The organism is Desulfurivibrio nitratireducens, from assembly GCF_044068515.1.
Lineage (GTDB): Bacteria > Desulfobacterota > Desulfobulbia > Desulfobulbales > Desulfurivibrionaceae > Desulfurivibrio.
This window is the reverse complement of sequence record NZ_JBIPKI010000002.1, coordinates 115,189-171,124: the sequence shown is the minus strand read 5'-3', so window position 1 is coordinate 171,124 and position 55,936 is coordinate 115,189. Positions and strand designations below refer to the sequence as shown.

Annotated in this window: 51 protein-coding genes (2 of these 51 running past the window's edge); 36 read left to right on the top strand and 15 right to left on the bottom strand. The window is 60.6% G+C overall.

The window, feature by feature from the left end; translation table 11 throughout:
* Positions 1 to 1,456, top strand: partial view of a class I SAM-dependent DNA methyltransferase gene (locus tag ACHHTY_RS02070; protein ID WP_395492390.1) — the 3' portion only. 59 nt of this gene lie to the left of the window's left edge; only the last 1,456 of its 1,515 coding nucleotides appear in the window; its start codon lies beyond the left edge, outside the window; the stop codon is at positions 1,454 to 1,456.
* 127 nt (positions 1,457 to 1,583) lie between these two features.
* On the opposite strand, the gene ACHHTY_RS02065 is transcribed toward ACHHTY_RS02070, so the two are convergent.
* Complete coding sequence (locus ACHHTY_RS02065; RefSeq protein ID WP_395492389.1) at positions 1,584 to 4,217, bottom strand: sigma 54-interacting transcriptional regulator; 2,634 nt, start codon at positions 4,215 to 4,217, stop codon at positions 1,584 to 1,586.
* A 457-nt stretch (positions 4,218 to 4,674) separates the two neighbouring features.
* Here ACHHTY_RS02065 and ACHHTY_RS02060 point away from each other — a divergent pair, with 457 nt between their 5' ends.
* On the top strand, positions 4,675 to 5,451 hold the full coding sequence (locus ACHHTY_RS02060; protein WP_395492388.1) for a DUF502 domain-containing protein: 777 nt from the start codon (positions 4,675 to 4,677) through the stop codon (positions 5,449 to 5,451).
* Positions 5,452 to 5,519: 68 nt separating this feature from the next.
* Positions 5,520 to 5,942, top strand: a complete 423-nt coding sequence (locus ACHHTY_RS02055; protein WP_395492387.1) for a cupin domain-containing protein — start codon at positions 5,520 to 5,522, stop codon at positions 5,940 to 5,942.
* 133 nt (positions 5,943 to 6,075) lie between these two features.
* Here ACHHTY_RS02055 and ACHHTY_RS02050 read toward each other — a convergent pair whose 3' ends face one another.
* A complete protein-coding gene (locus ACHHTY_RS02050) occupies positions 6,076 to 6,555 on the bottom strand; it encodes a cytochrome P460 family protein (RefSeq protein WP_395492386.1) in 480 nt (159 codons plus the stop codon).
* Between the two features lie 426 nt (positions 6,556 to 6,981).
* Here ACHHTY_RS02050 and ACHHTY_RS02045 point away from each other — a divergent pair, with 426 nt between their 5' ends.
* The 3 genes from ACHHTY_RS02045 to ACHHTY_RS02035 all read left to right on the top strand — a co-directional run bounded on the left by ACHHTY_RS02045 (position 6,982) and on the right by ACHHTY_RS02035 (position 9,192).
* Positions 6,982 to 7,776, top strand: a complete 795-nt coding sequence (locus tag ACHHTY_RS02045; RefSeq protein WP_395492385.1) for a C-GCAxxG-C-C family protein — start codon at positions 6,982 to 6,984, stop codon at positions 7,774 to 7,776.
* A gap of 280 nt (positions 7,777 to 8,056) precedes the next feature.
* On the top strand, positions 8,057 to 8,608 hold the full coding sequence (locus ACHHTY_RS02040) for an RNA polymerase sigma factor (protein ID WP_395492384.1): 552 nt from the start codon (positions 8,057 to 8,059) through the stop codon (positions 8,606 to 8,608).
* The gene (locus ACHHTY_RS02035) at positions 8,605 to 9,192 is read left to right on the top strand and encodes a hypothetical protein (protein WP_395492383.1); all 588 of its coding nucleotides are present in this window, start codon (positions 8,605 to 8,607) and stop codon (positions 9,190 to 9,192) included. Before ACHHTY_RS02040 ends, ACHHTY_RS02035 begins: the two co-directional genes overlap by 4 nt.
* A gap of 79 nt (positions 9,193 to 9,271) precedes the next feature.
* Here the strand turns inward: ACHHTY_RS02035 and ACHHTY_RS02030 are convergent, their stop codons facing one another.
* The gene (locus ACHHTY_RS02030; RefSeq protein WP_395492382.1) at positions 9,272 to 9,862 is read right to left on the bottom strand and encodes a DUF6448 family protein; all 591 of its coding nucleotides are present in this window, start codon (positions 9,860 to 9,862) and stop codon (positions 9,272 to 9,274) included.
* Between the two features lie 338 nt (positions 9,863 to 10,200).
* On the opposite strand from ACHHTY_RS02030, the gene ACHHTY_RS02025 reads away from it, so the two are divergent.
* Together ACHHTY_RS02025 and ACHHTY_RS02020 are read left to right on the top strand one after the other, a co-directional pair.
* Positions 10,201 to 10,665 carry a DUF2703 domain-containing protein gene (locus ACHHTY_RS02025; RefSeq protein ID WP_395492381.1) on the top strand — a complete coding sequence of 155 codons (465 nt, stop codon included), beginning with the start codon at positions 10,201 to 10,203 and terminating at the stop codon, positions 10,663 to 10,665.
* 172 nt (positions 10,666 to 10,837) lie between these two features.
* Positions 10,838 to 11,653, top strand: a complete 816-nt coding sequence (locus ACHHTY_RS02020) for an ATP-binding protein (RefSeq protein WP_395492380.1) — start codon at positions 10,838 to 10,840, stop codon at positions 11,651 to 11,653.
* Between the two features lie 85 nt (positions 11,654 to 11,738).
* Here the strand turns inward: ACHHTY_RS02020 and ACHHTY_RS02015 are convergent, their stop codons facing one another.
* Positions 11,739 to 14,753 carry a proline dehydrogenase family protein gene (locus tag ACHHTY_RS02015; RefSeq protein ID WP_395492379.1) on the bottom strand — a complete coding sequence of 1,005 codons (3,015 nt, stop codon included), beginning with the start codon at positions 14,751 to 14,753 and terminating at the stop codon, positions 11,739 to 11,741.
* A 416-nt stretch (positions 14,754 to 15,169) separates the two neighbouring features.
* Between ACHHTY_RS02015 and ACHHTY_RS02010 the strand changes: the two genes are divergently transcribed.
* The 4 genes from ACHHTY_RS02010 (at position 15,170) to ACHHTY_RS01995 (ending at position 19,938) form a co-directional block, all read left to right on the top strand.
* A complete protein-coding gene (locus ACHHTY_RS02010) occupies positions 15,170 to 16,087 on the top strand; it encodes a VOC family protein (RefSeq protein WP_395492378.1) in 918 nt (305 codons plus the stop codon).
* A 538-nt stretch (positions 16,088 to 16,625) separates the two neighbouring features.
* Positions 16,626 to 16,874 carry a hypothetical protein gene (locus tag ACHHTY_RS02005; RefSeq protein ID WP_395492377.1) on the top strand — a complete coding sequence of 83 codons (249 nt, stop codon included), beginning with the start codon at positions 16,626 to 16,628 and terminating at the stop codon, positions 16,872 to 16,874.
* A gap of 274 nt (positions 16,875 to 17,148) precedes the next feature.
* Positions 17,149 to 18,945: a Kelch repeat-containing protein gene (locus ACHHTY_RS02000; protein ID WP_395492376.1), complete on the top strand. Its 1,797-nt coding sequence runs from the start codon at positions 17,149 to 17,151 to the stop codon at positions 18,943 to 18,945.
* 81 nt (positions 18,946 to 19,026) lie between these two features.
* Positions 19,027 to 19,938, top strand: coding sequence for a pirin family protein (locus tag ACHHTY_RS01995; protein WP_395492375.1), 912 nt, complete (start codon positions 19,027 to 19,029; stop codon positions 19,936 to 19,938).
* A 201-nt stretch (positions 19,939 to 20,139) separates the two neighbouring features.
* Here the strand turns inward: ACHHTY_RS01995 and ACHHTY_RS01990 are convergent, their stop codons facing one another.
* Positions 20,140 to 20,607, bottom strand: coding sequence for a glycine zipper domain-containing protein (locus ACHHTY_RS01990; protein WP_395492374.1), 468 nt, complete (start codon positions 20,605 to 20,607; stop codon positions 20,140 to 20,142).
* A gap of 234 nt (positions 20,608 to 20,841) precedes the next feature.
* Between ACHHTY_RS01990 and ACHHTY_RS01985 the strand changes: the two genes are divergently transcribed.
* The 3 genes from ACHHTY_RS01985 to ACHHTY_RS01975 all read left to right on the top strand — a co-directional run bounded on the left by ACHHTY_RS01985 (position 20,842) and on the right by ACHHTY_RS01975 (position 22,885).
* A complete protein-coding gene (locus ACHHTY_RS01985; RefSeq protein WP_395492373.1) occupies positions 20,842 to 21,750 on the top strand; it encodes a nitroreductase family protein in 909 nt (302 codons plus the stop codon).
* Positions 21,751 to 21,882: 132 nt separating this feature from the next.
* Positions 21,883 to 22,092 carry a dodecin family protein gene (locus ACHHTY_RS01980; RefSeq protein WP_395492372.1) on the top strand — a complete coding sequence of 70 codons (210 nt, stop codon included), beginning with the start codon at positions 21,883 to 21,885 and terminating at the stop codon, positions 22,090 to 22,092.
* Positions 22,093 to 22,522: 430 nt separating this feature from the next.
* Positions 22,523 to 22,885 (top strand): DUF1622 domain-containing protein, encoded by a 363-nt coding sequence (locus ACHHTY_RS01975; RefSeq protein ID WP_395492371.1) that lies wholly within the window; start codon positions 22,523 to 22,525, stop codon positions 22,883 to 22,885.
* 90 nt (positions 22,886 to 22,975) lie between these two features.
* Here ACHHTY_RS01975 and ACHHTY_RS01970 read toward each other — a convergent pair whose 3' ends face one another.
* Complete coding sequence (locus ACHHTY_RS01970; RefSeq protein WP_395492370.1) at positions 22,976 to 23,125, bottom strand: hypothetical protein; 150 nt, start codon at positions 23,123 to 23,125, stop codon at positions 22,976 to 22,978.
* A 219-nt stretch (positions 23,126 to 23,344) separates the two neighbouring features.
* Between ACHHTY_RS01970 and ACHHTY_RS01965 the strand changes: the two genes are divergently transcribed.
* The 6 genes from ACHHTY_RS01965 (at position 23,345) to sbtM (ending at position 30,300) form a co-directional block, all read left to right on the top strand.
* Positions 23,345 to 23,800: a nucleoside deaminase gene (locus tag ACHHTY_RS01965; protein ID WP_395492369.1), complete on the top strand. Its 456-nt coding sequence runs from the start codon at positions 23,345 to 23,347 to the stop codon at positions 23,798 to 23,800.
* A gap of 102 nt (positions 23,801 to 23,902) precedes the next feature.
* Entirely contained in the window at positions 23,903 to 26,155 is a 2,253-nt protein-coding gene (locus ACHHTY_RS01960) for a glycoside hydrolase family 15 protein (protein WP_395492368.1), read from the top strand.
* Between the two features lie 8 nt (positions 26,156 to 26,163).
* Positions 26,164 to 27,459: a glycosyltransferase gene (locus ACHHTY_RS01955; protein WP_395492367.1), complete on the top strand. Its 1,296-nt coding sequence runs from the start codon at positions 26,164 to 26,166 to the stop codon at positions 27,457 to 27,459.
* Positions 27,460 to 27,548: 89 nt separating this feature from the next.
* Positions 27,549 to 28,196: a TVP38/TMEM64 family protein gene (locus ACHHTY_RS01950; protein WP_395492366.1), complete on the top strand. Its 648-nt coding sequence runs from the start codon at positions 27,549 to 27,551 to the stop codon at positions 28,194 to 28,196.
* A 137-nt stretch (positions 28,197 to 28,333) separates the two neighbouring features.
* Positions 28,334 to 28,546, top strand: a complete 213-nt coding sequence (gene sbtA, locus ACHHTY_RS01945; RefSeq protein WP_395492365.1) for an SbtA family thio(seleno)oxazole RiPP natural product precursor — start codon at positions 28,334 to 28,336, stop codon at positions 28,544 to 28,546.
* 146 nt (positions 28,547 to 28,692) lie between these two features.
* On the top strand, positions 28,693 to 30,300 hold the full coding sequence (gene sbtM, locus ACHHTY_RS01940) for a thio(seleno)oxazole modification radical SAM maturase SbtM (protein ID WP_395492364.1): 1,608 nt from the start codon (positions 28,693 to 28,695) through the stop codon (positions 30,298 to 30,300).
* On the opposite strand, the gene ACHHTY_RS01935 is transcribed toward sbtM, so the two are convergent.
* A complete protein-coding gene (locus tag ACHHTY_RS01935) occupies positions 30,276 to 31,670 on the bottom strand; it encodes a sodium:solute symporter family protein (RefSeq protein ID WP_395492363.1) in 1,395 nt (464 codons plus the stop codon). The genes sbtM and ACHHTY_RS01935 overlap by 25 nt on opposite strands.
* Before the next feature lie 195 nt (positions 31,671 to 31,865).
* The gene (locus tag ACHHTY_RS01930) at positions 31,866 to 33,236 is read right to left on the bottom strand and encodes an AmpG family muropeptide MFS transporter (protein WP_395492362.1); all 1,371 of its coding nucleotides are present in this window, start codon (positions 33,234 to 33,236) and stop codon (positions 31,866 to 31,868) included.
* 355 nt (positions 33,237 to 33,591) lie between these two features.
* On the opposite strand from ACHHTY_RS01930, the gene ACHHTY_RS01925 reads away from it, so the two are divergent.
* Positions 33,592 to 33,933, top strand: coding sequence for a YajD family HNH nuclease (locus ACHHTY_RS01925; protein WP_395492403.1), 342 nt, complete (start codon positions 33,592 to 33,594; stop codon positions 33,931 to 33,933).
* Positions 33,934 to 34,078: 145 nt separating this feature from the next.
* Complete coding sequence (gene rnk, locus ACHHTY_RS01920; RefSeq protein ID WP_395492361.1) at positions 34,079 to 34,492, top strand: nucleoside diphosphate kinase regulator; 414 nt, start codon at positions 34,079 to 34,081, stop codon at positions 34,490 to 34,492.
* 70 nt (positions 34,493 to 34,562) lie between these two features.
* On the opposite strand, the gene ACHHTY_RS01915 is transcribed toward rnk, so the two are convergent.
* Positions 34,563 to 35,975, bottom strand: coding sequence for a tetratricopeptide repeat protein (locus ACHHTY_RS01915; RefSeq protein WP_395492360.1), 1,413 nt, complete (start codon positions 35,973 to 35,975; stop codon positions 34,563 to 34,565).
* Between the two features lie 211 nt (positions 35,976 to 36,186).
* Here ACHHTY_RS01915 and ACHHTY_RS01910 point away from each other — a divergent pair, with 211 nt between their 5' ends.
* The 3 genes from ACHHTY_RS01910 (at position 36,187) to lon (ending at position 39,933) form a co-directional block, all read left to right on the top strand.
* Complete coding sequence (locus ACHHTY_RS01910; RefSeq protein ID WP_395492359.1) at positions 36,187 to 36,705, top strand: type 1 glutamine amidotransferase domain-containing protein; 519 nt, start codon at positions 36,187 to 36,189, stop codon at positions 36,703 to 36,705.
* Between the two features lie 143 nt (positions 36,706 to 36,848).
* Positions 36,849 to 37,268 carry an Hsp20/alpha crystallin family protein gene (locus ACHHTY_RS01905; RefSeq protein WP_395492358.1) on the top strand — a complete coding sequence of 140 codons (420 nt, stop codon included), beginning with the start codon at positions 36,849 to 36,851 and terminating at the stop codon, positions 37,266 to 37,268.
* A 154-nt stretch (positions 37,269 to 37,422) separates the two neighbouring features.
* Positions 37,423 to 39,933 (top strand): endopeptidase La, encoded by a 2,511-nt coding sequence (gene lon / locus ACHHTY_RS01900; protein ID WP_395492357.1) that lies wholly within the window; start codon positions 37,423 to 37,425, stop codon positions 39,931 to 39,933.
* Positions 39,934 to 40,007: 74 nt separating this feature from the next.
* Here lon and ACHHTY_RS01895 read toward each other — a convergent pair whose 3' ends face one another.
* Both ACHHTY_RS01895 and ACHHTY_RS01890 read right to left on the bottom strand, forming a co-directional pair.
* Positions 40,008 to 40,661, bottom strand: coding sequence for a site-2 protease family protein (locus ACHHTY_RS01895; RefSeq protein WP_395492356.1), 654 nt, complete (start codon positions 40,659 to 40,661; stop codon positions 40,008 to 40,010).
* Positions 40,662 to 40,779: 118 nt separating this feature from the next.
* A complete protein-coding gene (locus ACHHTY_RS01890; RefSeq protein WP_395492355.1) occupies positions 40,780 to 41,766 on the bottom strand; it encodes a ParB/RepB/Spo0J family partition protein in 987 nt (328 codons plus the stop codon).
* Between the two features lie 93 nt (positions 41,767 to 41,859).
* Between ACHHTY_RS01890 and ACHHTY_RS01885 the strand changes: the two genes are divergently transcribed.
* From ACHHTY_RS01885 to ung, 3 genes are read left to right on the top strand one after another with little or no spacing between them, the layout of a single operon-like run.
* The gene (locus ACHHTY_RS01885; RefSeq protein WP_395492354.1) at positions 41,860 to 42,516 is read left to right on the top strand and encodes a RibD family protein; all 657 of its coding nucleotides are present in this window, start codon (positions 41,860 to 41,862) and stop codon (positions 42,514 to 42,516) included.
* On the top strand, positions 42,516 to 43,259 hold the full coding sequence (locus tag ACHHTY_RS01880) for a hypothetical protein (protein ID WP_395492353.1): 744 nt from the start codon (positions 42,516 to 42,518) through the stop codon (positions 43,257 to 43,259). Before ACHHTY_RS01885 ends, ACHHTY_RS01880 begins: the two co-directional genes overlap by 1 nt.
* 42 nt (positions 43,260 to 43,301) lie before the next feature.
* Positions 43,302 to 44,015: a uracil-DNA glycosylase gene (ung, locus tag ACHHTY_RS01875; RefSeq protein ID WP_395492352.1), complete on the top strand. Its 714-nt coding sequence runs from the start codon at positions 43,302 to 43,304 to the stop codon at positions 44,013 to 44,015.
* Positions 44,016 to 44,420: 405 nt separating this feature from the next.
* Here ung and rlmN read toward each other — a convergent pair whose 3' ends face one another.
* Together rlmN and ACHHTY_RS01865 are read right to left on the bottom strand one after the other, a co-directional pair.
* Positions 44,421 to 45,458, bottom strand: a complete 1,038-nt coding sequence (rlmN, locus tag ACHHTY_RS01870) for a dual-specificity RNA methyltransferase RlmN (RefSeq protein ID WP_395492402.1) — start codon at positions 45,456 to 45,458, stop codon at positions 44,421 to 44,423.
* Between the two features lie 152 nt (positions 45,459 to 45,610).
* On the bottom strand, positions 45,611 to 46,387 hold the full coding sequence (locus tag ACHHTY_RS01865; protein WP_395492351.1) for an ADP-ribosylglycohydrolase family protein: 777 nt from the start codon (positions 46,385 to 46,387) through the stop codon (positions 45,611 to 45,613).
* A gap of 202 nt (positions 46,388 to 46,589) precedes the next feature.
* Between ACHHTY_RS01865 and msrB the strand changes: the two genes are divergently transcribed.
* Complete coding sequence (gene msrB, locus ACHHTY_RS01860; RefSeq protein ID WP_395492350.1) at positions 46,590 to 47,639, top strand: peptide-methionine (R)-S-oxide reductase MsrB; 1,050 nt, start codon at positions 46,590 to 46,592, stop codon at positions 47,637 to 47,639.
* Positions 47,640 to 47,688: 49 nt separating this feature from the next.
* Here the strand turns inward: msrB and ACHHTY_RS01855 are convergent, their stop codons facing one another.
* Positions 47,689 to 48,561 carry a radical SAM protein gene (locus tag ACHHTY_RS01855; protein ID WP_395492349.1) on the bottom strand — a complete coding sequence of 291 codons (873 nt, stop codon included), beginning with the start codon at positions 48,559 to 48,561 and terminating at the stop codon, positions 47,689 to 47,691.
* A gap of 138 nt (positions 48,562 to 48,699) precedes the next feature.
* Entirely contained in the window at positions 48,700 to 49,779 is a 1,080-nt protein-coding gene (serC, locus tag ACHHTY_RS01850; protein WP_395492348.1) for a 3-phosphoserine/phosphohydroxythreonine transaminase, read from the bottom strand.
* Positions 49,780 to 49,831: 52 nt separating this feature from the next.
* Between serC and miaA the strand changes: the two genes are divergently transcribed.
* From miaA to miaB, 6 genes are all read left to right on the top strand, one after another.
* Positions 49,832 to 50,779, top strand: coding sequence for a tRNA (adenosine(37)-N6)-dimethylallyltransferase MiaA (miaA, locus tag ACHHTY_RS01845; protein ID WP_395492347.1), 948 nt, complete (start codon positions 49,832 to 49,834; stop codon positions 50,777 to 50,779).
* Entirely contained in the window at positions 50,776 to 51,327 is a 552-nt protein-coding gene (pgsA, locus tag ACHHTY_RS01840; RefSeq protein ID WP_395492346.1) for a CDP-diacylglycerol--glycerol-3-phosphate 3-phosphatidyltransferase, read from the top strand. Before miaA ends, pgsA begins: the two co-directional genes overlap by 4 nt.
* 26 nt (positions 51,328 to 51,353) lie before the next feature.
* Positions 51,354 to 53,126 carry a single-stranded-DNA-specific exonuclease RecJ gene (gene recJ, locus ACHHTY_RS01835; protein ID WP_395492345.1) on the top strand — a complete coding sequence of 591 codons (1,773 nt, stop codon included), beginning with the start codon at positions 51,354 to 51,356 and terminating at the stop codon, positions 53,124 to 53,126.
* Between the two features lie 437 nt (positions 53,127 to 53,563).
* On the top strand, positions 53,564 to 55,009 hold the full coding sequence (gene purB, locus ACHHTY_RS01830) for an adenylosuccinate lyase (RefSeq protein ID WP_395492344.1): 1,446 nt from the start codon (positions 53,564 to 53,566) through the stop codon (positions 55,007 to 55,009).
* A 103-nt stretch (positions 55,010 to 55,112) separates the two neighbouring features.
* On the top strand, positions 55,113 to 55,319 hold the full coding sequence (locus ACHHTY_RS01825) for a DUF4911 domain-containing protein (RefSeq protein ID WP_395492343.1): 207 nt from the start codon (positions 55,113 to 55,115) through the stop codon (positions 55,317 to 55,319).
* A gap of 112 nt (positions 55,320 to 55,431) precedes the next feature.
* Positions 55,432 to 55,936, top strand: partial view of a tRNA (N6-isopentenyl adenosine(37)-C2)-methylthiotransferase MiaB gene (gene miaB / locus ACHHTY_RS01820; protein WP_395492342.1) — the 5' portion only. 839 nt of this gene lie beyond the right edge of the window; the window shows 505 of its 1,344 coding nt (coding positions 1-505); its start codon is at positions 55,432 to 55,434; its stop codon lies beyond the right edge, outside the window.

The following is a 55,936-nucleotide window of genomic DNA, read 5'->3' as shown; positions in this document are numbered from 1 at the left end:
CGACGGGGTGAGCTACGGCGACTACCTGGAACAGCTTACCTACCTGATCTTCCTGAAGATGGCCGATGAGTATGCCCAGCCGCCCTACAACCGCGATGTCGGGATTCCGCCCCAGTATCAGTGGCCGACCCTGAAGACCAAGCGGGGGGCCGAACTGGAAGTCCATTATGTGGAGCTGCTGCGGGAGCTGGGCACCCGCAAGGGGATGCTGGGCCAGATCTTCACCAAGGCCCAGAACAAGATCCAGGACCCGGCCAAGCTCTACCGGCTGATCGACATGGTGGACAGCACCCGCTGGGCCACCATGGGCGCCGACGTCAAGGGCGACATCTACGAAGGGCTGCTGGAGCGCAACGCCGAGGATACCAAGTCCGGGGCGGGCCAGTACTTCACCCCCCGGCCGCTGATCCGGGCCATGGTGGAGTGCGTGCGACCGGAGCCGCTGAAGACCATCGCCGACCCGGCCTGCGGCACCGGCGGCTTCTTCCTGGCCGCCTACGATTTCATCAGCAACCCGGCCAACTACAAGCTGGACAAAGCCCAGAAGCTGTTTTTGAAGCACGAAACCTTTTACGGCAACGAGATCGTGGCCAGCGCCCGCCGGCTTTGCCTGATGAATATGTTTTTGCATAACATCGGCGAGATCGACGGCGAGAGCGCCATCTCTCCCACCGACGCCCTGGTGGCGTCCAGCCCCCGTACCTTCGACTTTGTTTTGGCCAACCCCCCGTTCGGCAAGAAAAGCTCGATGAGCTTCACCAACGATGAGGGCGAACAGGAAACCGATGAGCTGACCTACAACCGCCAGGATTTCTGGGCCACCACCTCCAACAAGCAGCTTAACTTCGTCCAGCACATCCGCACCATGCTCAAGATCACCGGCCGGGCCGCGGTGGTGGTGCCGGACAACGTGCTGTTCGAGGGCGGGGCAGGGGAGACCATCCGTCGCAAGCTCCTGGAAAACACCGATCTGCACACCATCCTGCGCCTGCCCACCGGCATCTTCTACGCCCACGGAGTCAAGGCCAACGTTATCTTCTTCGACAACCGCGAGGCCAGCCCCAACCCCTGGACCAAAGAGGTCTGGTACTACGACTACCGCACCAACATTCACCACACCTTGAAGAAAAAGCCCCTGAGCTTTGCCGATCTGGCCGAATTCATCCAGTGCTATAACCCGCAAAACCGCCACCAGCGGCAAGCCACCTGGGATGCCGCCAAGAACCCCGAAGGCCGCTGGCGCAATTTCAGTTATGAAGAGCTGATCGCCCGCGACAAGACCAGCCTTGATCTCTTCTGGCTCAAAGACAAAAGCCTCACCGACCTCGACAACCTGCCCGAACCTGACGAACTGGCCGAGGAGATCATCGAAAACCTGGAGGCCGGCTTGAACAGCTTCCGGGCGGTACTGGCGGGTTTGAATGGCCATGCCGCCCCGGACGTTGCCAAGCGTTAGATGCCCCAAAAGGGCCAGAACTATTTTTGTGCGGGCCGGGGAGGCTTCGGAAGGAGGCCTCTAAAAAACGGTTTCGCCCCCTTGCTCCTTGCCCTTGGGCGAGCGGCTCGGTTCAGCTCGATCGGCTTCAGATGAGGGCCAGGAAAAGGATGGCCAGGGTCAGCAGGAAAATCAAGGGAACCATCATAGTTTTACCGGTGACGCCGTCTTCTTCCAGCGCCTTGGAGAGCAGTATCCTGTAGGTGGCGTAGATCGAGGCGAAAAGACCGCCCAGTACCGTCAGGATCTGCAAAACATGGGTTTTGTCCTGGCTCATCAGCCGGAATTCGCCGGGGCTGACCGGCAGGTTGAACATCTCCTTGATGTTGGGAACTACTAGATAGGCTTCGCTGACAAAAATGCCGAAATGAACGGCCATATAGCCCCCGAGGATCAACGGGATAAAGCCGTAGCCCAACATCGACAAGAGGAACTGCCGGTTGATGCCGGTGTACCAGGCCTGGGTCTGGACCATCAGATAGTAGGCCATCTGGAAGAGGGCGATGGTGGCAAAAAAGATCAGGCTGCTGATCAGCGCCTGGGGCAGGACTACGCCGCCAACCGCGAAAGTTTCGCCCAGCCGGCCGGATAATTCGGCCAGTTGGTTGTAAAGGAGAAAAGGAAAGAAAATCGCCCCCAGCGAGACAATCAGAAAACTGTCCGCCCGGCGAGGGGTCTCCAGGTTCCAGAGTTCCTGGGGAGCAAGCCGCAGGTTGAGATGTATGGAACGGTTGTTGCATTTCTTGATGCATTCTCCGCAGAGAATGCAGTCGCGGTTGTTATCGACCAGATAGGGATGGCGAAACATCGGACAACCGGGTTTTTCAGAGCCGCCTTTATAACAGAAATGATCTTGGCAGCGGTTCAGGCAGACATGGCGGTTGGAGCGCAGTTCGAGAATGGACGGCATCGCGAATATGGCATTGATTGCCCCCAACGGGCAGAGATAGCGGCACCAGGCCCGACGGGATAAAATTGCGCTGGTGACGGTCGAACCAATGGCAACGACTAGAATGATCCAACCGGTAAGGACCGGGTTCTGGTGGGCTTTCCAGACGATTTCCACCCACAGCACCAGGATGCAGAGTACTGCCATGATCCAGCCGGAATACTCCTTGATCAGTTGCGGCGTTCTCCGCTGGGGCTTAACGATGGCTCGCAGCGCGGTTCCCGGCATTGCCAGGGTGCAGACGCTGCACCAGATCCGCGCCATAAAGAAGAAGGAAAAAAAGAGCAGCGGCCAGCCGATCCCCCAGCTCAGCGTAATGCCGAGATTGTGGCCGGCATCTCTTGGCCCGAAAAACAGGGTGAGGACGGTGACCGTCAGGAAGAGACCGACCGCGATGCGGGGAATCGCCGGATAGGCCCGGCTCTGCAGTATTTTTCTCACCAGGGGCAAGCGCAGCAGGTTGAATTCCCATTTCCCTTCGGTTTTCGGCAATCCCAGCAAAATGTTGTCGGAAAGGATCTCATCCTGGCGGGCAAGCATAACCGCTCGGCGGATTACGCTGGACAGCTCGGTCAGGTTTCCCGGCCAGTCGTAGTTCATCAGCAGGCCCAGGGTTTCCGGGGGGACAGTGGTGATATTCTTGCGATATTCCCGGCTGTAGCAGCGGAGATAATGTTCGATCAGCCGGGGCAGGTCACGCTTATGTTCCCGCAAGGCCGGGACATGGAAATGTTGACGCTGAAGGATCTCCATCAGCTCCGGCAGGATCTTGCCGCTGCTCTCCAGGGTTTTAAGGCTGTGTTCGCTGACAAAGGCAATCCGCGCCTGCATGGCAATGAGTTCATCGCTATCGACATGGGAAAAGGCCTGGCGGTTGATGGCCCTGACAAGCTTCCCTTGCAGCTCCAGGCTCAGCAGGCTGAAATTCCAGAGGACCACGGTGCCGCCGGCGCAGCGCTCAAAGACTCCCGTCTGCCGGGCCTTGGCAAAGGGGGATGAGTCCTTTTTGCTGCCGAACAGCAATTTCCCCAGCAGGAAAGGATCCTGCTCCTGCAGGTCGATTTTTTCGTAGTGGCCTTCCGAACGATTTCCCTGATTATGAATCTGCCGGGCAATCAGGGTTTTACCGGTACCGGCTTCACCGGTGAGCAGGTACGGGTCGCTATTGGTCGCGAACCGATTAATGGCATCTTCGGTCATTTGGGCCGTTTTCGATTCAAAGACCGGTCCGGATTTTTTTTCCCGGCGACGGCGCTTGTAGCGCGACAGGTTCTGCTGTTTTAAGAGGATAATTTCATCGACGGAGGTATTGTGGTCGGCCCCCTGGATGGCGGCGCTTTCCGCCTGATCAACCCAGGCCAGCCGCAACCGCTCGGCCAAGGCGGAATCGAGCTGTTTATGGATGAGGCTGTTGCTCAGCAGCCGCAAATGAAAAGACCGCTTGTCGATACAGATAAGCAGCGTATCGCTCAGAACCTTGGCGCTGACCGAACGGGGTTTGCCGGTCAGCAGACCGGTTTCGCCGAAATGGCCGCCCTGGGTGATCCGGCCGACCACGATGCTGGAACCCCCCTCCAGCTCCATGATAAGTTCGACTTCCCCGAGCGCGACAAGATAAAATGTGGTGCTTTCATCTCCCTGACGATAGATATATTCGCCTTCCGAAATTATCTGAGTTCGGCAGACCTCGGCGAATTTATCCAGTTCGGCGGTCCCGACTTGCTGAAAAAGCATCATCTGCTGAAGGTTCTGGACTATCAGCTGTTTTTTCATGGCCGGCTTAACCCCATAATGCGGCCAGGCCCATTCCCGAAATCATTAATATCGATCACCTTTATGCAACCTGAAATCCACTTGCGACTGAAGATGATTATATCCGAGGCCAATATCCCGATCACGACGGCAACTGATTTTTTTGTGCTCAAATTGAGTACGTCAACGTAATAGATTCAGGCCAGGGCAGTGCTCTGGCGTCCTGGCTATGGAATGGAGCCGATTATCCTTTATAAAGGACAATTCAACATTTTAAGCCGCATGTGTCTAGGTGCTCAGGCCGCGCCAGCCGCCGCAATTTAATCTTCAGATTGCTTAATTAACTGTACTCGTTGTGGTATCCATAGCGCAATTTAAAAGGGAGCGGCATTAGGACGTCTTCCAGCGATGGAGGCCTGAGAGCCTTGCTTGACTCTGTTTTGGCGGCACGATATCGTTATGACTGGCAGGGCGATGGTTGGTTTTTGCGCCGCCGGTCCTCTGGGTTATGGTCAGTGGCGCGGAACAGGACCGGCGCTTGTTGCCATGGAGCATCGTCCTGGTTGAGCTCGACATCGCATTGAAGGAGTATAATCTTATGCCTCGGATCGACATGGCTCGGATCGGCAAGATCATGTTCCAAGGCCTGATGGCCGCGCTGCCTGTTTTTCTGACCCTCTATATTCTCTACTGGCTGATCTGGAGCGCCGAAAACATTCTCGGCGCCTTTTTCCGGATCCTTCTCCCCGAGGGGTGGTACATCCCGGGTATGGGCTTGCTGGTGGGACTGGCGGCGATCTTCCTGCTCGGCATGTTTCTCAATGCCTTTCTAGTGCGCCAGGCCCTGGAACTGAGCGAATCGGTGATGAACCGCATCCCGCTGGTAAAGATGCTCTACGGCTCGGTCAAAGACCTTATCGCTTTCTTTGCCCATAAACGCGAACAGCGGTTCGACCAGGTCGTTACCGTCGATCTGAATTTCGGCGGAGTTCCGATGCGGATGATCGGCTTTGTGACCCGCACCGATTTTAACGACCTGCCGCCCGGTATCGGCACTGAGGGAGAAGTCGCCGTCTATCTCCCCTTAAGCTACCAGATCGGGGGCTATACGGTGATCGTGCCGCGCTCGCTGGTGCGCCCGATCGAAATCTCCACCCACCGGGCCATGGGCTTCGTGGTGACCGCCGGGATGTTCTCGGACAGGGGAGGGCCGATCCATTATCCCCCGAAGGATAACCAACCCCCGCAGCCCTGAGAGGGGCGGCATCGGAACTGCTGGCGATTCGCGCCGATTTAAACCAATTTGCACGGAGGAAAGAGAGGATGAGCAGAACAGCCATGGTGCTGGCGCTGTTGCTATGGTCGGTGCTGCCGCTTTACGCGGACGAGCATGGCGCCATTGCCAGCCAGGTCCTTGCCAAGTCAAGCGCCAGTTGGGATGGCACCATCCTGCCCGCCTATCCTGACGGGCAGCCCGAGATAACCATCCTGCGGATCCGGGTCCCGGCCGGGGCTGAACTGCCGATGCACTATCATCCGGTGATCAATGCCGGGGTGCTGCTCAGCGGCGAGCTGACCGTGGTTACCAATGAGGGGGAGACTCTGCAGCTCCAGGCCGGGGAGGCGATTATCGAGGTGGTGGACAAGTGGCACTATGGCAGGAACGAGGGCGGTGAGGCGGCGGAGATCATCGTTTTCTACGCCGGCAGCAGCGATGGCGGGCCGGTCACCGTGACCCAACCTTAGACCGGGGACTTGGCGATCAGGCAATTTGGGCCGGGGCTTGGGGGAAGAATAGAGGAAATTTGGCAAATTGAGGAGCGGTCCGGGGCCTAAGATCCCCGGACCGCCAAGGTCCGCATAGCGGTACTACTTGTGGCTACTTCTTTTGGGTGTGCCTGAACAGCGGCTGGGAAAGGACGTAGTCCCGATCCTTGGCCGCTTCATGACAAGCCATGCATCCCTGGGGATCCAGGCCCAGCGAATTGCCTTCCGGATCGAAGGCGCCCCATTCCCAGCCGCCGGTTTCCGTCATCTTGGAATTCTTCTTCATGACCGGAAAAAAGGCGATTTCCCCTTCGTTGAGAATGCCGCCGCTCCCCTCGATCTTGTAAACCGAATCGACGATGATGGTGCCGTCCGGGTAAACTTCGCCTTTCTTGAAGGCCTTCAAGCCCTTGTCATTGATGTAAAAGTGGTGGATGCCGTAGAGGTCATGGGTTTGGTCCGTGATGACCAGGGAACCGATGTGCTCGTATTTCCGCCAGTCATCCGGCAGGGTTAATTCGCCGTGCTTGCCGGCCATTGCCGCAGTCCCGATCATTACCAGTGCTACCGCCAGAAGTGCAATTCTTTTCATCTTTTCCCTCCTCATTATGAGATTAGCAGACGCGATCCGCGTTTTCTCGCGGATCTTTTACCTGACAGAGAGATTATAGCAGGTTGATCGCCGGACACATAGTGTTGATTCTCAATTTTATGACAGGCTGGAGAGGCGGGCAACCAAAAACCAACACAGGAGAATCACCGATGAGTAATTTCTTGCGCAACCGCCGCTCCACCTTCTTTTAAGCCGGGGCCGCCCGAGCCCTTCTGCCGGTTTTTCCGGCCTTAACCCATGACATTGGTTGAGAAGATTCAATCTTTCGCCTCTTGCCGAGGCGGTGGCTGCGACAATTTGTCTCATTGACTGTCACGATGTGGGCCATTAGGATCGTGCATATGTGAGGGCCACATTGTGGCATTAAGCCTGCGGGCAAGCAATCCAGCAAGAGGGGATGTGATCATGGATCAGACGAAACAGGAAACCAGAATTTCAACAAACAGCAAGGGGGTTGATCTCTCCCGTCGTGAAATGCTGATTGGGGCCGGCGCGTTGATGGCCGGGGCGGCGATTTCGCAACTGGGTCTGGTTAACTCGGCCATGGCGGCTAAAGTAAGTAGCGGGGCAGAGGGGTGGCCCTGGCCCTACGAAAAAGTGGACCCGGCCCAGGCGGGAGAAACCGCCTACCATCACTGGTACAAGGTTTTCTGTTCCCAGGCCGTTACCACCGGCCTGTTTGAGCAGTTGCGGGAAAGCGTGGGCGAGCCATGGACCAACTTCCCCATCGAGTCAATCAGCTTCGGTGCGGGCGGCATGATGGGCTGGGGGTTGACCTGCGGTGCCCCGGTCGCGGGAGCCCTGGTTATCGGTCTGGCCGTTCCCAAGGAATATTCCAACGCCATGATCCATGACTTGCTGCAATGGTATACGGTCACTCCGATGCCGGTCTACGTGGCGCAAAAACCGAATTACCAGGGTGAAATTCCCAAGACGGTAGCGGAGAGCCCCCTCTGTCACCTGTCAGTCGGCAAGTGGATGAAGGAAGCGGACCGGGGGTTCGGCAGTGATGAAAGAAGGCACCGCTGCGCCAGCGTCACCGCCAGTGTGGCCTATCGCACCGCCGAGCTTCTGAATGAATGGAAGGACGGCACATACAAACCCGGAAGCGCCTGGAACGGACCGGGTACGGTAGGCTTGCCGGCCCAGCAAAACTGCATGAGCTGTCACGGCAGTGATATTCCAACCGCGCCGCGATAATTGTTTAAATTAGGGGCGGAATTTTTCCGCCCCTGCCAATTCATCTTTTTTGACCATCATTGTCCAGACTATCCCTGCCGGTGTTGCTGCCTCCCTGCCTCTTCATCGCCCCCCGTCGCCTCTTCTTTCGTCTTTAGTGCCCGGCTGTTTGACTCAAGTCAAGGTCGTTTGAGATCAGTCGGGCTAAGTTGTTTTTTTGGCTTCCCGTCGCTGGTTGTGATCATTGCTGTCACAAAAATGCCGGGTCCGGCGTCAAGTTGATAAGGAAAGGTTGGCTGCGATGAGTCTTGAGGAAAACCGTGACGAGGAGTTGATGGCCGCCTATGCCGCCGGCGATCTGGCCGCCTTTACCGTGCTCTATGAAAGACACCGGGGTAAAATTCTGGGTTATCTGTTCAACCGTTTAGCCAGCCGGGATGAAGCCGAAGAGGTCTTCCAGAAAGTTTTTGCCCGGCTGCATGGCTCCCGGAAAAAATATCGGCCTGATACCCCCTTTTTGCCCTGGATCTTTGTCCTGGTGCGCAACGTGATGATCGATCATCTGCGGGAGGCGCGCCGGCGCCGGCAGCGCCTGGTGTTTTCGGAAGAGGCGGTACTCGGGGCCCCGGCCCCGGAGAGTTTGGCGGCAAATGGCCGGCTGCGTGATACCGGTTACCTGGACGATCTCGATGCCCGGCAGCGCCGCGCCCTGGAACTGCGCTTCGAGCAGGGTTTTTCTTTTACCGAAATTTCCGTCAGCCTGGGGCTTACCACCGCCAATGCCCGGCAGGTCGTCAGCCGAGCCCTGCGGCGTCTGCGCCAAACCTTTGGCAAAGAGAGGAACGAGCGATGAGCAACCACAGGCTGACCCATGAATTGTCCCGTGAGCCGGCCGGTGACGAGAGCCGGGAGTTCGCCGCCTTTATCGGGGCCCGGCCGATTATGCCGCGCCCGGCCACCGAAAAGGCAGTTTTCCATCTGGTGCGGGTGCGCTCTTGCTTTGATCTGCAAGGTTTTCTGGCTCGTTTCCTGCCCGTCCAGGCAGTTTCCGGCATGGCCACTCTGGCGGTCTGCCCGCAGTTCGGGATCGGCGGTCAGTGGGGTGGGCGACTGGAAGCGTTGCTCCATTTCTCTGCGCACCCCTGGTTGTATTATGCCACTTGCGGTCTGTTCTTTGTCCTTTTGGGCGCTTTGCTCAGCGGTCTGCTGATCAGGCAGCCGCCCCTGGCCGCGTTCGGTGCCCGGGCTTACGCTCTGTTTGCCGCTTACAGCCTGGGCGCTTATCTGCTGCTCAGCCTGTTGGGCAGTGAGGCCTTTGTGCTGGCGTCGCTGGCCTGGCTGCTGGGGGCGCTGGCGGGCAATATCCTGGGCTTCGAGCTGGGCGGCCGGCTGCGCCGAAACTTCTGCCGCTGCCGGCCCGCTGTGGGTCAGGCCTGATAGGCCGAGGGTTCAAACAATAAAGGCGGTGCCCATCCAACGACAGGCACCGCCTTTATTGTTTGGCCGCGGTTCGGGGTCAATGGGCGTGATCGCCGCTGATCACGGCCACGATGCCTTCCACAAAGTGAACATACTGCACGTAAGCGTCAACAAATTCCCGGCCGGCCTCCACGCTTTGGTCGGCCTCCTGTTTCCTGGCCAAGGCCCGGTCGAAGCGTTCGCGCATTTCCCGGCCGACATGTTCGGCGACGTGGTTCGCCAGTTCATCCACCGAACCCTCGACCAGAGCCACGTCGGCCCGGGCGATGGGGCCGGGAATGGCGCCGGCCGGTTTGATGCCGGTGTAGGGGGCGCCTTCACTGGCCCGATGCAGCAGCACCAGGGTTTCCAGGAAATAATTGTCGGCCACCTCCCGGGCCTCGGGACCAAGCTTTCGAACCTGCATGGTTTGGGCAAAAGTCCGGCGGATTTGCTCCTCATCCTCGGGCTTTACCCATTTCAACAGGGACTGGGGATCGCCCGCGGCAATGGCCTGGCGGGCCTCAACAACCACCGGGCCGTCCAGGGCGTCGCAGTGGGCGGCGGCGGTTTGCGGCCCCAGCAGGGCGCCGGCCAGCAGCAGGGTCAGGGTCAGTTTTTTCCATTTGGTCATTCTTTCCGCAATCATTTGTGCTGCTCCTCCTTTTTGGTTAACAGGTCCTCCGGACCGGACATATGGGACTCATATAAAGCCAGAACGCCACCGCTGGCGATTATGTGACAACCGACCTGAAAAAAAAGCCGGAGCGGCTGTGGCTGCTGGCCCGGACGCTTGGTTGCAGGTCTTGCAATTTTGTTGGACGTGGTATTTACTGCAATAAATGGGTAGCGCGACCCAAAAACAATTTAATCAAAGGGACATCCGCATCAAATCAAGCACCCCGGCGCTTGCCCGGCTTGCGGGCTCGTCTTTTACTGCCGGCAAGTTGTCCGAGACCGGCAGATCAAAATTGGCGAGGAGCGGGAATGAAAGAATTACAAATTCGCTGGCAACGTCTCGTCGATGAACAAGGCCAAACCTGCGACCGCTGTGGCGCAACCGAACAAGCGGTGGAGGACGCGATTGGGAAGCTGCAAAGGTCCCTACGGGAACTGGCAATAGATGTCGTGCTGGAAAAGGTGGCCATCGGTCGCTCCCTGTTTGCCAATGACCCTCTGCAGTCAAACCGGATTTGGATTGGCGGAAAATCGCTTGAAGAGTGGCTCTCCGCTACGGTCGGCCGGAGCCAGTGTTGCTCCGCCTGCGGAGATTCCCAGTGCCGGACGGTAACCCTGGCGGGAAAAACCTACGAAGCCATCCCCGCCGCCTTGATCATCAAGGCTGGACTCCTGGCTGCCGCTGCATTGCTTGATGATGAGTCCGGCAGCGCCTGTTGCCCAACGGTTGTTCCGCCGCCAGGTAGTCCGGGGCGATGTCTGCCAACTCCTTAATGGTGGCGGTATTGCCAGGGGGGGGCCGCCCCGGCGGCAAATTCCTCTTGTCCATACCACCGGGCTGTTGCTCGTCAGTCGGCCAATGAATCGATCATGGCTCTCCCGGACCGGCAAAAGCTGCTTGCGGTGGAGGTCTTGACGCCTTTTAACCCACCGAGGTTGGAGAATTATGTGTGAATTTTGCACCAAGCACGGTGACGGCCAGGTCTGGTTCAAGAATGCCGCCAATTATGGCCGGGATTTGGCCGCCGATCTGCGCCGCCGGGGCTACATCAAGGAGTTTTTCACCACCACCATCGAGGAGGGCGTTGCCTCTCTGGGGCGGCTGGAAGCCCTGTATCGCCGCAAGGGCCAACTGCCGGCCCGGCTGACCAGGGCCATGGTGGCGCGGGCCAAAGAGGAGCATTTCGGCCAGGTGGTCACCATCGAGGATATCCGGGCCCTGGTGGGCAAGGCTGCCACGGTGGTCCGACTGCCCTGCGCCTGCCGCTGGGCCGCCCTGAAGGCGGAAAATCGCTGCTGCTACAGCGTCAGCTACACCCCGGACGCCTGGTACGAAAACCTGGACATGGGTTATTTCGGCCTGGCCCAGGATCAAGGCCTGGAGCAGCTCAGCCCGGCAGAGGCCATCGTCCAGATGGAGGAGCTGGAAAAAGAGGGCGCCATCCATACCATCTGGACCATGATGACCCCTTTCATCGGCGCCATTTGCAACTGCCGCCCCGTCGATTGCCTGGGCCTGCGCACCCTGGCCCTCGATGTGGAGTTGATGTTCCGGGGGGAACAGGTGGCGGTGGTGGCCGAAGAGCGCTGCGACGGTTGCGGGGCCTGCGCCGAAGCGTGCCAGTTCGGGGCGATTACCAGCCGCCCGACCGCGGATGGCTCCCGGGCCGTGGTCAGCCCCCTGCAGTGCTACGGTTGCGGGCTATGCCGCAACGTCTGCCCCACCGAAGCCCTGAGCATGGCGGAGCGGGCAGGACAATAAGTGCGGTTCGGTCGGCGCCAGCGCTGTTAGCCGGCAACCGGCGGTCTGGGGGCGGTTTATGGCCGGGTTTCGGAAAAGCAATTCCTTACAACCGGATCTTGGCCCCGGTTGCCTGGTCAAGGGGCGCGAATCCGCGGCGCAGGGTGTTTTCGCTGATGGTGCTAGCCGTCATGAACTGGAGCAGGTAATCGGGCCCGCCGGCCTGAAAGCCGATGCCGGAGAGCTTGAACCCGCCGAAGGGTTGGCGGCCGACCTTGGCCCCGGTGATGGTGCGATTCAGATAGAGGTTGCCGACCAGGAACCGCTGGGTGGCCAGTTCCAGGTGGGAGGGGCGGCGACTGAAAACCCCGCCGGTCAGGGCATAGGGGGAATCATTGGCCAATGCCAGGGCCTCGGTAAAGGATGTTGCCCGGAATACCCCCAGCACCGGGCCGAAGATTTCCTCCCGGGCCAGCCGGTGGTGCGGCGCCACATCGCCGAAAATAACCGGAGCCACATAGTTGCCGGCAGCCAGGTCCGGCGGCAGTTCGGCGGCGAAAAGCAGAGTGGCCTCTTTTTTGCCGGCCTCGATGGCGGCCCGGATCTGATCCCGGGCTTCCCCGTCGATCACCGGGCCCAGGGTATTTTCCGGCCGGGCGGCCGGGCCGATTTTCAGGGAAGCGGTCGCATCGATGAGGCGACTGACGAATTTGGCGTATACCGGCGCCAGGACGATCACCCGGGAGCAGGCGGAACACTTCTGGCCCTGGTAGCCGAAAGCGGCCGCTACCACGGCGGAGACCGCCGCGTCGAGATCGGCATCGGCATCGACGATGATGGCGTTCTTGCCCCCCATTTCGGTGATCACTTTCTTGATCTGCCGCTGCCCGGGGGAGAGCGCGGCAGCCTGCCGGTTGATGGCGGCCCCGACCTCCAACGACCCGGTAAAGGCGATCAAGTCGAGATCGGGATGACTGATCAGAAAATCCCCGCCGGCCGCGCCGCTGAAAGGCACGAAGTTGAAGACCCCGTCCGGTAGCCCCGTTTGCCGAAAAATGGCGGCCAGTCGGGCGCCGCAGACCGGTGAGCGGTTCGACGGCTTGTAAAGGACGGTATTGCCCGCGGCCAGAGCGGCGGCGGTCATGCCGCAACTGATCGCCATGGGGAAATTCCAGGGAGCGATCACCGCGGCGACTCCGCGCCCCTGCCAACGGGCGATGTTTTCTTCGCCCGCTGGCGAAGGCAGCGACTGGCCCGCACCCCAGCGCTGCATTTGCCAGGCGTAATATTCGAAAAAATCGATGGCCTCGTCGACATCGCCGGCCGCTTCCGACCATTGCTTGCCGCACTCGAGTACCTGGAGCGCGGCCAGATCGTAACGCTCCCGTCGCATAATGACCGCGGCCGCTTGCAGAAAGGCCGTCCGCCGCCGGTAATCGAGATCGCGCCAAGCGGGGTAAGCGGCCCGGGCGGTGTCGAGCGCCCGGGTCAGGTCGCTTGGCGAAGCCTGGCCGACCAGGCCGATGATCCGCTCGGGCTCGGCGGGATCGGTCGAGGCGAGCAAGCCGGCTCCGGGATATTCCCGGCCCCCGATATAAAGCGGATGGGCCGCCGGCGTTCTTTTTTCTCCAGCGGCCACGGCGGCGGCAAAGAGGCGGCGGGTTGCGGCCAGGGTAAAATCAAGGGCCGGCTCGTTGCCAAAGCCTCGGTCTTCCTGCCGCTTCTCTGCTGATACCGGCTTGCTGTTGCCCGGGGGCGCGGCAGGCCGCTTTGTCCCCGCCGCGGTCTGGTCCCGGTTCGTCTCGGCGAAAGAGGCCCGCAGAAAAGAGGTGCTGGCGGTATTTTCCAGCAACCGCCTTACCAGATAGGCCATCCCCGGCAAAAGCTCGCCACAGGGGCCATAGAGGCGCACCCGGCCGGTGGTGGTCAGCAGCGCCTCGCGGATCGGTTCCCCCATCCCGTAAAGTACCTGAAACTCGTAGCGCTCTTCCGGAACTCCCAGATGGCGCGCGGTTTCCAACACAGCGGCGATGCTGCGGATGTTATGGGTAGCGCAGGCCAGATGGCAGTGGCGGTGATGCCTGAGAATGGTCGCGGCCAGCCTTTCAAAGGCGGCATCGGTCTCCTCCTTGGCGGTAAAGACCGGCGGGGGCCGGTTATGCAGGGCGGCATTGACGATCTCGTAATCCCAGTAGGCTCCTTTGGCCAGGCGCACCGAAATGGGAATGTTTTCGCTGGTGGCGAAGTGTAGCAAGTCATCGAGATCGGTGGCGGTTTCGGGCAGATAGCTCTGCAGGACCAGGCCGAGGTGAGGGTAGCCACGGAAAGCCGCCTCCCTTTTGAGCTGCTTGTAGACCGCGATGCTGATGTTTTTATATTGGCGCTGTTCCATGTCGATACAGACGAAGGCGCCGATTTCCCGCGCTCGGGCATAGATCGGGCGCAAGCGGTCGGCGACTTTGGCCACCGAACCATTGAAATCGACCGGGGAAATCTGGGAGTAAAGAGAGGAGGGCTTGACGGAAATATTGATCTTCGGGGCGCACCCCCAATCGAGTTCGGTTCCCTTATCCGGGCCCAGGGTTCGCCAATGGGTCTGTTGGGCATGCAGAGCATTGAGCAGTTCAAGATAACTGCTCCGAAAGGCGTGGGCCTCATTCTCGCTCAGGGTCGCCTCGCCGAGGAGGTCGAGGGAGAAAGTGAGGCCGCGCTCCCGCAGGTCGTCAAGTACCGGCAGGGCCTGGGCCAGATCCCGGCCGACGATGAATTGGGCGGCCAGTTGCTCGATCCGCTTTTTGATCAGCGGGGCGAGGGTCTTGCCGGTCAGGATCTCGGCCGATTCCCCCTCCAGATCCTCATAAAAGACCGCCGGCAGTTCGGTGCCTGGCCAGGCGAAATATTCCTCCAGTTGGGCGGCAATGGCGGCTTCGTTGGGAAGGGAGGGCAGCACGTCGATAAAACGGAACAACCGCACCCTAAAGGCGTCATCCTCCATGGCCGCGGTCAGCACCCGACCCGTCCAGTGCCGGCGATCGAAGATGACCGACTTCCGGCCGGCAATCTGCTCCTGCAAGTCGCTGGTTCTTTGCCGGATTGCCGCCGCCAGCTGATCGAAGTCCATGATGGTTTCCTTTGGGGGTAGTTTTGACCAGGGGCGCTTGGTTCACGGTTACACCCTCAGCATAGCGGCTCAAGCCGACGATCGGCAAATATTTTCCCGGCAGCCTGATTCTTGTCGACCTAAGCCGGGGACAGGCAAGATTCCGCCGGCCAATCAGACCCCTTTCCCACACTCGATTTTTCGATAATTGGGATCGAAGTCAGGTGCGTCCAGTTCAGAATTTTCGAAGAAGCTCCTTATTTTCTGCTAACCTGAATAAGAACCTGGTTGAAAGTCCGCAGAGAGGGCAGGCCAATCAAGCCCATCAATCAGACCGTCCCTGCCCATCCCGGCAGAGCCTGGGCGCGTGCTTCCCTCGACTGCATATGTTCCTGTCGATGATCATCGCTTGCCATAATCCTGCAGGAGGAAAGACCATGGCCTTGAGTAAACAGAGAATCGTTCCGCACCTGTGGTTCGACCAGGAAGCCCAAGAGGCGACTGAATTCTATGCCTCGATTTTCCCTGACTCGAGAGTTGCCTGGGTAACTGTGCTTCCCGACACGCCGTCTGGCGATTGTGATGTCGTCTCGTTTGAGCTCTGGGGGCAGAGGTTTATGGCCATTTCGGCCGGGCCGCTCTTTAAGCCCAATCCGGCGATATCATTTTTCGTCAACTTTGACCCGTCGCGACGCCCTGCGGCCCGACAAGAGCTTGATCTTCTCTGGTCCAAACTGGCATCAGAGGGCAGGGTATTGATGCCGCTGAATAAATATCCCTTCAGCGAACGCTACGGTTGGATCGCCGACAAGTACGGGGTGTCATGGCAACTGATCCTCACCGATCCCAGGGGTGAACCACGGCCCAATATCATTCCTTCGCTGCTCTTTACCGGCGAGGTCTGCGGCAAGGCGGAAGAGGCGACCGCTTTCTATCTCTCTGTCTTCAAAAACAGCCGCCGCGACCAATTGGTGCGCTATCCCGAGGGCATGCTTCCCGATAAGGAGGGGACGGTAATGTTCACCGACTTTATGCTGGAAGGGCAATGGTTCGCCGCGATGGACAGTGCCCGCGCGCATTCCTCCAACTTCAACGAAGCCATTTCTCTGATCGTTAATTGCGATACCCAGGAAGAGATTGACTACTACTGGGGAAAACTTTCTGCCGTCCCGGAAGCCGAAGAGTGCGGGTGGCTCAAGGATCAATACGGCGTCTCATGGCAAATCGTGCCGCGGGTGTTGGATGAAATGATGAGCCAAGGGTCGCCCCAGCAAATCGCGCGGCTGACCCAGGCCTTTCTCAAGATGAAGAAATTTGACCTTGCCGCCTTGCAACAGGCGTATAATGGACATTAAAGAGAAGGGGACGGGAATATTGACCAACCCCGTTCGGCACCTTGCTGCTGGACGTGGTCCCCATCCACTGATGGCAGACCTTTTGGGACACCGGTCCCGGCGATTTTTCCTGTAAGCGAAAATTCCGGATAGTGTGCTCGCCTGCAGGTAGACCAATGAGGCGCTGCCCTCAACCGATCTGGAAAAAATGCTGGTCGTTTCATCCTATGGCTGCAGCACATCCCGGCATTACCTGATTTACCGGGCGGCACATTACGCGCCTCAGCTTGCCAATTAAGCCGAGGGGGAGGGGGAGGTAGGTTCTTTCCATCTGCATCAGGTTTTCACACCAACCAGAGACCTTCTTTACATATGACGACGGGGTTTACCGGTTGGAGATGCGCGAGGCGCCAGCTTTCGCTGAGCAGGTGGATGAAGGGGCCCTGGACCTGGAGGACTTTGTCGACAATGCGCTATTCCGTCGGCAAGCAAGCTTATCGTTATTCTGGCAACGAGCCGCGACCCCGTTTAACGGAAAAAACCGCAGGAGATAAATACCATGGCTGATTTGAAGATCAGAGTGTACAAGACCGGCGAGACGGCCCCAAAAACAACCGTGACGGTTCCCGGGGGTGTTCTAAAGATCGCGTCCAAGATCATTCCAGAACAGGCGATGAGGGCCCTTCAGGAGAAAGGAATAGATCTCGCTGAGATTATCCGCCTCTCCGGCAACCCCGAAGCTCGTGGGACCCTTCTTGATGTTGAGGAGCACGAGAAGCAGGAAAGAGTTGTGATCGCCCTGGAATAGCAGCCGGCCGGCGCGGCTGGTGATCAACCGGCTGGCCGGCTTGAATACCGGCACTCTACCAGGAAAGACCAACGTAATATCGAGCCTTATCCCTTCGCTGTAGCTATAAGCGCCCGCGGTGGCCGGGCGGATCCCTTGGTCAATAGTTATTAGATTGACAGCCGTTTCGCTAATTCAGGATAATGAATTGTCTGGTCGGCGATTCTCCCAGCGAGCTTATTTTCGGGGACTGAGGAGCTGGGCAGGAAGCGTGGGGTCAAAACGGGGGTGGGCGATGAAGGGCTGGTCTGTTGCGCTGCGTCTTGGGAGGATGCTGTTGCTGGCCGCCATGATCCTGGCCGGCGCTGGTTGCAGCGGGGGAGGGGTGTCGGCCACCGTGGAGATTGGAGGCGAAGAGGGCAATGTCGGCGCCGGTTGGGTCACGATTGACGAGACAAACCTGGCCATCTCTACCATTTATGATTCGGCTTATCTGAGCGGAGAGGCCTTTGTCAGCCCAACCTGGTGGAGGTGCTGTTCGGGCACGGCCGAGGAAATTTCCGGCGTTGCCGTAAATTGGGAAAATGTCACCACTGCCGTCGGCGGCAAGGCTTACCAGAGGGTGGTCGTCCATTTTCTCTTCAGTGCGCCGATCGATATTGATAATTTTTGGAGCGCCGGCATCCCCTTGGTGGACGGCGCCAACCTGATCAGGATCACCGCCGCCGATCCGGCCGGCAATATCGGCAGGACCGCGATCACCATCAATCGCATCCCGGTGCCGCCCACGGTGGTTTCGACTTTTCCTGTCGCCAATGCCGCGGGGATTGCCATCGATACTGCCCTGGCCGCCAATTTCAGCGAAGCTATGACTGCCTCCAGCATCAATGCCGCCACTTTTATTCTCCGCGACGGCAGTCAAAACCCGGTTCCCGGGACCGTTGCCTACACCGGCAAAACCGCCACCTTCAATCCTTCCGTTCTTCTGGCTCCCGCCAGCCTCTATGCCGCCACCATCACCACCGGAGTCAAGGATCTGACTGGCGAGGCCATGGCGGACGATTACAGCTGGAGTTTCAACACCGGTCAGGATTACTGGCGGCCGATCACCTCGGGGGAAGCCAACCCGGCGGTGGTCGGACATACAGCCGTTTGGACCGGTACCGAGATGCTGATCTGGAGAGATGGTGTTAGTGAAAAATATAATCCTTTCACCGACACCTGGGCGGGAATTTCGGCTGTCAACGCCCCAACGCCGCGCACTGGCCACCAGGCCATCTGGACCGGCACCGAAATGCTGGTCTGGGGCGGATTCGGCGACAATAACTGGCTGAACAACGGCGGGCGCTACAATCCGGCAACCGATACCTGGCAGCCGATTGCCACTGCCGGCGCCCCGACCGCGGGGTCTCACTTTACGGCGGTTTGGACCGGGACCAAGATGCTGATTTGGGGTGGCCGGGATGCCGGCGGTGAGATCCTCTCCGGCAGCGGGGCCGGCTATGATCCGGCCAGCAATACCTGGCAGCCGATCTCTCCTGACATGGCCCCAGCCGGCCGGGAGCTCCATACCGCGATCTGGACCGGGTCCGAGATGATCGTCTGGGGCGGCTTTGACGGCAGTACCTGGACGAACAGCGGCGCCGGCTACGATCCGGCCGTCGATGCCTGGCGGCCGCTTGCGCTAACCAACGCTCCCATGGGTCGGGATCAACACATTGCGATCTGGACCGGCACCGAGATGATTGTCTGGGGCGGCACGGGCGGCAGCGTCGGCAACCCGCCCTTAAACACCGGCGGCCGCTACGATCCCCAAACGAACAGCTGGAGGCCCACCTCCACCGTTGGTGCCCCGACCTTTGGTGATTTCCGGGCGGTATGGACAGGAAAAGAACTCTTTGTCTGGGGCATCCTGGCCGGTACTTCAGTCAACGCCGGGGCCAGATACAATCCGGCAACGGATAGCTGGAGCGAGATTTCTCCCACCGACGCCCCTTCGCATGGCGGCGATTTTACTTTAACCTGGACGGGCAGCGAGATGATAGTCTGGGGCGGATACAACTCCGACGGGGGCGGCAGGTATGTACCGTAGCATGGTGCCGTATTTGCGTTTAAATGTAAGCATGGTAGGCATAAAGGAAGGGTAAGGATTGCAAATAAGGGGGATTTGTTCATGCCTGAAACGCGCCGGATCCGCAAAGTGCTCAAGAGCAAACCAACCATGGAAGGAGCCGGGGTGCATCTGCATCGGGTTTTCGGCTTCGGTGAAGTTCCGCTGTTCGATCCCTTCCTGCTGCTGGATGATTTTCGCTCCGACCAGCCGGAGCAATATCTCAATGGTTTTCCCTGGCATCCCCATCGGGGCATCGAAACGATCACCTATGTCCTGCGGGGGGACGTGGAGCATGGCGACAGCCTCGGCAACCAGGGAATCATCGGTGCGGGCGATGTGCAGTGGATGACCGCCGGCAGCGGGATCATTCACCAGGAAATGCCCAAGGGCGACGAGAGCGGCAAAATGTACGGCTTTCAGTTGTGGGCCAACCTGCCGGCCCGGCAAAAGATGATGGACCCGCGCTACCGCGATGTTACCCGGGAACAGATCCCCGAAGCCATGCTGGCCAACGGGACCCTGGTCAGGGTTATCGCCGGCGAAGCGGCCGGGGTCAAAGGCCCGGTCGGGGACATCGTGATCGACCCCGAATACCTCGACATCACCGTTCCGGCCAACGCGGAATTCCGCCATCCCACCAAAAGAGGCCATACCGTCTTCGCCTACGTCATCGGCGGCCAGGGCTATTTCTGCCGGGAGAAGACCCCGTTCACCTTCGAAGTGGAGGGCGCCAACTATTTTGACATCCAGCGCGATCCCTTCGTCGCCAACGGCAGCCTGGTGCTGTTCGCTGAAGGGGATGAGATGCTGGCCTTCACCGAGGACCGGGAGGTCCGCTTTTTGCTGATTTCCGGCCGGCCACTGGGCGAACCCGTTGCCTGGTACGGCCCCATCGTGATGAACACCCGGGAAGAATTGCGCATCGCCTTCGAAGAATACGACCGGGGCACTTTCATTAAATACCAGGGCTGAATAACAGCCTGGGCCGCCGCCCCGGCCGGTCCGGGGAGGTTGAAGGACGGGGAAGGTGAGGGCGAAAAATATCGGGGGGGGTCAGAGCAAGCAGCCCGGAGCGGGCTTTTTTGCTCTGACCCCCCGATAATTAAAAGCGCTTGGCTTTAAGCCGCCGCAGCATTTGCTGCAGGGTTTGAGCAAGCCGGGCCCGGCAGTCTGTTAGTTCTGCAGTACCCATTCACCGGTGGGGGTGCGGCAGGCGGTGGTCCGAACCGTTTCCAGCCGGCCGTCGATGACGGCCTGGATTTCGGCATCCCGGCAGACCCGCTTCTCGGCATAACGGGGATCCTGGACAACATAGGCCGGCTGCGGGGTTACCGAGTACTGGCGGCCGGTATCGGGATTGACCCAGGAAGTGCTCTGGTAGGAGGGGGTGTATTCCATGGTCCGGGCCACCCGGGCTTGGTCGGCCTTGTCCATCTCGTTGCCGACGATGTAGCCGAGGACGCCGCCGATGGCCAGGCCGGCCAGGGTCGAACCGGTATCGCCGCCGACCGCTTGACCGATCAGGGCTCCGAGGGCGCCGCCGGTGGCCAGGCCCACCTGGCCGCGGCTGAACTGATCGTGGGTGGCGCAGGAGACAACCAGGGTGGCGAGCAACAGCAGAACTCCGATTCTTTGCAGCATGATAAGATTCTCCTCCATTGATGTTGATCAAATTGGGGCAGGCAGCGGACCAGGAAAAAAGATTTTCCTGCCCATCCTGCCCTATTCTTGCTTAAATTGAGCCAATAATTATTATGTAGCGGACCGGCCGTCCGGTTGTCAATTAGAAGTTCCATCGGGCAAATGGTCGGGCCATGGCTCCCGGCTGAATCTCAATAGTTAAAAAAGGCATCTATTCAATAAAATGGAAACCAAATGATGAGCCAGCAAGTCAGCACCGTAATCGATAGCGAACTCTGCACCGGCTGCGGCCTCTGCGTGCGGGTCTGCCCCGCCGATACCCTCAGTATGCGGGACGGCAAGGCGGTGGTCAGCGGTCGGCGCTCGCTGGCCTGCGGCCACTGCGCGGCGATCTGCCCCACCGGCGCCGTCCGGGTGACGGCCCTGGAAGACAAAGCCGTTCTTTTTGAAACCCTGTCGACCGCAGAAAAATCCCTGGCTCCCGGCGAGTTCGACCCCGGCCTGCTGGTGCGGCTGATGCGTTCCCGCCGCTCCTGCCGCAATTACCAGCACCGGCCGGTGGCGAAAGAGCTGCTGACCGACCTGGTCCGGGCCGGCATCACCGCCCCGTCCGGGACCAACAGCCAAAAATGGACTTTTACCGTTTTGGACAGCCGGGACAAGGTGGTCGACCTGGGCAACCGGGTGGGTCTTTTCTTTGCCAGGCTCAACCGGCTGGCTGCCAATCCGCTGGCCCGCTTTTATTCCCGCCTGTTCGGCGGCGATGCCCTGGGTCGTTACCGGCTTCAACACGCCGCGACCACGGCCGAGGCCCTCCGGGTCTGGCGGGAAGAGGGGCGGGACCGGCTGTTTCACGGCGCCCCGGCCGCCATTCTGGTGGGCAGCCGGCCCGGGGCGAGCTGTCCGGCCGAGGATGCCCTGCTGGCCACCCAGAATATCCTGCTGGCCGCCCATGCCCTGGGTCTGGGGTCCTGCCTGATCGGTTTTGCCGTGGAGGCGCTGAAGCGCGACAGGGGTATTCAACAGGCCATCGGCATTCCGGCCGACGAGCCGGTTTACGCGGTGATCGCCCTGGGCTACCCCGACGAACGTTATCCCCGGGTGACCGGCCGCAAATGGCCGCTGGTGCGCTTTGTTCCCTGAGCCCTCAGCCTTGCCGCATAATTAAGCTTTGCCCGGCATAAAAACATCTCCACAGCCGGCTTGCTTTTGCTACAATGAATTACACGTTGTTCCGGAAGGCCTCTCACAAAACCTGCCAAAGGAGGAAAACCCATGCCCAACAGCGTTTACAAAATCATCGAATTGGTTGGAACCAGTACCACTTCCTGGGAAGACGCGGCCAGGAATGCGGTGGAAACCGCGAGCGGCAGCCTCAAGGAGTTGCGGATCGCCGAGATAACCAAGCTCGACATGAAAATCGAGGAAGGCAAGGTTCTGGCTTACCGGGCCAGGGTGAGTGTTTCCTTCAAGTACCAGAAGTAATTCAGCTTAAGGGTTGCTGGAGCGCCCCCCGTTCCGCCGCCGGCGAGGCAAATTGCGGAATGGGGGGCTGAATAACCAGCGACCGATCCCCCAGCCTCCTAAGGCCGGCGGCTGCCACCGTTCCCGCCATCGGCCCGCAAATCAGTCCGTCCCGATTTTCCGTTTTGCGCCCGTCCCCATAGTCCCCAAGGCCTGGAAAAGCGTCAAAGCCAAGATTTGGCCCATTGTTGCTGGGCTTGCTGATGTTCTGACTCCGGCAGCCCGCTAAAACACCTGGTCCCGGTATATTTTTTACCGGCAGTCAAGTTATAATGCTGGGGGAGTTGATTGCGCTTCGCTCCAGGGCGGGCAGTTTTTGCCGGCGTAATCGGAAAGAAATCCAGGCCCCGTTGCCCGCGGGCGGCGGGGCTCAAGCCGGGAGGGAAATATTGTGGCTGACATCATCACACCTGTAGCAGCTTGGTGCGCGGTAATTATTGAAGCGATCGGGATCGGCATCATCACCTTGTTCGCGCTGTATTCACTTTTCAATGCCGCCATGCAACTGCTCAAAAGAACAGATAAATATGCCGTCTATCTGGAACTCCGGCAATCCCTGGGCCGGGGCATCCTGCTGGGGCTTGAGTTTCTTATTGCCGCGGACATTATTTACACGGTGGCGGTCGAGTTGACCTTTGAAACCATCGGGGTGCTGGCAGTCGTGGTCCTCATCCGGACCTTCCTGAGTTTCACCCTGGAGGTAGAGATAACCGGGAGATGGCCCTGGCAGCAAAAGCAGCTTGGGCAACCGTGAGCAGGCGGCGGCCGCTTAAGGAAGGATCCGTAATGCGGTGATGGTTGGCAACAGGGCTCTAACAGCGAAAGTCCAAGCGGCTAAGCGGCCTTAAAGCAACCGGGTAGCCCGGGCCAGCAGCAGGGCCAGGGCCATCAGGACCACGATCACTATCACCCAAAAAGAGGTCGGACTTTTAGCTTGGCCCTTTTTGGTCAGCCGGCGTTCAAACGCTCTTTTGCGCTTGCGCTTGTCACTCATGATCGCCACCTTTCAATTGGGGAATATTTTGCTCATTATCATATGGTAAGGCCCCGCCGTCAAATTCTACCTATTCATAATTGTCGACGTCGCAAAAAGCCGCGACGACGACTGGGCATGTTTCGTTACTTGTTGTTTTAACATGGCCGACCAACCCGTTTGGCGGGGTTTTGGCGGGGTTGTCATCATTATAACCAGTTTAAAACCAGGGGGCCGGCTATGACCGTAAAACCTGATTTTCACGCCATGCTGCAAGTTGCCGTCGCCGAAGCCCGCCGGGGGCTGGCCGAGGGCGGAATTCCCATTGGGGCGGCCCTGTTCAGCCGGAGCGGCGAATTGCTGGGGGCCGGACACAATCGGCGGGTGCAGGAAAATGACCCCTCGGTCCACGCCGAGACCGATGCCTTTCGCAAGGCGGGCCGGCAGCGCAGCTACCGGGACAAGGTGATGGTGACCACCCTGGCGCCTTGCTGGTACTGCAGCGGGCTGGTCCGCCAGTTTCAGATCGGCACGGTGGTGGTGGGGGAGTCGGTTAATTTCGCCGGCGGGCTCGAGTGGCTGCGGGAACACGGGGTCGAGGTCATCGACCTCGGCTCGCGGGAGTGCATAGAGATGCTGGCCGCTTATATCCGCCGCAATCCTGAAGTCTGGCATGAAGACATCGGCCAGGAGTGACAAGGCGGTCGATTTTCGCTGAGAGGCGAAACGGCCCCGGAGCAAAGGGTCTCATAACGGCGGTTGAAAAAGAAGGCCTCTGGCTATTATGATATAAAGATCATGATATCCCGCTTTTTGCCATGGAAATTTCTGGTCAAGAGAGTTGCCCGGCGCTACGGCTTCATCGATCCGTTGAATATTGTCGCCCGGGTGCGTCGATTCGCCCAGCCTTCCGAGGTTCAGGAGCCCCTCGAACTGCTGCGGGCCGGCATCATCTTTCATGCCCGCGGGTTGATAAACTCCCGGGCGATCCAGTTCAACCTGGACTGGGTCTGGCCTTACTGGGTCCAAAGACAGTTCAACCCCGCCGACCCCTCCTTTATTCCCCGGGCTTTTTCCTTTTCCCATGTCAACCTGACCCATCGCAATTGGACCGCGGTAGGCTTCCCGGATGTTCCGGTCTATCCCCTGGTCGATCCCCAGGGACTGTTGACCCCCCTTTATGATGGCTGGTCAATCGATTGCTGGATCATTGCCGCCAATGGCAAAATGCTGCTCCCCTCCCGGCGGGACGAAGCCGGGCAGGCCATTACGGACGACCCGGAACTCACCGTTCGGACCTGCCTCGAGGAAGGCGGCTTCAGGCTCGAGTCCACGGTTTCCATGCGATGTGAAAACGGGAAATTTTATGCCTGCCTGGAGGCCGAGGCGGCGGCCGAAACCAAAGCCTGGCTGGTGGTGGCTTTGCGGCCCTATAACCCGGAAGGCATCCAATTTATTGAAAACATTAAATTTCAGCGCGACCAGGGGCCCTGCTGGCTGGTAAACCGGCGCACCCGGATCCGCCTGGACCAGCAGCCGGAAAAGGTTCTCTTCTCCAGTTTTAATGAAGGCGATGTTGTCAACAGGTGGGATCAACCGGAAAAGGATCTGCAGGTCCACTGCGGGGTCGGTCTGGCCACCTCCGCCGCGTTTTTTCCCATCACCGGCCAAAGCCGCAAAATCCGGGTGTTGACCGATATCTCCCGGGAGATTCCGTCGGGTTGTCCCGCCCCCGACTCCGCCGCCGCAGGCTGGGAGCAATACCTGCAAATCGCCGCCCGGCTGCGGGGGGCCGACAAGCGTATCCAACAACTATATGATACCGCTTTGCGGACCCTATTGCTGTTGTCGGCCGACGAGGTGGTCCCGGGGCCCTACACCTATTTCCGTTTCTGGTTCCGGGATGCCTGCCTGATGATCAACAGCCTGCTGGCGGTCAACCTGGTAGACCGGGCCCACCGGTGCCTGGACACCTTTCCCCAGCGGCAGAAGTTCAGCGGTTATTTCCAGAGTCAGCAGGGGGAATGGGACTCCAACGGCCAGGTGCTCTGGATCATGGAGCGCTGCAGCCTCCTCAGCGGCCGCCCTCCCTCGCCCCAGTGGCTGAAAGCCATTTACAAAGGGGCTGAGTGGATTGAGAAGAAAAGGGTAAGGCGGAAAAAAGGACTGCCCCACGAAGGGCTGCTGCCGGCGGGATTTTCCGCCGAGCACCTGGGGCTCAACGACTATTACTACTGGGACGACTTCTGGGGCCTGGCCGGATTGCAGGCGGCGGCCAGAATCGCCCGGCGCTGGGGCTCGCCGGCCCTGGCTGATCGATTCGACCGCTACGCCCAGGATTTCTCGGCAACCATTTTTGCCACCATCGCCGCAATCCCGGCCGCCAGGAGTCAGGGATGCATCCCCGCCTCCCCGTATCGCCGCATGGATGCGGGAGCGGTGGGGTCGCTGGTGGCTGATTATCCGCTGCAGCTTTTAGGGCCCGACGATGAGCGGATTACCAACACCGTCAACTACCTGATGGAGCATTGTTTCCACCAGGGCGCGTTTTTCCAGGACATGATTCATTCGGGCATCAACGCCTACCTGACCCTGGATATCGCCCAGAGCCTGCTGCGGCGCGGGGACATGCGCTACCGGAAACTGGTGGAAAGGGTCGCCGAGCTGGCCTCGCCGACCGGCCAGTGGCCCGAGGCCATCCATCCTTTTACCGGCGGCGGGTGCATGGGAGACGGCCAGCATGGCTGGGCCGCCGCCGAGTTTCTGATGATGATCCGCAACATGTTCGTGCGGGAGGAAGCCGGCCGCATCGTCGTCGGCTCCGGCATCTTTCCCGAATGGCTGGAAAGTCCCGAGGGGGTCTTCTTCGGTCCCACCCCGACCGTTTTCGGGCCGGTTACGGTGGCCTGCCATAAATCCGCCGCCGGGGTCACTCTCGTGCTTGAAAATGCCTGGCAAGCCAGCCCCCCGGAGGTAGAGGTCCGGATTCCCGGCCGGGTGCCCCGGGTGTTTGCCGGAACCGCGCCGGGCCGGCTGGAACTGGAGGTTTGATTGAGGTCATGAAGATCTGCATGTTTACCAATACCTACATCCCCCATGTCGGCGGGGTGGCCCGGTCGGTTTCCTGTTTCGCCGAAGACCTCCGCAAACTCGGCCACCAGGTATTGGTCATCGCCCCGACTTTTGCCGGGATTCCCGGCGATGAAAACCCGGAGCAGGTGCTCCGGGTGCCCGCCATCCGGAATTTCAACGGCAGCGATTTCTCGGCCTCGATTCCGGCCCCTTTTCTGATCAACCAGAAAATCGATGCCTTCAAACCCGAGGTCATCCACAGCCATCACCCGTATCTGCTTGGCGATGCCGCCATGCGGGCAGGGAGGCGCCGCAATCTGCCCGTTATCTTTACCCATCATACCCGTTATGAGGAGTACACCCATTATGTGATGTCCTCCAAGGTCATGCAGAAATTCGTCATCAACTTGGCCACGGCCTATGCCAACGGTTGCACCTGGGTCATTGCCCCAAGCCGCAGTATTGCCGAGCTGATTAAGGCAAGAGGGGTGAGGGTTCCGGTGGCGGAAATTCCCACCGGGGTCGATTGCGACCGGTTTAAAAGCGGGGACGGCAAGAGGTTTCGCGAAAAAGCGGGGCTGGAGCAGACCGTGCCCCTCATCGGCCATGTAGGACGTCTGGCCCCCGAAAAAAACCTGGGTTTTCTTGCCGGAGCCGTCAAAATTTATCTGCGCCAAAACCAGCGGGCAAAATTTCTGGTGGTCGGCGACGGCCCCAGTGCCGGCTGGCTCAAGAAGTCATTCGCCGAGGATCGCCTCGCTGACCGGTTGGTCATGACGGGGAAAAAGACCGGGGCCGAACTGGTCGACGCCTATTGCGCGATGGATTTGTTTGTCTTTTCATCACATTCGGAAACCCAGGGCCTGGTCGTGGCCGAGGCCATGGCCGCCGGCTGTCCGGTGGTGGCCCTGAATGCCTCCGGGGTAAGGGAGGTCGTAACAGACCACCACAACGGCCGCCTGCTGCCGGCAGATGCTCCGCCCGAATCCTTCGCCGCGGCCATAGCGGATTTTTTCAGCAACAGCGAGGCCGCGGGCTGGTGGCGCCAAAACGCATTGGCCACGGCCGGAAAGTTTGACCGGATGAAAATGGCCGGGGAATTGGCGGATCTTTACCAGGTCGCGGGGCAAAAAAAACTTAAAAGCACCCATGAATACAAGCACTTCTTCGACAACTGGGAAAATCTCCTTAACGGTATAAAAACTGAATGGGAGATGCTTTCCAGCAAGGTCGGGGTAATTGCGGATACTTTTAGTGCCGATGAAACCCGTTCCCGACGATAGAGGCCGACTTCCCTCAAGCACCTTCCTGATGACCGAAAACCTTGGCCGCATGAAAAACAGGTTCCGGCGGGGCCGGAAAGAAGGGCGGCATGGTTGAAAGAGCCCGCCTGCGTCAACTGCTAGCCTTCGCGGCCCTGGTTGTTTTGCTGTTGATTGTCATGATCATGATATTCGGCGGGCCGGCGAACTGGGCGCAATTTTTTGTTGATCGGCAAGTCCGACCGGGGCTCTTTATCTTTTTGATGTTGCTGCTGCCCCTGGCCGGATTCCCCATCTCGGCCTTTTTGCTGGCGGTCGGCATAAAATTTGGCCCTTACGAGGGGTTTGCCATAACCAGCGTGATCATCGGGGTCCATCTGGTTGTCACCTTTTTCCTGACCCATTCGCTGTTGCGGCCCTATATTGTTAAAATTATGGCCCAAACCCGCTACGAATTACCGCGGATTCATGCCCACCGCCAATTGGTTTTTGCCGTGATATTCATGGTGATTCCGGCCTTGCCGTACACAGTGAAAAATTTTTCCCTGGCCTTGCTCAATGTCCCCTGGCGCATTTATCTGCCCATTGCCTGGGGGGCCAACCTGCTGCTCGCCATCCCTTTTATCGGTCTTGGACACTCGGCCATCGCCAACCCCCGGCTTGCCTGGTTATTCCTTGCCCTGCTGGGGATCGGCTACCTGCTGGCCTCTAAACTGTGGCAAAAATACGGCAAGGGCCCCGCCGGCGGCCAAGACTAAAAAGCCCTTTCCGGTTGACAACTCGTCCGCCCCTGGACAATAATTACTATTCGACGTGAATGGCGCGTTGCGCGTTTTGTATTTGGCCGATAAACGCAAAGGAAGGCCACCTTTGCTAACCGCGACAGGAGGTTTGCATGAAGTCCCAGGACGCTAAGAGTTATTTGACTGGATTATGCCTGGCCGCGTTGCTTTCCGGGGGCAGTCTGGCCGCCCCCGGGCTGGCATTGGGTTCCAGCGGATGCGCCTCTGGTGGGAAAACCGCCCAGAGCGATGGCACGGCCGATGGCACGGCCGCCGGCGGCGATGCCGAGGAGAAGGAAGAAGAAGCTGAAGGCAACGGCAGTTGAGAAGGCAGCGGCAGCTGATAAGCTGCCCCGGGACGCAGGTTGCGTCTCCAGATGACCGATTCCTTGCTTTGCCCAACCTGGCAGGAGGGCCCGCCCGGCCTCCTGCCGCCTTTTTTTAAACGATCAACCAGGCCGGCCAAGTCCCGATGAGCAATGCCCCTCGATCATTGGCGGAGATCTTTCCCGCCTGTCACCGTATTCTGGCCCCGGCCGACTGGTCCCAATTGGTTGAGGAGCCGAACGCGGCGGAACAACGGGCAAGTTTGCCCGCGCTTATCCGGGCCCGATCCGCCGAGCTGGAACTGCCGCCCTACCTGGAGGAGTTGGCCGCCCTGGAGGTTGCCATCGAGACCGGCCGCGAGTTGGGCGGGCAACTGCCGGACCGGGTGACCAAAAAGATTCTCAACCCCTCCTTGCGGATCCTGCATTTTAACTGGCAGGGTTTGACCAGGGCCCTCGAATCCGCCGGCGACCGGGATTTTGCGCCACTGGCGGGCGAGGAAACGGTCCTGGTCTGGTTTGATCCCCGCCGGGGGCAAGTCCGGGCCCAGCCGGCCAGCGACCAGATCCTGCTGGCCCTGAAAATCACGGCCGAGGAACTGCCCATCGGCCCCACCGCCCTCAAGCACGGGGTGGCGGTGGCCAGCCTCCATCGGGTGGTGGACCAGGCCCGCGGCAAAGGCTTGGTCCTGGCGCCCGAATCCTTGCTGGCCCGGGATCCGGCGAGATTCACGGCCCGGGAAAAATCCTTCGCGCGCTTTTTAAAGCCCCGGGTCTTTACCCTCCAGTGGCATATCACTCAGGCCTGCGACCTCAACTGCAAGCACTGCTACGACCGCAGCTCGCGGCCCGACCTCTCCCTGGCCCAGGCCCTGCAGGTTCTCGACCAGCTCGAAAGCTTTTGCGAATCCCGCCAGGTCCGGGGCAAGGTGACCTTCACCGGGGGCAATCCTCTGCTCTATCCCCATTTCGACGACCTCTACCGGGAAACCGTCCGGCGGGGTTTTCCGGTGAGCATCCTGGGCAACCCCACCTCCCGGCAGCGGCTGGAGGAGCTGGTCGCCATCCAGGCCCCTTCTTTTTACCAGGTCAGCCTGGAGGGGCTGCCGGAACACAACGACCTGGTCCGCCAGGCCGGCTACTTTGACCGGGTCCTGGCGTTTTTGCCCCTGCTGCGGGAGTTGGGGATTCCCTCCCAGGTGATGCTGACCCTGACCCGGGACAACCTGGCCCAAGTGCTGCCCCTGGGCGAGATCCTGCGCGGGCAGGCCGATCTCTTTACCTTCAATCGCTTATCGGCGGTGGGGGAGGGGGCTCAGCTGCTGATGCCCTCGCCGGCGGACTACCAGGCTTTTCTGCGGGAGTACCTGCGGGAGACGGACAACAACCCGGTGCTGGGGCTTAAGGACAACCTGATCAATATCATCCGGGCTGAAGAAGGGAGCAAGCCCTTTGGCGGCTGCACCGGCTTCGGTTGCGGGGCGGGCTTCAATTTTGCCACCCTGCTTTCGGACGGCGAGGTCCATGCCTGCCGCAAGTTTCCCTCCTACCTGGGCAATATCTACCGGGAAGGCCTGGCCGGGGCCTACGATTCCCCGGCCGGTCAGCGCTACCGGGCCGGCAGCGCCGCCTGCCGGGATTGCCGGCTTTTGCCGGCCTGCGGCGGCTGCCAGGCGGTGATCTACAGCCTGGGCCTAGATCCCGCCAAGGACCGCGACCCCTACTGCTTTTACGCTGAGGCTCCCGGGCCCTGATCGGCGCGGCTGCCGCCGTTGCGGTCCACCAGGTTAAAGACCACCAGGTTGGCCAGAACGCCCATCACCAGACCGTCGATTCCCCAGGGCCGATCCAGGCCGTAACTCCAGACCAGCACCATCAGAATGCCCGCCCCGGCCCCGTAAAGGAAGCGGATTCGGCTGGCCCGAGCACCCAGGATCCCCATAACCAATGGCACCAGAATGATGGGAGCCCAGAAATTGTAGGAATAGATCAGGATATCGAGAACGCTCTCGATGGAGAGGGCAAAAATCACGGCCATGATGCCGACCGCCAGGGTCACCGTCCGGGCCATGGCAACTTCCCGGGAATTGCTGAGCGGGGTTTTCAGCAGGGGCTTGACGATATCGTTGCTGAAACAGATGGCGGCGGCGTTAAGAAAGGAATCGGCCGAAGACATGATGATGGCGACCACCGCGGCCACCACCAGGCCCTGCAGCAGCGGCGGCAGCGCTTGCTGGATCACGTAGGGCATGGCCAGGTTGGGATTGATCTCCGGATTGAGCGCCAGGGCCACCAGGCCGATCAAGCCGGTGACGGCGAAGAAAGGAAACGAAAAAAGGCCGCTGTAGAGGGTGCCGCGGACCACATGGCCGGTGCTGCGGCCGATCAGCAGGCGCTGGAGATAGGGCGGCACCAGGGTTTCCCCGAAGAGAAAGGTCAGAAAAAGAGAGGCCAGGGCCACCAGGGCCAGGGGTTCGGAAGGCAGGCTCAGATGGCCGGCCGGGACGGTGCTGAGGACCTGATCCAGGCCGCCGGCACTCTTAATGCCGAAATAGAGGGTAAGAGGAATGCCAATGGCCAGAATGACGAACTGGACGATATCGGTCCAGACCACGGCCCGCATTCCGCCCACCGTGGCGTAGGTAATGACGATGCCGCAACCGATTAGAATCCCCCAGAAGCGGTCGATGCCCAGGAACAGGTTGGCAATGTAGCCAATGGCGCCGATCTGGGCGCCCAGGATCCCGGCGCAGAGGATAAAACCAAAAACCCCGGCAAAGACCTTGGCCACCGTGCCGTAATGAAACTCCATGATATCGCCCACCGAGATGGCCCGGGGATACTTGCCGATTCTGGGCGCGATGAACCCGGCCACCAGTACCTCCTTCAGGCTGAAGCCCCACAGGGCCACGATATTGGCAATCCCGAACAGGAAGACCTTCTCCGCGTTGCCCATGGAAAAGCCGCCGCCGATAAAGGAAGCGGACAGGGTGGCAAATATGACCATCGAGCCGAAGGATTTGCCGGCCACCGCGTATTGGGAAAGGTTTCTGATGCCCCGGCCGGCGATCAGGCCGATGAGTAAAACGACAAGCAGATAAACCAGCACGAAGGTATTGGTCACGGCAGGCTCCTTTTGGTCAAGGGTAAAGGAAGGTTTGTTCGGCCCACGGAGTGGGACGTGCTTTTCGTTATGCGATTTCTGGTCGTTCGTAAACTGTTTTTTGTTTTTTTTCGCAGAACGGCCGGGCTTGGCTGAACCTGCCGCATGTTGCGGCAGTCATGCTTCCAATCCGGGTCTTTGGTCCGGGCCGGGAGTTCAGGCCGGCCGGCCCGGCTGCTCCAGCTTGTCGGGGTTGGCCCAGCGGGCGATCACGAGCGCCAGCAGGATGGCCGGCAAGCCGATCAGGGCCGAGGAGATGAAAAACCAGAACCAGCCGATAAATTCGACCAGCACCCCGGTGAAGCCGGCCAGAAATTGCCCGGACAGGGTCATCACCGAACTGAAGAGGGCGTACTGGGTGGCGGTATAGGCGCTGTTGGTAAGGCTGGAGAGGTAGGCGATGAACACCGAAATGGCCAGGCCGCCGCTGATATTGTCGGCCATGATGGCCAGTACCAGACCGTATATTTCCGGTCCCAGGGTGGCCAGCCAGGAAAAGGTGAGGTTGGTCAGGGGAGCCAGCAGGGCCGTGCAGATGAGCATCCGCATGATGCCGAAGCGCATGACCAGCAACCCCCCCAGGGCCGCGCCGGTCAGGGTCATGGCCAGGCCGAAGCCGGCGGCCACGTTGGCAATTTCGGTCTTGGCAAAACCCAGGTCCAGGTAAAAGGGATTGGCCATCACCCCCATGAAGATGTCGGCGATCCGAAAGGTGGAAACGAAGAGCAGGATAACCAGGGCCATCTTGCCGAAACGCTGCCAGAAATCAGCAAAGGGGCAGACCACCGCGCCGATAAACCAGGCCGTGGCGGCGCGCCGCCAACCGCGATGGATGGTGCCGTCGAGATAATCCACCACCCGTTGCTCCATTCTATGGGTGCCGAGATCCAGAGCCACCTCGGGTTCCCGGACAATCAGGGTGGTGAGGATCCCCACGGCCATCAGGGCCGCCATGGCCCCGTAGGCCAGGTTCCAGTCACCCAGAGCCGCCAGGTGCAGGGCCCCGGCCCCCGCCGCCAGCAGGGCCACCCGGTAACCAAAGATATAGGAAGCGGCCATGGCCCCCTGGCGATCCCGGGTCACCGCCTCGATGCGGTAGGCGTCAATGGCAATGTCCTGGGTGGCGGAACCAAAGGCGGTTAGGACCGCCCACAGGGCCACCAGCCAGAGGTGGGTGGTGGGATCGGTCATGGCGATTCCGGTCAGGCCCAGGGCAATGACCGCCTGGGCCAGCAGCATCCAGGCCCGGCGGCGCCCGAACCAGCGGGTCAGCAGGGGCAACGGCAGGCGGTCCACCACCGGCGCCCAGAAAATCTTGATGCTGTGGGCCATGCCCACCCAGCTCAGAAAGCCGATCGCCGCCAGTTCCACCCCCAGATCGCGCAGCCAGGCCGTAAAGGTGCCGCCCACCAGCAACAGGGGCAGGCCCGCCGAAAAACCCAGGAAAAGCATCCCGATAACCCGGGGGTGGCGGTAAACAGACAAGGCAGTGCGCCAATCCCGGCGCGCCGTGGTTTGCTGCTGCATGAACGGCCCCTCGATCCTTCATCCCGTTGATCGGGATCATCAATCTGCTGATTTTTTTTGGTGCTGGCTCGGCGAGCTTCTCCCGGGCAGGGGACGGAGAACCGAAAACTCCGCTGATCTCATCCGGCCTGGGCGGGAGCCGGGCGGGGGCGGAAAAAATCACCCGGCCCCGATCTCCCGGCTTGTTTATCGTGCTGTTTCAAGATAGGCTTAATCGACTGAATTGCCAAGCGGCGATCTTGCTGGAGGCCGGGCCATGAAGCTGCCCCGCCGCAGGGGAATCGTCACGGGATCTTTTAATGCCGGAGAAGCGCCACCGATGCAAAAACCGCCCAAACCAGAGGTTGCGAAGCAGATGCGGGCCGCGGCCCAGCGCGAGCTTGAAATGCGGGCCCGGACCTACCGGGAGCAGGCCCTCAAGCTCTTTCCCTGGATCTGCGGCGCCTGCGGCCGCGAGTTCAGCGGCAAGAATTTGCGCGAGCTTACGGTCCATCACAAGGACCACAACCACGAGAACAACCCGCCCGACGGCAGCAACTGGGAGCTGTTGTGCGTCTACTGCCATGACAATGAGCATGACCGCCAGAGCGTCGCCGACGCCTATGGCACCCTGCGTCCGGGGGAAAAACCGACCAGGATTGCCGGCTCCAGTCCCTTTGCCGCCCTGGGCGAGCTACTCAAGAACAAGAAAAAATAGAGCCGTAATCCCCCGGCACCCATAAACTTCCGTCCGGGCCGGGCGGAAAGCCGTAACGGATAGTGGCAAACACTCTCCCTTTTTGTTTTCAAGCCGGGAGAGAAGCTTAATTATCGAAATTCAAGACAGAATGGAGTGCATAAAGATGAAGGCCAAGCCTAAAATTGTGATTTCTTCGCTGGACGCGGAAAGACTGGATCGGCTGCTGGAATCCCTTCCCCGCAACGCCTTTCCCGGCAAGGATGATCTGGAAGCCGAACTGGATCGGGCGGAAGTGGTGGAGCCCCGGGATATCCCGCCCACCGTCGTGACCATGAATTCCACCGTCAGGTTTAAAGTTGCATCCTCGGCCGAGGAATTTTCGCTGACCCTGGTATACCCCCAGGACGTAGACGCCAAGGGCGGCAACATTTCCATCCTGGCCCCGGTCGGCAGCGCCCTGCTGGGGCTTTCTCAGGGCGACGAAATCGAGTGGCCCAAGCCGGGCGGCGGGGTCTTGCGAGTCCGGATCGAAGAGGTCATTTATCAGCCTGAACGCGCCGGCGAGTATCATCGCTGAATAAACCGCCGCGGTCGGGTTTGCCCTGGTGCTGACCGCGCGGGCCCGCCGGCCGGTGGGCGCGGCAGGCTTAATCGGCCAGCTGCAACAGATAGAGCCGGCCGGCAAGCCAGCGGTCGCGCTCCCGGCGCAGGCCGGTGCGGCGCTCGCTGATCAGGCGAAAGTTGGAGCGGGCAGCCAGGGCGCGAACGTATTGCGGGGCGTGGGCGTAACGGCCGGACACCTGCAGGCTGAAGCCCTTCTCGGCGCCTTCTTCGATGGAAAAGAGCAGCAGGCCGCCGGCTTGCAGGCAGTTGGGCAGGGCCTGGAAAAAGGGCTCCAGGTCGCCCAGGTAGTTGAGGACATCGGCGGCCACAGCCAGGTCGTAGCGGGTTGGCGAGGTGCGGCAGAAATCCAGCAGATCCTGGCAGTGGAGGGCATCGTAGATCTTTTTGCCCCGGGCCTTTTCCAGCATGGCGGCGGATAGATCGACCCCGGTCAGGCTGGCCGCGCAGGAGAGAAAAGCCTCGCCGGCCAGGCCGGTGCCGCAGCCCAGGTCCAGCAACCGCTGGTGCATGGCGTCACCGGTTGTTTCCCGCAGTAGCTCGGCCAGCAGAAAGGGCGCCCGATAACCAAGCTCTTCCATCAGCTCGCTTTCAAACTTGCCGGCATAGCTGTCGAAAAGCCCGGCAATATATGCCCGGGGCGGGGCCGGGGGGGTCTGGTCGCGCAAGGCCGCCAGCATGTGGCGGGCCGATTCCGCCTGGTGATCCAGGGCCACCAGTTTCTCAAAACAGGCAATCGCCAGCTTCTTCTCCTCCAGCTCCACCAGCATGACCCCCAGGTGGCCGTGGGCCGGGGCATAATCGGGATCAAGCTCCACCACCTGCTGAAAACAGCGCAGGGCTTCGGCGTAGCGGCTCATTTTGCGGTATAGCACGCCCAGGTTGTAAAGTACGTCGCGGTCGGCGGGAGCGACGGCCAGGGCCCGGTGGTAGAAATGGGCGGCGGCGGCGAATTTTTCCAGGCCGGTCAGGGTCAGGGCCAGGTTGTAAAGGGTATCCACGTCCTCGGGGGCGATCGCCAGGGCCCGTTCATAGGCCTCCACCGCAGCCGCCAACTCACCCTGGTGCAAGCTGATGGTGCCCAGGTTGTACCAGGCCTGGTGGTGGGAGGGGTCCGCGGACAGGGCCTGGCGGTAGAAACTCATCGCCAGTTCCGGCTCACCCTGGTGGTGGCAGATGGCGCCCAATTGGACATGGAGATCGGGATCCGGCGGGGCCAGTTGCCGGGTTTCCTCGAAACAGCGGCGGCCCCGGTCCCGGTCGCCGGCGCTCTGGTAAAGCAGGCACAGGGAAATGCGGGCATCCAGGTGGTCGGGGCAGACCCGCAGAATATCCTGGTAGAGAGCTTCGGCGCGGGGAAAATCTCCGGCCTGGTGGGCCTGCAGGGCTGCCTGGAGCAGGGGCTCATTTTCGGATGCGGCTTGGCGACTATCTTTCATCGGTGGTAAGATCCAAGAAAAGGCTGATCGGATTGGAGCCCTGGATTATAGTGATCTTGCCGATCGAGGGCAACCCCCGAACGCCCCGCCGGCCGCTTTTGCCGGCCGGGGAAGCGCTTTCCGCCCTTGGTGTCGACCCTGGTCCGAGCCCAAGGCCGGCCCGGGCCCGGGAGCAATGATCAACCCTCATTAAATGAAAAAGGAGGAAGTGATGACTCTGGCAAAAAGGAAAATCCTGATCATGGTGGAAGAACTCTATAACGACCGGGAATTCTGGTACCCCTATTATCGCCTGCTGGAGGAAGGAGCCCAGGTACAGGTGGTCGCTCCCCGAGCGGACAAAATCTATACCGGGGCCGCAGGGATCAAGGCCAAGTCCGATCTGGCCGCCGACCAGGCCAATCCCGCCGATTATGACGCCCTGGTTATCCCCGGCGGTTACGCCCCCGATCACATGCGGCGCCATCCCACCATGGTCCGGCTGGTCAGCGAGATGGTCGGGCAGGACAAGGTGGTCGCGGCGATCTGCCATGCCGGCTGGATGCTGGCCTCCGCCGGGGTGCTCAAGGGCCGGACGGTCACCGGGTTTTTTGCCATCAAGGATGATCTGGTCAATGCCGGGGCCGCCTGTGTCGACCGCGAGGTGGCGGTTGACGGCAAAATCATTACCAGCCGCACCCCGGACGATCTGCCCGCTTTCCTCAAGGCGATCATCGCCGCCCTGGCCTGAACGTTTTGGCCGATGGTCGGGGAAGAACGCCGAAAATTGGTCCGGGTTACGCCTTGACAGCGGCCGGATGCGTTCGCATACTAGATGATCAAAAAGGAGCGGTGCCGCTTGCCGGTACCCGAGCCGCAAGGAGTGATTGGACGATGGACGAGTGGAAAAAACGCGCCCTGCTCGAGCAAGGCCTGGCCCGGATGGCCCGGAATCTGGGGCGGCACGGCTTGAGCCCTTTTGCCTGCGAATCCTGGTCGGTCCCCACCGATATCTATGAGACCGAGCAGGCTTTCGTGGTTTACATGGAATTGGCCGGGGTTGATCCTGCCGCCATTCAGGTGGTGGCCGAAGAAACTCGGCTGACCATCTCCGGCGAACGCAACTACCAACTGCCTCCGCAGGTGCGGCGGGTCCACCAGCTGGAAATTGAACGGGGCTACTTTGAAAAGCAAATTTCCCTGCCTCGGCCCATAGATGTCGCCGCCGCCGAAACCGAGCATCGCCACGGTTTTCTGGTAATTATTCTGCCCAAGCAGCGGCGGCGGATCAGTGTGCCGATCAGTTCCGGCTAACGGCTGAGTCCCGGCGCTTCAAGCGACTTGGAATAAAAGAGCCCTGCCGGCGGTTCCGCTTGGCGGAATCCCGGGCCCGGTGCCTGGAGCCGGTCACCCTGTCCAGGCGCGATCATTGGTATTTTCAGCAGAAAAACAAAGCGATGAGATGGCTATGAGTGACGACAAAAAAAACAACGAACTACCGGAATCCGGATCCTCGGGCGGATCCGAACAACAGGCCGGACCGGGGGAAACCTCGGAAGCCAAGAGCAAACGGACCAATCCGGCCAACCTGCCGGTGCCCGATGAGCTGCCGGTTCTGCCCCTGCACGGTTTCGTCTTCTTCCCCGGAATGGGCTTTCCCATGCAGATCAGCCATCCCGCCTCGATGCAGCTGGTGGATGAGACCATTTTAAAGGACCGGCTGGTGGCGGTGATCACCCATCGCAACCTGGGCGAAGACGAGGAAGAGCAGAAGCCCGACGATGAAGCCCTGCCGGAAGTTCCCTCCGCCCCCAAAGGCGAGCACCTTTACTCGGTGGGCGTGGTGGGCTATATCCACAAGCTGGTCAAATCCGATGACGGGGTTTACCAGGTCCTGGTCAGCGCGGTCAAAAAGCTGCGGGTCAAGGAATTCACCGCCCGTGAACCTTACCTGCGGGCCCGCATCGAGGTTATCCCGATGGTGGAAGCCCTCGATCAGGAAGGCGAGGCCATGCTGCTCAATCTGCGCAACCAGTTCAAGAAAATGGCCGAACTGGGGGGAGCGCCCAATGAGTTGGCGGTGACGGTGGCCTCCCTGACCAACCCCTTCTACATCGCCTACCTGGTGATTTCCCAGGTGGGCCTGAACCTGGAAGAGGAGCAGGAAATTCTCCAGATCGAGGATATCAAGGATCTGCTGCGGCGGGCCGGGCGCGAGCTGAACAAGAAGCTCGAAACCGTGGAAATCAGCCATAAAATCCAGAAGGACATTAAGGATGATATGGACAAGAAGCAGCGGGAATTCTTCCTCCGGGAACAGCTCAAGGCCATCCGCAAGGAGCTGGGCGAGGATAACGAGAATCTCGATCTCCAGGAACTACGCCAAAGACTGGCGTCGGCGGACTTGCCAGAGGAACCGCGCAAGACCGCCGAAAAAGAGCTGGACCGGCTGGGGCGGATTTCTCCTTCATCCCCGGAATACACGGTTTCCCGCACCTATCTTGACTGGCTGCTCGACCTGCCCTGGCAGAAGGTGACCGCGGACAACCTCGATCTCGAGCGAGCCCAGCAGGTTCTGGACGAGGACCATTACGGCCTGGCCGAAATCAAGAAGCGAATCATCGAATTTCTGGCCGTGCGCAAACTCAAGCAGGACATGCACGGCCCCATTCTCTGTTTCGTCGGGCCGCCGGGGGTGGGCAAAACCTCCCTGGGCCAGTCCATCGCCCGCAGCATGGGGCGCAAGTTCGTCCGCATCTCCCTGGGCGGGGTGCGGGACGAGGCGGAAATCCGGGGCCATCGCCGCACCTATATCGGCGCCTTGCCGGGCCGGATCATTCAAAGCCTGCGCAAGGCGGGGGCCTGCAACCCCCTCTTCATGCTCGACGAGATCGACAAGTTGGGGATGGACTTCCGGGGCGATCCTTCTTCGGCCCTGCTGGAAGTCCTCGACCCCGAGCAGAATTTTTCCTTTTCCGATCATTACCTGGAGATCCCCTTCGATCTTTCCAAGGTGATGTTCATCACCACCGCCAACCTGCTCGATACCATCCCCGGACCTCTCCGGGACCGGATGGAGGTGATCGAGCTGTCGGGCTACACCGAGGAAGAAAAACTTAATATCGCCCGGCGCCACCTGGTGCCCAAGCAACTCGAGGCCCACGCCATCAGCGAAGACGACCTTCGCCTCAGCGACGATACCCTGAGCAGCATTATCCGCTCCTATACCCGGGAAGCCGGGGTGCGGAACCTGGAGCGCAAGATCGGCGGAGTTTGCCGGGGGGTGGCCCGCAAGATCGTCGGCGGCCACAGCGGCCTGATCGAGGTCAAACCCGAGGATCTGGCCGTATACCTCGGCCCGGCCCAGTTCTTTTCCGAAAGCAAGGCCCGCACCTGGGGCCCGGGGCTGGCCACCGGCCTGGCCTGGACCCCGGTGGGCGGCGACCTGCTCTTTATCGAAACCGCCAAAATGAAAGGCAAGGGCGGCTTAAACCTGACCGGCAAGCTCGGCGATGTCATGAAGGAGTCGGCCAGCGCCGCCCTGACCTATATCCGTTCCCATGCCCAGAGCCTGGGGGTGGACGAAAAGATCTTCGCCCAGAACGATCTCCATGTCCACGTGCCGGAAGGGGCCATTCCCAAGGACGGGCCCTCGGCCGGGGTGGCTATGGTGGTTTCCTTGGTTTCCCTGCTTACCGGCCGGCCGGTGCGTCGCGACCTGGCAATGACCGGCGAAATTACCCTGAGGGGGGATGTCCTGCCGGTGGGAGGGATCAAGGAGAAGGTGCTGGCGGCGGTCCGGGCCGATATCAACGAGGTGATCATTCCCCGGATCAACGAAAAGGATCTGGTCGAGTTGCCGCCCAGCGCCAAGGAAAAACTCAAGGTGCACCTGGTCAACGACATCAACGAGGCCCTGGAGGCCGCCCTGGAGAAAGAGGCCCAAGCCGGGCGGCCCAAAGCCAAAGCTAAAAGCTGAAGGGCAAGGCAAATTGCGGCCGGATTAACCAGGACAGGCCCGTCGACTACCTCGGTCGGCGGGCCTGTCCGCGTTCAAATGCCGAGCAGGGCAAAAATCAACGCCCGCAAAGCGAAGATCGGCGGGCCGAGGATGCTGCCCAATACTCCGGTGGCCAGCAGGGCTATCAGGATGATAAAACCCACGTTCTCCAAGCGGTTGTACTGGGCGGCCAGGGGCGGCGGCAGCAGGCCGGTTACGATGCGGCTGCCGTCCAGGGGCGGAATCGGCAGCAGGTTGAGGACCATCAGGATCAGGTTGATGAAGACCCCGGCCCCGCCCATGTAGATCAGGGGCTGACCCACCAGCGGCGCGGTTCCGCCCAGAATCAGGCCGATTTTCAGGACCATCCCCCAGAGCAGGGCCATCCCCAGGTTGGCCAGGGGCCCAGCGGCGGAAACCAGCATCATGTCTCGGCGGGGGTCGCGCAGGTTGTGCCAGTTGACCGGCACCGGCTTGGCCCAGCCGAAGATAAAGCCGCCCAGCATCAGGAGAATACCGGGGACCAGGATGGTGCCCACCGGGTCGATATGCTTGATCGGGTTCAAGGTCAGCCGGCCCAGCCGCATGGCGGTGGGGTCCCCCAGCCGGCGGGCCATCCAGCCGTGGGCGACCTCGTGAACGGTGATGGCGAAGAGCAAGGGCAGGGCCCAGACGGCGATCTTCTGGATCAGGGTCAGTTCATTCATGGGGAAATTGTTTTCTCCTATGGTCGGCCCCGGCAAACCTGGGGTGTCGGTGTTTCCTGCCGGGTGGTCTGTTGTTTAGTAAGTGCCGCGGCCAAGACGGCCAGGGTTTGCGAGGCGCTCATGGATCTGCCGGCGATTTTTTCTCCTCAGCCCAATTCTGCTGACCGGTGGCGGCCAGCAGGGCCGGCAGGTTCTGCCGGAGCAGCTCCCGGTTCTCCAGCATAATGCTTAAAGTGACCCGGTCATCCTCGAAAGAGGGACTGGGGGTGATGCTCCAGGTGGGCGGCAAGCCCAAGGAATTGCGAAATGCGTTGAACTCGGCGGTCGCCGCGCTGAGCCGGGGGAAGCAGCGTTCATGCAGGTGGCGCATCAGGGCGGCGGTCTTTTGGGGGGTGTTCATCTCGGGGTGATCGAGTATTGCCCCGATTTCCGCGCTGCCCATGATCGCCAGCAATGAAATCCGTTCCCGCCGGGAGAGTTCCCGGCAGGCCGCGGTCACCTTTTTCTGGTTACTGGCGCTAAGCTGGAGAATCTCGATCAGCTCAAAGAGAGTCAGGCGTTCGGGCACCGTGAGGGCCAGCAATTCCCTGGCTACCGCTTCCTGCAGCCGGCCTTGGTGAAGGGCGATGGCAAAAGGCTCTTCCAGGGCGGCCAGGGCGGCGCAGTGAGCGACGCGAAAGGGGTTGGGATCCAAACCCAGCAGGGGCAGAAAACGGCGGGCGATTTCCTGGTCCGCCAGCAGGGCTTGCATCTTATGGCAAAATCGGGCCAGTTCCATGGCCGTCGGCGGCCGCTTGCAGACCAGCGCTTCCAGGGCCAGGGCCAGGGCCTCAATCTCATCGGTCTCGGTGGGCAAAACCAGGCAGGCCAGCACCGGGAGGCGGAGCTTGCGGGCGGCCAGATAGGCCCGGCGATGGCCGTTGACCAGCTGGTAGCCGTTGCGCCAGGGCCGCAGCAGGGGAGGGTGGAGCAGGCCGGCCCGCTGCAGGGAGGCAGCCAGGAGGTCGTCCTCCGTATCCGGCGGCAGGGGGGAGAGCCGGAAGGTTAGGTCGTCGAAATCAATCTGCGCCGCGGGAATCCGGCTGATTTGTCCTTGCGGGATCATAAAATCTCTTGCTATGGTTGCGGGAGTTTCGCTGAACGATACCGGGCGGCGGTTGGAAAAGCAACAGCCAAGCGGAGCAAGGGGAGGGGAGCGATGAAGGTAAGCCTGATCGCGGTTATGACATTGTGCGGGCGGATTACGCCCGGGACCATGGGCAGCCGGGAGGACCGGCGCTTTCTCGAGGAAATGCGGGCGGTCACCGACGCCGGTCTGCTGGGGGCCGGCACCGTGCGCAATCATGACGTGGAAATGCGGGGACCGGAGGGCAAGTTGCCGGCCCGGCGGATCCGGGCCCTGGTCAGCACCTCGGGCAACCTGCCCCTGGAGGGCAGAAAGATTTTTCGGGATGGCCCCCGGCCCCTGGTTTTCACCAGCGTCGCCGCCGCCCCCGCCTTGATCGCAGCGGCCGGGGAGCGGGCCGAAATCGTGGCACTGCCGGCCAGGGAAGGGGCTCTGGACCTGGCCGCCGCCTGTGAGCAGCTGGCGGCCCGCGGGGTCAGGAGCCTGCTGGTGGAAGGCGGGGCCGGCTTGAATTACCGCGCCCTGCAGCAGGGGGTGGTCGATGAACTGCTGGTCACCATCGCCCCCAAATTGTCCGGCGACCGTCACGCCCTCTCCCTGCTGGACGGCGACCGCCCCCTGGGTTCGCCCTTTCTCGACCTGGAACTGCTGGGTTTTCGCCAGGGGGACAGCGGCGAACTCTTCTGCCGCTACCGGGTGGCGGAAAAAAAGAAAACAGGAGCAGAATAATGTCCAAACAGGAACTGGCCATTTTATTTTCCGGGGGAACCGATTCCCTGGCCGTTTACGCCCTGGCCGCCATCGGGCAGCATCCGCAATTGCCCCGGCCGGTTAAAATCCACCTGCTGCACATGCTCAACGGCATGAGCCGTTTCCATGATTTCCCCCGCCGGCGCTTCCGGGTCGCCCAGGAAATTCTGGCCACCAAGCTCAGCGAGCCGGAGGGTCTGCCCCAGGCCGAGATGGTGGAGCTGGACATGGGCCGCCTCTTTCAGGGCCTGTGGCTGGACCGCTACGAAGAGCTGATGCCCCGCTACAACGGCAAGAACCTGGTCTGCGTGGCCTGCAAGGTGGCCATGCACACCAAGGCGATCCTCTATTGCATCGAACACCTGGTGCCGGTGCTGGCCACCGGCTACGCCCGCCGGCAAAGCTACTATCCCGAGCAAACCCCGGTGTTCATGGAAAAGGTCGCCGCCTTGTCCGAACATTTCGGCATTCGCACCATTTTCCCGGTCTTCGAGGATTTCGACGACGAGCAGATCACCCGCCACGTTCTCGAGGATCTGGGCCTGCCATCCACCGGCGGCGGCGAGCGCAAGTGTCTCTTCTGCCAGACCCTGACCACCGCCACCCCCAGCGAGATCGGGGCCTATCTCGACGACATGGTTCCCCGGGCCAAGGAATATATCGAACACAAGCTGCAAGGGCGGGTGCGGGAGGCGGCCGCGGTCTTCCCTCCGGGTCGGTGACGGCCGGGGCTGGCTCGAGTGACTGATCCAAAAGGGGTGATTATGGCGGAGGCTGATCGGATTCAACTGGAAGCATCCTGGAAGAATTTGCTGCTGGACGAGTTTGCCCGCCCCTATATGCAGAATCTGAAAAAATTTCTCCAGGGGGAACTGGGGGCCGGCAAGAATATTTACCCCCGGGGCAAGGAGATGTTCGCCGCCCTTGACCTGACCCCCTTTGACCGGGTCAAGGTGGTGATCCTGGGCCAGGATCCCTACCATGGCCCCAACCAGGCCCACGGCCTCTGTTTTTCGGTGCGCCCGGGAGTGGCCATTCCTCCCTCGCTCCTCAATATCTACAAGGAGCTCAAGGAGGACGTCGGTTTTATCATCCCCAGCCACGGTTTTTTGCAAAGCTGGGCCGAGCAGGGGGTCCTGCTGCTCAATGCCACTCTCAGCGTTGAACAATGGAAGGCCGGCTCCCACCAGGGCAAGGGCTGGGAGCAATTCACCGACCGCATCGTGCACCTGCTCAACGATGAGCGGGAACACCTGGTGTTTATGCTCTGGGGCAGCTACGCCCAAAAAAAAGGGGCCTTTGTCGACCGCGACAAGCACCTGGTCCTCCAGGCCCCGCACCCCTCACCCCTCTCCGCCCACCGCGGCTTCTTCGGCTGCCGCCATTTCTCCCAGGCCAACCGTTATCTGGAAGCCCACGGTCAAGCCCCGATCAACTGGCAGTTGCCCCTCGACCCCGGAAACCGGCCCAAGCCTTAGCCACGAATTGGGACCAGCAGGGGGGCGGCCTGCTATCTGAGCCGACCTGATCGCCCACGGAGCCGGAGGGGCCGGTCATCCTGCCTTGGTATCGGCAAGGTGGAGCAGAGATCAAAGCTCCCGAAAAACCATAGATTGGCTGAAGGTGCGACCGTGCCGCAGATTTGGGCAAGCAGGGGGGCGAACCATAGCCTGTTATGTGAGCCGACCTGATCGCCCACGGAGCCGGTGGGGCCGGTCATCCAGCCTTGGTATCGGCAAGGTGGAGCAGAGATCAAAGCTCCCGAAAAACCATAGATTGGCTGAAGGTGCGACCGTGCCGCAGATTTGGGCAAGCAGGGGGGCGAACCATAGCCTGTTATGTGAGCCGACCTGATCGCCCAAAGATGCGGTGCGGTCGCGCCTTCAGCCGGCCAGCTGGCCGCAGGCGGCGGAGATATCCGAGCCCCGGCTGCTGCGGAGCAGGGTGGTGTGGCCGGCCTGGCGTAAAATCTGGCGAAAGGCCTCGATGGTTTCGTCATCGGGTCTCTCGTAGGGAAAGTCGGGGCTTGCGTTGTAGGGCAGGATGTTGATTTTGCAGCGGATCCCATGCAGCTTCTTGACCAGCAGCCGGGCGGCGGCCGGGGAATCGTTGATCCCTTTGAGCATGGCATACTCGATCATGATTCGCCGCCGCGGCGGCAAGGGGTATTCCCGGCAGGCCTTGAGCAGTTCTTCCAGGGGGTAGGTCCGGTTGATCGGCATCAGCCGGTCACGGGTCTCGTTATCCGCCGCGTGCAGGGAAACCGCCAGGTTGACCGGCACCTTTTCGCCCAGTTCCTTCATTTTAGGGACGATCCCGCAGGTGGAAACGGTGATCCGGCGGCCGGAAAAATCGTGGGCCCGCTGCTCCATCAGGATCTGGATAGCCCGGATCAGGTTGTCGAAGTTGAGCAGGGGCTCGCCCATCCCCATGAAGACCAGATTGTTGACCCCCTTGCCGGAGCCGCCCCTGTCCTGCAGCCAGACCAGGGCGGCATCGACCTGGCCGACGATTTCCGCCGCCGTCAGGTTGCGCTTGAAGCCCAGGGTGCCGGTGAGACAGAAATTGCAGCCCATGGCGCAGCCCACCTGGGAGGAGACACAGAGGGTGTTGCGGTCTTCTTCCGGAATCAGCACGCTTTCGATGAGCTGGCCGTCTTCCAGGCGGAAGGCGAATTTGACCGTCCCGTCCGATGAACACTCGACTTTGGCCGGCACCAGCCGGCTGAGATAAGCCTTCTCCGCCAAAAGCTGGCGAACGTGCTTGGCGATATCGGTCATCTGGCCAAAATCGCTGAAGCCCGGGCGGTGAATCCAGGCAAAGATCTGCCGGGCCCGGAAAGGTTTCAGGTCCAGGCTTTCCACCCAGGCGGTAAGTTCGGGCAGGGTCAGATTTTTAAGATCGATTTTTTCCATTATCAGAGGCCCTCTGGGGGGCAAAAAGGAGTAGCGGCAACCCGGCGGGCAACGCCGCTTCCTTATACGTTATCGGCTTGGGGATGGCGAGCAAAATTTGGCGCCGGGGTCCCGGCCGGACCGGGGGCGGACTACCGGGGTTAAAGAGCATGCTGTTGTCATTTTATCATGTCGTACTGCCGGTAAAATTGTTCGTAGACGCGGCGCAGATCAGGAGTAAGGTATTGGATCGCCGGGCCGGCGATCGCGGCCGGCACGCCGCCGTAGAAGGTTTCGGCGATGCCGCCGCTGATACAGGCCAGGGTGTCGCTGTCCCCGCCCAGCGAGACCGCGTTGCGGATCGCGTCTTCGTAGGAAGTCGAGTCCAGGAAGGCGATAAGCGCCTCGGGCACCGTGCCCTGGCAGGAGATATCAAAGGAGTAGCCGGGCCGGATTGCGGCCACGGTGCGACTGAGATCATAGCCGAAGCGGGTGGCGATCTCCGCCCGAATTTCTTCCCGGGAGTTGCCGGTCCTGGCCAGAAAAACCGCCAGGGCGGCGGCCTGGGCCCCCTTGATGCCCTCGGGGTGGTTGTGGGTGCAGGCGGCACTCCGGGCTGCCTCGGCCAAGACCTCTGCCGCCGTGGCGCAGGCAAAGCCAACGGGGCTGACCCGCATCGCCGCCCCGTTGCCCCAACTGTTGTAAGGCTGCGGGTTCTCCGCTTGCAGCCAGCGGTAAAAGGATCCTCCGTAGCCGGCGGCGGGATAGCGTTGGCCGAACTCCCGCAGGGTTTCCCGGTAAGGCCGGCCGGTAAGGATAGCCGCCGCCACGGCAATGGTGAGCACGGTGTCATCGGTGAAACGGCAACCCCGGCCAAAGAGGGGGAAATCCTTGCTCTTAAGGGGAGCATGCTCATAAACCGAACCGATTATGTCTCCGGCGATTGCCCCGATCATTTAATTCTCCTCAGGCGGTTCATGATGCCCAACCGGCTGCTTTGCCAGGCTGGCCCGAATAAGGCAAAATGTCAAATTTTCCAGCAGACTGCCAGGCTGGTCGGGCTCTCAAGTAACCGGACGGCTCCTGCCGGGCTCTCGTTGCTTTCCCCCTGAGGATGCTTAAAGTGTTAACAGTAATTTTACCAAAGGAAGAAATGTGATGAAGCTCTTGCTGCTGCTGATTCTTTTTATGCTCTTCGGCTGGGGGGTGACCATGCTGGCCAGTGGCCGGGTGGCGGTCAACGGCCCAGGGCCGGCAAACGCGGCCAAGGCCACCCTGGCCGGGGGCTGCTTCTGGTGCCTGGAAAAACCTTTTGCCCAACTGGACGGGGTTCTGGCGGTGACCGTCGGCTACACCGGCGGTCGCAGCACCAACCCCACCTACGAGGATTACGCCGCCGCCGGCCATATCGAAGCGGTGGAAATCGTCTTCGATCCTCAACGCATCTCTTATCCGGAGTTGCTTGACGTTTTCTGGCGCCAGATCGATCCCACCGACCCCGACGGCCAGTTCGCCGACCGGGGCCGGGCCTATTCGACGGCGATCTTTTACCATGACGAGGAACAGCGGCAACTGGCGGAAAAGTCCAAAGAAGCTTTGGCCCAGCGCGGGGTTTTCACCAAGCCGATTGTCACCCCGATTATCCCCGCCCAGACTTTTTATCCGGCCGAGGAATACCACCAGGCTTATTATCGCAAAAATCCCCTGCGTTACAAGTTCTACCGGGCCGGCTCCGGCCGGGATCGCTTTCTGGCCGAGGTTTGGGACACCGAGGGCAAAGCCTGGAGCGAACGGGAGCTGCGGGAGCGGCTTACCCCCCTGCAGTACCGGGTCACCCAGCAAGACGGCACCGAGCCGGCCTTTGCCAACGAGTACTGGGACAATAAGCGCGAGGGGATCTACGTCGATATCGTTTCCGGCGAACCGTTGTTCAGTTCGCGGGACAAGTATGATTCCGGCACCGGCTGGCCGAGCTTCAGCCGGCCCCTGGTTAAGAAAAACATCGTCGAGCGTAAGGACCGGCGCCTCTTCCAGGTCCGCACCGAGGTGCGGAGCCGCCAGGCCGATTCCCATCTCGGCCACGTCTTCCCCGACGGACCGCCGCCCACCGGCCTGCGCTACTGCATCAACTCGGCGGCCCTGCGCTTTATTCCCCGGGAGGAGCTGGCTGCGGCCGGTTACGGCGAATTCAGCCACCTGTTTGAATAAGCCGCCGACGGCGGAACTGCTTTGGGAACAGCCATATCCTTAATGGCTTTCAGAGGGCCCGCAGGCCCTCCGGGCGCAGGCTGATCTCGCCGGCCAGGGCCCGGTCGATGGCGGCCAGCACCCTTTCCCGGTCCTTGGGCAGGCGGGCGTTGATGCTGAGATAATTGGAAGGGTGATTGCTCTGCAACTGACAGCGGCAATCGCCCAGGCTGGCCACCATCAGGCGCAGTTCCCGGAGCAGGCCGGCCTGGTCGGGAAGGGCGAACAAGCCCCGGCGGGCGTCTTCGTAAAGGGGGGTGCCCGGCAGCAGCATCAGGGTCAGAATGCCGATCTGGTTGGGCTGCATGGCCCCGAGTACCCGGCCGGTGGCCTCGGCATGGGCCGTTGAAGCCGCCGCCCCGGCGATGCCCAGCAGGGCGGTGACCGAGAGAAAGAGACCGGCCTGGCGCACGGCCTGGCCGGCGGCGATCAGGCCGGCGGCAGCGGCCCCCTTGCGGATGGCGGCCAGGGTAGCATCATGGCCGCTTTCCAGGCCCAGATAAACCCGGTCCAGGCCCAGGGCGGCTAGTTCGGCCAGATCCTGGCGGCTCTTGCTCCGCACCGCCTTGGCGTTGGCGTAGAGGCTTACCCGTTTGACCCAGGGCAATCGTTTGCGGATGGCCAGCAACAGGGCGCGCAAGCGGTGCTGGGGGAGAATCAGGACGTCCCCATCGGCCAGGAAGAGCCGATGCTGGCGGCGGCAGTAACGGGCGGCGAAATCGAGGTCGGCCCGGATAATCGCTTCATCCTTGAGGCGGAACTTTTCGGCCTTGTAGGTGGCGCAGAAGGTGCAACGGTTGTGGGAACAGCCCACCGTGACCTGGAGAATGATGCTGTCCGCCTCGCTTGGGGGGCGGATAAGATGGGCGCCCTGGTAATCCATGCTTAAAGCTCCAACAGCACCGTGGCTTGGGGCGCTTGCCGGGCCGGCTTGACCGGCCGGGCCCGGTCCGCCTGCCGCCCAAGGGGGTGCTGCTGGAGGTTTAAATTACTGAATTTGCAAGAATATATCTGCAGCATTTCAATTGTTGCCGGCAAACTTCTCCATGAATTCGACCAGTTTTTCCACGCCCTGGCGGGGGAAGGCGTTGTAGATCGAGGCCCGGCAGCCGCCCACCGAACGATGCCCCTTGAGTCCGTCGAGGCCCAGGGCGGTGGCTTCCTTGATGAACTTGGCCTCCAGTTCCGGGGTGGGCAGGTTGAAGGTCACGTTCATCAGGGAACGGGATTCGGGACGGGCGTGGCCGCGGTAAAAATCGAGCCGGTCGATGGCATCGTAGAGCAGGGCGGCCTTTTCCCGGTTGATCCGCTCGATGGCCGCCAGCCCCCCCAGGTCCCTGAGCCACTGCAGGACCAGGCCCACCGTGTAGATGGCGAAGCAGGGCGGGGTGTTGAACATCGAGCCCTTGTCGGCGTGGGTCCGGTACTTGAACATGGTCGGCAGGTTGTCCGGGGCCCGGTCCAGCAGATCCTCCCGGACGATTACCACCGTCACTCCGGCCGGGCCCATGTTCTTCTGAGCGCCGGCAAAAACCAGGCCGAAGGGCCGGATATCGAAGGGCCGCGAGAGGATATCCGAAGACATATCGCAGACCAGCGGCACATGGGCGCTGGGAAAGCTCTGGAACTGGGTGCCGTAAATGGTATTATTGGACACAAAATAAAGGTACTCGGCGGCCGGATCAACCTGGTAGTCGCCGGCGGCCGGGACGTGGTTGTAGGTTTCGCCTTCACTGGAATAGGCCACATCGATCTCGCCGAACAGCTTGGCTTCCTTGATCGCCTTCTTGGCCCAGACCCCGGTATTGAGATAGCAGGCCTTCTGGCCCGCTCCCAGCAGGTTCATCGGTACCATGGCGAACTGGGTCGAGGCCCCGCCCTGGAGAAAAAGAACCTTGTAATTGGCGGGGATATCCATTAACTCGCGGAGCAGTCGCTCGGCTTCATCGACCACCGCCATGAAGGGCTTGGAGCGGTGGCTCATCTCGATGATGCTCATGCCGAGATCCCGGTAGTTGATGATATCCCGGGCGGCCTGGCGCAAAACTTCCGGCGGCAGAGTGGCCGGGCCCGGACTGAAATTGAAAATACGCTCCGGCATGGGTTGGTTCTCCTTATATGGACCAGGTGAATCGGAAAGAGACTGGGGAAGCATGAAAGACCAAGAAGTTTACCGAAAAAACCGGGAGCCAACAACCGTTTTCTGTCTGGTCGGTCCCACCGCGGTGGGGAAAACCGCCCTGGCCCTGGAACTGGCCCATAAATATAATGCCGAGATCATCAGTGTCGATTCCATGCAGGTTTACCGCTACCTTGACATCGGCACCGCCAAGGCCAGCCCGGAGGAGCGGCGGCAAGTTCCCCATCATCTTATTGATATCGTCGACCCGGACGAAGACTACAGCCTGGCCCGCTTCCTGGCCGATGCCGCCGCGGCCCTGGCCGCCATCCGGGAGCGGGGCAGGGCGGCCCTTTTCACCGGCGGCACCGGTCTCTACCTGCGCGGTTTGCTGGAGGGAATATTTAAGTTTGATCAATATGATCCTGAATTAAGGTTAAATTTAAAGAACAGGCTTGAGAGGGAAGGGCCCGCCGCCCTGCATGCCGAGCTGGCAACCATCGATCCCCCATCGGCTTGCCGTATTCATCCCCATGACCGCCAGCGCCTGCTGCGGGCCCTGGAAATTTTTTACGCCAGCGGCCTCAGCTGGTCGGAGCATCTGCGCCGCAACCGCCAGCAGGCCCTGCTGGCGGCTGAAGTGCCGGTGATCGGGCTTGCCTCGGAGCGGGATATTTTGTATGAACGGATCAACCGGCGGGTGGAGACCATGCTGGCCCAGGGCCTGATCGACGAGGTCGCCGGTCTGCTGGCCCGTGGTTACGGGCCTGAGTTAGCGCCGATGCAGGCCATCGGCTATCGCCACATGGTGGATTACCTGAGCGGCCGTTACCCCCTGGAGGAGGCCAAGGAGCTGATGGCCCGTGATACCAGGCGCTACGCCAAACGCCAGTTCACCTGGTTCAGGCGCATGGAGAACATTCACTGGTATGATCCTGGCGAGACGGAGCAGATCAAGCTGCTGCTCGAGCAAAAAATATGAATATTCCCAACCTGATTACCGTTATCCGCATCCTGCTGGTGCCCCTGCTGGCGATCTTCCTGCTGGAAGAGCAATACAGCTATGCCTTGCTGGTTTTTATCATTGCCGGGATCAGCGACGGCCTGGACGGATTCCTGGCCCGCCTGCTCAAACAGAAAACCCGCCTGGGGGCCATTCTTGATCCGGTGGCCGACAAGGCCCTGCTGGTCACGGCCTTTGTCATTCTGGCGGTGATCGAGGTCATTCCCCGCTGGCTTACGGTTTTGGTGGTCAGCCGCGACCTGATTATCGTGGTCGGCTTCGCCATCCTGATCCTCAATGACCGCCGGCTGCAGATCGCCCCCACCTATACCAGCAAGCTGACCACCGTTATGCAATTACTCACCGTGGCCTATTTTCTCGGCTTGGCCTATATCCAGCCCCTGCTTTTTTTGCAGGATTACCTGATCTTCGCCACCGCCTTTCTGACTCTGCTCTCCTGCGCCCATTACCTGGTAATCGGCTTTCAGGCCTTGGGAAAGAGTTCTGACGGCGATAATAACTCCTAAATTCAAAACATTAAGTGTGACTGTTAATGTATTTTGCGCCGGAAACCGGCTCTGCGGCGGAAGGGGAGCAAGAAGGGGCCGGGGAACTTTGCCGCGGCCTGGCCGCCCGGCTCAACCTGCCCGCGGCCCTGGTCGCGGTTCTCTGGCGCCGCGGCTATCGCGATGAAGAGCGAATCAGAGCCTTTCTCCACCCCAACCTGGCCGATTTGCCCGATCCTGACCTGCTGCTGGGCATGGGTTCGGCCGTAGAACTGCTGACGAGCGCTCTGGGCAGCAGCCAACCGATTGTAATCTATGCCGATTATGATGCCGACGGGCTTACCGCCGGGGCCCTGCTCTACACCTTTTTGCAGGCCCAAGGACATCGACAGCTCCACTACCTGTTGCCCCATCGCCTCGAGGACGGCTACGGGGTCCACGCCCGTCTGCTGGCGGAACTGCTTCGCCAACTCCCCACCGCCGCCCGGCCGCTGCTGCTCACCGTGGACTGCGGCATCAGCGACCACCAGGCGATTGCCGCCGCCAACGACCTTGGTTTCACGGTGATTGTCACCGACCACCATCGCCCCCCGCCGCAATTGCCGCCGGCCGCCGCCATTCTCAATCCCCACCAGCCGGGCTGTCCCTTTCCATGCAAGAATCTGGCCGGAGTCGGGGTGGCCTTCTACCTGCTGATGGGGCTGCGCCGCCAACTGGCCCGGGAGGGCTTCTGGGCCGCCGGGACTCAGCCCAACCTCAAGGAGTATCTCGATTTAGTGGCCTTGGGGACCGTGGCCGACATGGTCCCTTTGCGGGGCGTCAACCGGATTCTGGTCCGGGCCGGGCTGGAGGTTCTGCAGGCCACCACCAGGCCGGGCTTGGCCGCCCTGGCCGAAATTGCCGGAATTCCCGCTGGGTTAAAGGGAACAAAGGGCCAGGGCAGGGCGCTTTGCTCCGAGGACATTTCATTTGCCCTGGCGCCCCGGCTCAATGCGGCCGGCCGGGTTGCCGCGCCGGAAACCGCCTTTCGCCTGCTGATAACCGACGATGAACGAGAGGCCGCCGCCTTGGCGGCCGAACTGGAAAAGCTCAACCGCTGGCGGCGGGAGCTGAGCGAAAACATCTACCTGGATGTGCGCCGTCAGGCCGGCCAGGCCGAGCGGCAAGACCTCAATATTCTAATTTATTCCGACCCAAGCTGGCATCCGGGAGTCCTGGGGATTGCCGCCAGCAGGCTGGTAAGAGATTTTGACCGGCCGGTGATCCTGCTGGGCGAGGAGGAGGGAATCATTAAAGGATCGGGCCGCAGCATCGAGGGCTTGGATCTGCTGGCGGCGGTCGGCAACTGTGAGGAACTGCTGCTGGGTTACGGCGGTCATGCCGCCGCCCTGGGCCTGAGCCTGCAGAAGGATAAGCTCGAGATCTTCCGGCGCCAACTCGACCGGGAAACGGGCCAGCGCCTGGCCACCATGCCGGCCCGGGAAGCGCTCAGCATCGACTGGTCATTCCCGGAAGGGCGCATAGACAGATATTTAACCAGCATATATCATCTCCTGGAACCGTTCGGTTCCGGCAACCCCGAGCCGATTTTTCAGGTTCGGGGGAGATTAACCCGGCCGACCCTGGCCGGGCGCAACCATCTCCGCTTCCACTGGCAACAGCCGGATCTTTGCCTGCCGGGCATTGCCTTCGATTATGGCGCGATCGATCCCGAGCTTAGCAGCCGGACAGTGGAGCTGATTTTTACCCTCCGCCGCAACTTTTACCAGGGGCAGGTCTCCTGGCAACTCCAGAGTAAATCCGTTTCAACCATCACCTGAACTGATCCCAGGGACCCGCAAACGGTTACCGACCAAAAACCTCCGAGCTTGCGACGGCGAAGAGGGGGGACAAGCCCTACAGGACGGCTTGTTTCACAAGCCTTTGTAGTTACATGCTTTATCTAACTATACATAATATACATTATGCGACATTGATAAAATAATTCCGGGCAGCAGGGGAAACTGGTCGGGCCATCGGGCTTGGCTTGCCCCCGGTTTTATCGATGGTAGTAATCAGGAAAACCTGTAGGCCGGCTTAAACTGAACGGCAAACAATCCCTCTGAACTACCGGCCCGAACCCGGTGGTGGTTTCACAAGCTTTTTCCGTTAAATTCTGGTACAAAAGGCCCCGGCGCTCCGTTGTTCCGGTGCCGCTATTGTGAATACTTTAAAAACGCTGAATCAATGCATTAACTGTTGCAACCGGAGAAATTCGATGAACCGTGATATTTACCAGGAACCCCTGGTCAGCCGTTACACCAGCCCGGAAATGCAGGCCATCTTTTCCGAACGAAGCAAGTTCACCACCTGGCGGCGCTGCTGGATTGCCCTGGCCGAGGCCCAGCATGAACTGGGCCTGGATGACCTGGTGACCCGGGAAATGATCGATGAGTTGAAAAAGCACGCCACCGATATCGATTTCGACCTGGCCGCGGCCAAAGAAAAGGAAATTCGCCATGATGTCATGGCCCATGTTTACGCCTACGGTCGCCAGTGCCCCACCGCCGAACCTATTATTCACCTGGGAGCCACCTCCCAGTTCGTCGGCTGCAACACCGACCTGCTTTTGCAAAAACAGGCTCTGGCGCTGGTCAAAAAGGCCCTGCTCCACGTTATCGCCAACCTGGCTGATTTTTGTCGAAAAAACAAAGGATTAGTTACCCTGGGCTACACCCATTACCAACCGGCCCAGCCGACCACGGTGGGCAAGCGCCACACCCTCTACCTCCAGGATCTGCTGATGGACCTCGACTCCCTCGAGTGGCTCGAAGGTCAAATCAAGGCCCGCGGGGCCAAGGGTACCGTGGGCACCCAGGCCACCTTTTTCGAGCTATTCCGCGGCGACCACCGGAAAGTGCGGCAGCTGGATGAACTAGTTGCTCGAAAGCTTGGTTTTCCCGAGGTTTTTCCGGTTACCGGCCAGACCTATACCCGTAAGCTGGATATAAAAATCGCCGAGGTCCTGGCCGGCATCGGGGCCTCGGCCCACAAATTCGCCGTCGACCTGCGCCTGCTGTCCAATCTCAAGGTCCAGGAAGAGCCCTTTGCCCAGCACCAGGTGGGCAGTTCAGCCATGGCCTACAAGCGCAATCCCATGCGTTCGGAGCGCATGACCGGCTTGGCCCGCAAACTTATGGGCCTGGTCCCCAATTTTTACGCCACCTTTGCCAACCAGTGGTTCGAGCGCACCCTGGATGACTCCGCCATCCGCCGGATGGACATTCCCCAGGCCTTTCTGTTGACCGACGCCATCCTTAGGCTGTATATGAATATAACTTCCGATATGGTTGTTTATCCGCAACAAATTGCGAAACACCTGCGCCAGGAACTGCCCTTCATGGCCACCGAAAAAATCCTGATGGCCGCCGTCCGCAAGGGGGCCAGCCGCCAGGAAATGCATGAGATCATCAAGCGGCACTCGGTGGCGGCCGGTAAAAAGGTCAAGGATGAAGCCGGCGAGAACGACTTGCTGGCCCGCCTGGCCGCCGATCAGGACATGCCCTTCACCCTGGCCGAGCTGGAAGGCTTGATGGCCAATCCCGCCGAATTTGCCGGCCGGGCGGAAACCCAGACCGAAGAATTTCTGGCGGAAGAAGTAGAGCCGCGCCTGGCCGCCCATCGCGACCTGCTGGGAACCATTGACAGCTCGCTACGGGTATAGGATTAGCGGTGACTAAAACTTATTTCAGGGTGTGGGCCCTCCCCGCTTCGGCCATGAGGATTCCAGCCAAGGACCGGCAGTGCAAAATTTAGCCTCTCGAACCATGACCATAGCTCCGGCCCGAATCGGTTTTTTTCGTTTTATCCTGGAAGCTTATGATAATCTGGCCGTACTCACCACCCTGGATGAGAAGACGGGCCTGGTGGTGCTGCGCTATCCGCCCGAGGCGGCAACGGAGGTCGCGACCCTGCTGGCGGCCCTGGAGCCGCAACTGGCAGCGCCGCCCTGCCCCGCCCCCCATGCCCAGTGAATGCCTTTTTTATATTAATTAAAATCGCCAATATACAATTATATAAGCTTTAAATCTCAGAAATTGCTGTGCTTGTTCGCTCCGGAAAAAAAATTTTTAATGATCGGGAAACATGGCTGGAACCAGAAATCTTTATATTGAAACCTTCGGCTGCCAGATGAACGAGCGGGACTCGGAAATCATGGCCCAGCTCATGGGCGAGGACTCTTACCTGGAGACCGCCCGAGCCGAGGATGCCGACTGCATTGTCGTCAACACCTGCAGCATCCGGGGCAAGGCCGCCCAGAAGGCCTACAGCCTGCTGGGCGGCTATCGGGCCCTCAAGGAGCGCCGGCCCGACCTGGTGATCGCGGTGGCCGGTTGCGTGGCCCAGCAGGACGGAGAAAGCCTGCTTAAGCGGATGCCCCACCTCGATCTGGTAATCGGCCCGCAAAATATTTACCGGCTGGCCGAACTGGTGGCGGCGGCCCGGGACAAGGCGGCCCGGACCGCCGCCACCGAATTGCGGCCCGATTTTGCCATTCCCCCTTTTCTGCCGAAGATGGATGGCGGCGGCCCGCCTCACAAGCGTTTTGTCACCATCATGCAGGGTTGCAACAATTTCTGCACTTATTGCG

Bases quoted from the DNA above. Each gene is read 5' to 3' on its own strand.
- miaA (WP_395492347.1), top strand. From the start codon at position 49,832: ATGAAAGACCAAGAAGTTTACCGAAAAAACCGGGAGCCAACAACCGTT.
- ACHHTY_RS02065 (WP_395492389.1), bottom strand. From the start codon at position 4,217: ATGAAAAAACAGCTGATAGTCCAGAACCTTCAGCAGATGATGCTTTTT.
- ACHHTY_RS02045 (WP_395492385.1), top strand. From the start codon at position 6,982: ATGGATCAGACGAAACAGGAAACCAGAATTTCAACAAACAGCAAGGGG.
- ACHHTY_RS02010 (WP_395492378.1), top strand. From the start codon at position 15,170: ATGGCCTTGAGTAAACAGAGAATCGTTCCGCACCTGTGGTTCGACCAG.
- ACHHTY_RS02050 (WP_395492386.1), bottom strand. From the start codon at position 6,555: ATGAAAAGAATTGCACTTCTGGCGGTAGCACTGGTAATGATCGGGACT.
- ACHHTY_RS01985 (WP_395492373.1), top strand. From the start codon at position 20,842: ATGATGAGCCAGCAAGTCAGCACCGTAATCGATAGCGAACTCTGCACC.
- ung (WP_395492352.1), top strand. From the start codon at position 43,302: ATGGCGGAGGCTGATCGGATTCAACTGGAAGCATCCTGGAAGAATTTG.
- ACHHTY_RS02020 (WP_395492380.1), top strand. From the start codon at position 10,838: ATGTGTGAATTTTGCACCAAGCACGGTGACGGCCAGGTCTGGTTCAAG.
- ACHHTY_RS01905 (WP_395492358.1), top strand. From the start codon at position 36,849: ATGGACGAGTGGAAAAAACGCGCCCTGCTCGAGCAAGGCCTGGCCCGG.
- ACHHTY_RS01825 (WP_395492343.1), top strand. From the start codon at position 55,113: ATGACCATAGCTCCGGCCCGAATCGGTTTTTTTCGTTTTATCCTGGAA.
- ACHHTY_RS02000 (WP_395492376.1), top strand. From the start codon at position 17,149: ATGAAGGGCTGGTCTGTTGCGCTGCGTCTTGGGAGGATGCTGTTGCTG.
- ACHHTY_RS02025 (WP_395492381.1), top strand. From the start codon at position 10,201: ATGAAAGAATTACAAATTCGCTGGCAACGTCTCGTCGATGAACAAGGC.
- ACHHTY_RS01955 (WP_395492367.1), top strand. From the start codon at position 26,164: ATGAAGATCTGCATGTTTACCAATACCTACATCCCCCATGTCGGCGGG.
- ACHHTY_RS01890 (WP_395492355.1), bottom strand. From the start codon at position 41,766: ATGATCCCGCAAGGACAAATCAGCCGGATTCCCGCGGCGCAGATTGAT.
- serC (WP_395492348.1), bottom strand. From the start codon at position 49,779: ATGCCGGAGCGTATTTTCAATTTCAGTCCGGGCCCGGCCACTCTGCCG.
- ACHHTY_RS01980 (WP_395492372.1), top strand. From the start codon at position 21,883: ATGCCCAACAGCGTTTACAAAATCATCGAATTGGTTGGAACCAGTACC.
- ACHHTY_RS01925 (WP_395492403.1), top strand. From the start codon at position 33,592: ATGCGGGCCGCGGCCCAGCGCGAGCTTGAAATGCGGGCCCGGACCTAC.
- msrB (WP_395492350.1), top strand. From the start codon at position 46,590: ATGAAGCTCTTGCTGCTGCTGATTCTTTTTATGCTCTTCGGCTGGGGG.
- ACHHTY_RS02040 (WP_395492384.1), top strand. From the start codon at position 8,057: ATGAGTCTTGAGGAAAACCGTGACGAGGAGTTGATGGCCGCCTATGCC.
- purB (WP_395492344.1), top strand. From the start codon at position 53,564: ATGAACCGTGATATTTACCAGGAACCCCTGGTCAGCCGTTACACCAGC.
- ACHHTY_RS01995 (WP_395492375.1), top strand. From the start codon at position 19,027: ATGCCTGAAACGCGCCGGATCCGCAAAGTGCTCAAGAGCAAACCAACC.
- pgsA (WP_395492346.1), top strand. From the start codon at position 50,776: ATGAATATTCCCAACCTGATTACCGTTATCCGCATCCTGCTGGTGCCC.
- ACHHTY_RS02030 (WP_395492382.1), bottom strand. From the start codon at position 9,862: ATGATTGCGGAAAGAATGACCAAATGGAAAAAACTGACCCTGACCCTG.
- ACHHTY_RS01915 (WP_395492360.1), bottom strand. From the start codon at position 35,975: ATGAAAGATAGTCGCCAAGCCGCATCCGAAAATGAGCCCCTGCTCCAG.
- ACHHTY_RS01965 (WP_395492369.1), top strand. From the start codon at position 23,345: ATGACCGTAAAACCTGATTTTCACGCCATGCTGCAAGTTGCCGTCGCC.
- ACHHTY_RS01950 (WP_395492366.1), top strand. From the start codon at position 27,549: ATGGTTGAAAGAGCCCGCCTGCGTCAACTGCTAGCCTTCGCGGCCCTG.
- ACHHTY_RS01910 (WP_395492359.1), top strand. From the start codon at position 36,187: ATGACTCTGGCAAAAAGGAAAATCCTGATCATGGTGGAAGAACTCTAT.
- lon (WP_395492357.1), top strand. From the start codon at position 37,423: ATGAGTGACGACAAAAAAAACAACGAACTACCGGAATCCGGATCCTCG.
- ACHHTY_RS01990 (WP_395492374.1), bottom strand. From the start codon at position 20,607: ATGCTGCAAAGAATCGGAGTTCTGCTGTTGCTCGCCACCCTGGTTGTC.
- ACHHTY_RS01880 (WP_395492353.1), top strand. From the start codon at position 42,516: ATGTCCAAACAGGAACTGGCCATTTTATTTTCCGGGGGAACCGATTCC.
- ACHHTY_RS02005 (WP_395492377.1), top strand. From the start codon at position 16,626: ATGGCTGATTTGAAGATCAGAGTGTACAAGACCGGCGAGACGGCCCCA.
- ACHHTY_RS01895 (WP_395492356.1), bottom strand. From the start codon at position 40,661: ATGAATGAACTGACCCTGATCCAGAAGATCGCCGTCTGGGCCCTGCCC.
- rnk (WP_395492361.1), top strand. From the start codon at position 34,079: ATGAAGGCCAAGCCTAAAATTGTGATTTCTTCGCTGGACGCGGAAAGA.
- ACHHTY_RS01930 (WP_395492362.1), bottom strand. From the start codon at position 33,236: ATGCAGCAGCAAACCACGGCGCGCCGGGATTGGCGCACTGCCTTGTCT.
- recJ (WP_395492345.1), top strand. From the start codon at position 51,354: ATGTATTTTGCGCCGGAAACCGGCTCTGCGGCGGAAGGGGAGCAAGAA.
- sbtM (WP_395492364.1), top strand. From the start codon at position 28,693: ATGAGCAATGCCCCTCGATCATTGGCGGAGATCTTTCCCGCCTGTCAC.
- ACHHTY_RS01885 (WP_395492354.1), top strand. From the start codon at position 41,860: ATGAAGGTAAGCCTGATCGCGGTTATGACATTGTGCGGGCGGATTACG.
- ACHHTY_RS01960 (WP_395492368.1), top strand. From the start codon at position 23,903: ATGATATCCCGCTTTTTGCCATGGAAATTTCTGGTCAAGAGAGTTGCC.
- sbtA (WP_395492365.1), top strand. From the start codon at position 28,334: ATGAAGTCCCAGGACGCTAAGAGTTATTTGACTGGATTATGCCTGGCC.
- ACHHTY_RS01970 (WP_395492370.1), bottom strand. From the start codon at position 23,125: ATGAGTGACAAGCGCAAGCGCAAAAGAGCGTTTGAACGCCGGCTGACC.
- ACHHTY_RS02055 (WP_395492387.1), top strand. From the start codon at position 5,520: ATGAGCAGAACAGCCATGGTGCTGGCGCTGTTGCTATGGTCGGTGCTG.
- ACHHTY_RS02035 (WP_395492383.1), top strand. From the start codon at position 8,605: ATGAGCAACCACAGGCTGACCCATGAATTGTCCCGTGAGCCGGCCGGT.
- ACHHTY_RS01855 (WP_395492349.1), bottom strand. From the start codon at position 48,561: ATGGATTACCAGGGCGCCCATCTTATCCGCCCCCCAAGCGAGGCGGAC.
- ACHHTY_RS01865 (WP_395492351.1), bottom strand. From the start codon at position 46,387: ATGATCGGGGCAATCGCCGGAGACATAATCGGTTCGGTTTATGAGCAT.
- ACHHTY_RS02015 (WP_395492379.1), bottom strand. From the start codon at position 14,753: ATGGACTTCGATCAGCTGGCGGCGGCAATCCGGCAAAGAACCAGCGAC.